Source organism: Cellulosimicrobium funkei (genome assembly GCF_900155925.1).
Lineage (GTDB): Bacteria > Actinomycetota > Actinomycetes > Actinomycetales > Cellulomonadaceae > Cellulosimicrobium > Cellulosimicrobium funkei.
The window spans coordinates 395254-452189 of sequence record NZ_FTMI01000003.1 but is presented as its reverse complement, the minus strand read 5'-3'; the positions used below and the strand labels follow the sequence as shown (position 1 = coordinate 452189).

Annotated in this window: 56 protein-coding genes and 1 riboswitch (1 of these 57 running past the window's edge); of the genes, 46 read left to right on the top strand and 10 right to left on the bottom strand. The window is 75.5% G+C overall.

Annotated features, from left to right (window positions below; genetic code table 11):
• A protein-coding gene (locus tag BXA05_RS10210; protein WP_170963166.1) for a prepilin peptidase crosses the window boundary here: on the bottom strand, positions 1 to 437 show its 5' portion. The gene continues 274 nt to the left of window position 1, outside the view; only the first 437 of its 711 coding nucleotides appear in the window; the start codon lies at positions 435 to 437; its stop codon lies beyond the left edge, outside the window.
• Between the two features lie 180 nt (positions 438 to 617).
• On the opposite strand from BXA05_RS10210, the gene aroC reads away from it, so the two are divergent.
• Genes aroC through aroB form a run of 3 tightly spaced genes read left to right on the top strand, consistent with a single transcriptional unit; the run spans position 618 to position 3633 of the window.
• Positions 618 to 1835 (top strand): chorismate synthase, encoded by a 1218-nt coding sequence (gene aroC / locus BXA05_RS10205; protein WP_076405042.1) that lies wholly within the window; start codon positions 618 to 620, stop codon positions 1833 to 1835.
• Positions 1835 to 2461, top strand: a complete 627-nt coding sequence (locus BXA05_RS10200) for a shikimate kinase (RefSeq protein WP_083711786.1) — start codon at positions 1835 to 1837, stop codon at positions 2459 to 2461. The genes aroC and BXA05_RS10200 overlap by 1 nt, the downstream gene beginning before the upstream one ends.
• Entirely contained in the window at positions 2458 to 3633 is a 1176-nt protein-coding gene (gene aroB / locus BXA05_RS10195) for a 3-dehydroquinate synthase (protein ID WP_061267278.1), read from the top strand. Before BXA05_RS10200 ends, aroB begins: the two co-directional genes overlap by 4 nt.
• 16 nt (positions 3634 to 3649) lie before the next feature.
• Here the strand turns inward: aroB and BXA05_RS10190 are convergent, their stop codons facing one another.
• The gene (locus tag BXA05_RS10190) at positions 3650 to 4417 is read right to left on the bottom strand and encodes a glycerophosphodiester phosphodiesterase family protein (RefSeq protein ID WP_076404896.1); all 768 of its coding nucleotides are present in this window, start codon (positions 4415 to 4417) and stop codon (positions 3650 to 3652) included.
• Positions 4418 to 4614: 197 nt separating this feature from the next.
• On the opposite strand from BXA05_RS10190, the gene BXA05_RS10185 reads away from it, so the two are divergent.
• The 25 genes from BXA05_RS10185 (at position 4615) to BXA05_RS10065 (ending at position 30295) form a co-directional block, all read left to right on the top strand.
• Complete coding sequence (locus tag BXA05_RS10185) at positions 4615 to 5070, top strand: type II 3-dehydroquinate dehydratase (RefSeq protein WP_061267280.1); 456 nt, start codon at positions 4615 to 4617, stop codon at positions 5068 to 5070.
• Positions 5071 to 5130: 60 nt separating this feature from the next.
• A complete protein-coding gene (locus BXA05_RS10180; RefSeq protein WP_076404895.1) occupies positions 5131 to 5769 on the top strand; it encodes a hypothetical protein in 639 nt (212 codons plus the stop codon).
• Entirely contained in the window at positions 5766 to 6248 is a 483-nt protein-coding gene (locus BXA05_RS10175) for a hypothetical protein (protein ID WP_206153989.1), read from the top strand. Before BXA05_RS10180 ends, BXA05_RS10175 begins: the two co-directional genes overlap by 4 nt.
• Positions 6249 to 6355: 107 nt before the next feature.
• On the top strand, positions 6356 to 6919 hold the full coding sequence (gene efp / locus BXA05_RS10170) for an elongation factor P (RefSeq protein ID WP_021482610.1): 564 nt from the start codon (positions 6356 to 6358) through the stop codon (positions 6917 to 6919).
• Between the two features lie 33 nt (positions 6920 to 6952).
• A complete protein-coding gene (gene nusB / locus BXA05_RS10165; protein WP_021482611.1) occupies positions 6953 to 7372 on the top strand; it encodes a transcription antitermination factor NusB in 420 nt (139 codons plus the stop codon).
• 180 nt (positions 7373 to 7552) lie between these two features.
• Positions 7553 to 8236: a bifunctional pyr operon transcriptional regulator/uracil phosphoribosyltransferase PyrR gene (gene pyrR, locus BXA05_RS10160; RefSeq protein WP_061267282.1), complete on the top strand. Its 684-nt coding sequence runs from the start codon at positions 7553 to 7555 to the stop codon at positions 8234 to 8236.
• Positions 8233 to 9324 (top strand): aspartate carbamoyltransferase catalytic subunit, encoded by a 1092-nt coding sequence (locus BXA05_RS10155; protein WP_076404894.1) that lies wholly within the window; start codon positions 8233 to 8235, stop codon positions 9322 to 9324. Before pyrR ends, BXA05_RS10155 begins: the two co-directional genes overlap by 4 nt.
• Positions 9321 to 10682, top strand: coding sequence for a dihydroorotase (locus tag BXA05_RS10150; RefSeq protein WP_051028381.1), 1362 nt, complete (start codon positions 9321 to 9323; stop codon positions 10680 to 10682). The genes BXA05_RS10155 and BXA05_RS10150 overlap by 4 nt, the downstream gene beginning before the upstream one ends.
• Complete coding sequence (locus BXA05_RS10145) at positions 10679 to 11377, top strand: PH-like domain-containing protein (RefSeq protein ID WP_051028380.1); 699 nt, start codon at positions 10679 to 10681, stop codon at positions 11375 to 11377. Before BXA05_RS10150 ends, BXA05_RS10145 begins: the two co-directional genes overlap by 4 nt.
• Positions 11378 to 11421: 44 nt before the next feature.
• Complete coding sequence (gene carA, locus BXA05_RS10140) at positions 11422 to 12660, top strand: glutamine-hydrolyzing carbamoyl-phosphate synthase small subunit (RefSeq protein ID WP_076404893.1); 1239 nt, start codon at positions 11422 to 11424, stop codon at positions 12658 to 12660.
• Between the two features lie 2 nt (positions 12661 to 12662).
• Positions 12663 to 16034 (top strand): carbamoyl-phosphate synthase large subunit, encoded by a 3372-nt coding sequence (carB, locus tag BXA05_RS10135; protein ID WP_076404892.1) that lies wholly within the window; start codon positions 12663 to 12665, stop codon positions 16032 to 16034.
• The gene (gene pyrF / locus BXA05_RS10130; RefSeq protein WP_076404891.1) at positions 16031 to 16900 is read left to right on the top strand and encodes an orotidine-5'-phosphate decarboxylase; all 870 of its coding nucleotides are present in this window, start codon (positions 16031 to 16033) and stop codon (positions 16898 to 16900) included. The genes carB and pyrF overlap by 4 nt, the downstream gene beginning before the upstream one ends.
• A gap of 89 nt (positions 16901 to 16989) precedes the next feature.
• Positions 16990 to 17865, top strand: a complete 876-nt coding sequence (locus BXA05_RS10125) for a tyrosine-protein phosphatase (RefSeq protein ID WP_076404890.1) — start codon at positions 16990 to 16992, stop codon at positions 17863 to 17865.
• Between the two features lie 266 nt (positions 17866 to 18131).
• Positions 18132 to 18443 (top strand): integration host factor, actinobacterial type, encoded by a 312-nt coding sequence (gene mihF / locus BXA05_RS10120; protein ID WP_021482878.1) that lies wholly within the window; start codon positions 18132 to 18134, stop codon positions 18441 to 18443.
• Between the two features lie 103 nt (positions 18444 to 18546).
• Positions 18547 to 19158 carry a guanylate kinase gene (gene gmk / locus BXA05_RS10115; protein WP_198163233.1) on the top strand — a complete coding sequence of 204 codons (612 nt, stop codon included), beginning with the start codon at positions 18547 to 18549 and terminating at the stop codon, positions 19156 to 19158.
• 175 nt (positions 19159 to 19333) lie between these two features.
• Entirely contained in the window at positions 19334 to 19612 is a 279-nt protein-coding gene (gene rpoZ, locus BXA05_RS10110; protein WP_031316460.1) for a DNA-directed RNA polymerase subunit omega, read from the top strand.
• Between the two features lie 122 nt (positions 19613 to 19734).
• Positions 19735 to 21048, top strand: coding sequence for a bifunctional phosphopantothenoylcysteine decarboxylase/phosphopantothenate synthase (locus BXA05_RS10105; RefSeq protein WP_076404889.1), 1314 nt, complete (start codon positions 19735 to 19737; stop codon positions 21046 to 21048).
• A gap of 63 nt (positions 21049 to 21111) precedes the next feature.
• The gene (gene metK, locus BXA05_RS10100) at positions 21112 to 22308 is read left to right on the top strand and encodes a methionine adenosyltransferase (protein ID WP_034653075.1); all 1197 of its coding nucleotides are present in this window, start codon (positions 21112 to 21114) and stop codon (positions 22306 to 22308) included.
• A 145-nt stretch (positions 22309 to 22453) separates the two neighbouring features.
• Entirely contained in the window at positions 22454 to 24799 is a 2346-nt protein-coding gene (locus tag BXA05_RS10095; RefSeq protein WP_076404888.1) for a primosomal protein N' family DNA-binding protein, read from the top strand.
• Positions 24796 to 25530 carry an HAD family hydrolase gene (locus BXA05_RS10090; RefSeq protein ID WP_244550435.1) on the top strand — a complete coding sequence of 245 codons (735 nt, stop codon included), beginning with the start codon at positions 24796 to 24798 and terminating at the stop codon, positions 25528 to 25530. Before BXA05_RS10095 ends, BXA05_RS10090 begins: the two co-directional genes overlap by 4 nt.
• A 13-nt stretch (positions 25531 to 25543) precedes the next feature.
• Positions 25544 to 25918 (top strand): hypothetical protein, encoded by a 375-nt coding sequence (locus tag BXA05_RS10085; RefSeq protein WP_076404887.1) that lies wholly within the window; start codon positions 25544 to 25546, stop codon positions 25916 to 25918.
• Between the two features lie 102 nt (positions 25919 to 26020).
• Positions 26021 to 26974, top strand: a complete 954-nt coding sequence (gene fmt, locus BXA05_RS10080) for a methionyl-tRNA formyltransferase (RefSeq protein ID WP_076404886.1) — start codon at positions 26021 to 26023, stop codon at positions 26972 to 26974.
• The gene (locus tag BXA05_RS10075; RefSeq protein WP_076404885.1) at positions 26971 to 28653 is read left to right on the top strand and encodes an RsmB/NOP family class I SAM-dependent RNA methyltransferase; all 1683 of its coding nucleotides are present in this window, start codon (positions 26971 to 26973) and stop codon (positions 28651 to 28653) included. Before fmt ends, BXA05_RS10075 begins: the two co-directional genes overlap by 4 nt.
• Before the next feature lie 131 nt (positions 28654 to 28784).
• A complete protein-coding gene (locus BXA05_RS10070) occupies positions 28785 to 29012 on the top strand; it encodes a type II toxin-antitoxin system RelB family anti-toxin (RefSeq protein ID WP_031316417.1) in 228 nt (75 codons plus the stop codon).
• Entirely contained in the window at positions 29009 to 30295 is a 1287-nt protein-coding gene (locus tag BXA05_RS10065) for a type II toxin-antitoxin system HipA family toxin (protein ID WP_076404884.1), read from the top strand. Before BXA05_RS10070 ends, BXA05_RS10065 begins: the two co-directional genes overlap by 4 nt.
• A 150-nt stretch (positions 30296 to 30445) precedes the next feature.
• Here the strand turns inward: BXA05_RS10065 and BXA05_RS10060 are convergent, their stop codons facing one another.
• Positions 30446 to 31066, bottom strand: a complete 621-nt coding sequence (locus tag BXA05_RS10060) for a GNAT family N-acetyltransferase (RefSeq protein ID WP_241005796.1) — start codon at positions 31064 to 31066, stop codon at positions 30446 to 30448.
• 52 nt (positions 31067 to 31118) lie between these two features.
• Here BXA05_RS10060 and rpe point away from each other — a divergent pair, with 52 nt between their 5' ends.
• From rpe to BXA05_RS10020, 8 genes are all read left to right on the top strand, one after another.
• Positions 31119 to 31787 (top strand): ribulose-phosphate 3-epimerase, encoded by a 669-nt coding sequence (rpe, locus tag BXA05_RS10055; protein ID WP_009863278.1) that lies wholly within the window; start codon positions 31119 to 31121, stop codon positions 31785 to 31787.
• A gap of 280 nt (positions 31788 to 32067) precedes the next feature.
• A riboswitch (FMN riboswitch) is annotated at positions 32068 to 32193 on the top strand.
• Positions 32194 to 32351: 158 nt separating this feature from the next.
• On the top strand, positions 32352 to 33485 hold the full coding sequence (gene ribD / locus BXA05_RS10050) for a bifunctional diaminohydroxyphosphoribosylaminopyrimidine deaminase/5-amino-6-(5-phosphoribosylamino)uracil reductase RibD (RefSeq protein WP_076404883.1): 1134 nt from the start codon (positions 32352 to 32354) through the stop codon (positions 33483 to 33485).
• Positions 33485 to 34108: a riboflavin synthase gene (locus tag BXA05_RS10045; RefSeq protein ID WP_076404882.1), complete on the top strand. Its 624-nt coding sequence runs from the start codon at positions 33485 to 33487 to the stop codon at positions 34106 to 34108. Before ribD ends, BXA05_RS10045 begins: the two co-directional genes overlap by 1 nt.
• Positions 34109 to 34155: 47 nt before the next feature.
• Positions 34156 to 35532, top strand: a complete 1377-nt coding sequence (ribB, locus tag BXA05_RS10040) for a 3,4-dihydroxy-2-butanone-4-phosphate synthase (protein ID WP_143311121.1) — start codon at positions 34156 to 34158, stop codon at positions 35530 to 35532.
• On the top strand, positions 35529 to 35996 hold the full coding sequence (gene ribH, locus BXA05_RS10035) for a 6,7-dimethyl-8-ribityllumazine synthase (protein WP_047234219.1): 468 nt from the start codon (positions 35529 to 35531) through the stop codon (positions 35994 to 35996). The genes ribB and ribH overlap by 4 nt, the downstream gene beginning before the upstream one ends.
• Positions 35997 to 36069: 73 nt before the next feature.
• Entirely contained in the window at positions 36070 to 36333 is a 264-nt protein-coding gene (locus BXA05_RS10030) for a phosphoribosyl-ATP diphosphatase (RefSeq protein WP_024839663.1), read from the top strand.
• 109 nt (positions 36334 to 36442) lie between these two features.
• Positions 36443 to 37297 carry an ATP phosphoribosyltransferase gene (hisG, locus tag BXA05_RS10025; RefSeq protein WP_009865157.1) on the top strand — a complete coding sequence of 285 codons (855 nt, stop codon included), beginning with the start codon at positions 36443 to 36445 and terminating at the stop codon, positions 37295 to 37297.
• Between the two features lie 46 nt (positions 37298 to 37343).
• Positions 37344 to 37826, top strand: coding sequence for a PH domain-containing protein (locus tag BXA05_RS10020; RefSeq protein ID WP_009865158.1), 483 nt, complete (start codon positions 37344 to 37346; stop codon positions 37824 to 37826).
• A 126-nt stretch (positions 37827 to 37952) separates the two neighbouring features.
• Here BXA05_RS10020 and BXA05_RS10015 read toward each other — a convergent pair whose 3' ends face one another.
• Entirely contained in the window at positions 37953 to 39854 is a 1902-nt protein-coding gene (locus tag BXA05_RS10015) for a DEAD/DEAH box helicase (RefSeq protein ID WP_061267296.1), read from the bottom strand.
• A 409-nt stretch (positions 39855 to 40263) separates the two neighbouring features.
• On the opposite strand from BXA05_RS10015, the gene clsA reads away from it, so the two are divergent.
• The 10 genes from clsA (at position 40264) to BXA05_RS09965 (ending at position 50926) form a co-directional block, all read left to right on the top strand.
• The gene (gene clsA, locus BXA05_RS10010; RefSeq protein ID WP_076405037.1) at positions 40264 to 40884 is read left to right on the top strand and encodes a cardiolipin synthase ClsA; all 621 of its coding nucleotides are present in this window, start codon (positions 40264 to 40266) and stop codon (positions 40882 to 40884) included.
• Positions 40881 to 41849, top strand: a complete 969-nt coding sequence (locus BXA05_RS10005) for a DUF881 domain-containing protein (protein WP_076404881.1) — start codon at positions 40881 to 40883, stop codon at positions 41847 to 41849. The genes clsA and BXA05_RS10005 overlap by 4 nt, the downstream gene beginning before the upstream one ends.
• The gene (locus BXA05_RS10000; RefSeq protein WP_021483549.1) at positions 41846 to 42178 is read left to right on the top strand and encodes a small basic family protein; all 333 of its coding nucleotides are present in this window, start codon (positions 41846 to 41848) and stop codon (positions 42176 to 42178) included. The genes BXA05_RS10005 and BXA05_RS10000 overlap by 4 nt, the downstream gene beginning before the upstream one ends.
• 2 nt (positions 42179 to 42180) lie before the next feature.
• A complete protein-coding gene (locus tag BXA05_RS20540) occupies positions 42181 to 43629 on the top strand; it encodes a DUF881 domain-containing protein (RefSeq protein WP_076404880.1) in 1449 nt (482 codons plus the stop codon).
• A 174-nt stretch (positions 43630 to 43803) separates the two neighbouring features.
• Positions 43804 to 44286 (top strand): FHA domain-containing protein, encoded by a 483-nt coding sequence (locus tag BXA05_RS09990; protein WP_021483194.1) that lies wholly within the window; start codon positions 43804 to 43806, stop codon positions 44284 to 44286.
• Positions 44287 to 44288: 2 nt separating this feature from the next.
• Positions 44289 to 45044 carry a transcriptional regulator FtsR gene (gene ftsR / locus BXA05_RS09985; RefSeq protein ID WP_061267299.1) on the top strand — a complete coding sequence of 252 codons (756 nt, stop codon included), beginning with the start codon at positions 44289 to 44291 and terminating at the stop codon, positions 45042 to 45044.
• 124 nt (positions 45045 to 45168) lie between these two features.
• Entirely contained in the window at positions 45169 to 45642 is a 474-nt protein-coding gene (locus BXA05_RS09980; RefSeq protein ID WP_024839673.1) for a bifunctional nuclease family protein, read from the top strand.
• A 212-nt stretch (positions 45643 to 45854) separates the two neighbouring features.
• Positions 45855 to 46445: a MerR family transcriptional regulator gene (locus tag BXA05_RS09975; RefSeq protein ID WP_021482353.1), complete on the top strand. Its 591-nt coding sequence runs from the start codon at positions 45855 to 45857 to the stop codon at positions 46443 to 46445.
• A 187-nt stretch (positions 46446 to 46632) separates the two neighbouring features.
• Positions 46633 to 50031 carry a pyruvate carboxylase gene (locus BXA05_RS09970; RefSeq protein WP_076405036.1) on the top strand — a complete coding sequence of 1133 codons (3399 nt, stop codon included), beginning with the start codon at positions 46633 to 46635 and terminating at the stop codon, positions 50029 to 50031.
• A 52-nt stretch (positions 50032 to 50083) separates the two neighbouring features.
• Positions 50084 to 50926 carry an MBL fold metallo-hydrolase gene (locus BXA05_RS09965; protein ID WP_076404879.1) on the top strand — a complete coding sequence of 281 codons (843 nt, stop codon included), beginning with the start codon at positions 50084 to 50086 and terminating at the stop codon, positions 50924 to 50926.
• Positions 50927 to 50983: 57 nt separating this feature from the next.
• Here the strand turns inward: BXA05_RS09965 and BXA05_RS09960 are convergent, their stop codons facing one another.
• The 6 genes from BXA05_RS09960 to BXA05_RS19725 all read right to left on the bottom strand — a co-directional run bounded on the left by BXA05_RS09960 (position 50984) and on the right by BXA05_RS19725 (position 56858).
• Positions 50984 to 52231 (bottom strand): phospholipase D-like domain-containing protein, encoded by a 1248-nt coding sequence (locus tag BXA05_RS09960; protein ID WP_206154171.1) that lies wholly within the window; start codon positions 52229 to 52231, stop codon positions 50984 to 50986.
• 107 nt (positions 52232 to 52338) lie between these two features.
• Positions 52339 to 52608: a DUF7218 family protein gene (locus BXA05_RS09955; protein WP_021482649.1), complete on the bottom strand. Its 270-nt coding sequence runs from the start codon at positions 52606 to 52608 to the stop codon at positions 52339 to 52341.
• A 194-nt stretch (positions 52609 to 52802) separates the two neighbouring features.
• Positions 52803 to 54194: a hypothetical protein gene (locus BXA05_RS09950; RefSeq protein WP_076404878.1), complete on the bottom strand. Its 1392-nt coding sequence runs from the start codon at positions 54192 to 54194 to the stop codon at positions 52803 to 52805.
• A 71-nt stretch (positions 54195 to 54265) separates the two neighbouring features.
• Positions 54266 to 55327: a tyrosine-type recombinase/integrase gene (locus BXA05_RS09945; protein WP_076404877.1), complete on the bottom strand. Its 1062-nt coding sequence runs from the start codon at positions 55325 to 55327 to the stop codon at positions 54266 to 54268.
• Positions 55328 to 55430: 103 nt separating this feature from the next.
• Positions 55431 to 56138 carry a histidine phosphatase family protein gene (locus BXA05_RS09940; RefSeq protein WP_211435850.1) on the bottom strand — a complete coding sequence of 236 codons (708 nt, stop codon included), beginning with the start codon at positions 56136 to 56138 and terminating at the stop codon, positions 55431 to 55433.
• A 240-nt stretch (positions 56139 to 56378) separates the two neighbouring features.
• Positions 56379 to 56858 (bottom strand): hypothetical protein, encoded by a 480-nt coding sequence (locus BXA05_RS19725; RefSeq protein WP_143311120.1) that lies wholly within the window; start codon positions 56856 to 56858, stop codon positions 56379 to 56381.
• Between the last annotated feature and the right edge of the window lie 78 nt (positions 56859 to 56936).

Below are 56936 nucleotides of genomic sequence, written 5' to 3'. Positions count from 1 at the left end.
GCGTAGGCGCAGAAGCCCAGGGCGCCGCCGGCGAGCGCGCGGACGAGCGGCGCACCGTCGCCCGCCGCGAGCGACGCGACCGCGAGCAGCGCGACGACGGCAGCCCCCGTCGGGACCACGATCACGTCCGGCAGGCGGTGGGTGCGCACGTCGACCACGGCGAGCAGCGCACCGGCCGCGGCGACGACCACGACGGCGGGCGTCGCCCACGACGCGCCCGACCACCACACCGCGGCCAGCGCCGCGAGCAGCGCGAGCACTCCACCCGCCCGGCCCGCTACCCGGAGCTCCCGGGCGAGGTCGGCGCGACGGCGTCGTCCCCACGCCCTCGGTGCGCCCGCGGTGACCACGGACTTCCGTGCCTCGTCCGGTTCGTCGTCACCCGGCCCGCGGAGCGATGCCGCGGCATACCTCGTCCCGTCCCCCTGCTGGACCATGCGCGGCACCGTAGCGCGCCCGCGGTGGCTTGGGACGTCGTCGTCCACAGACCGCCGCGTCGGCGAGCACGGCGCGGCCCGCGGCGTCATCTCAGCAGCCCTCGACCGCCGTCGCGCGCCGTCGGTCCGCACTGCGGGCGCCCGCCGGGACGGGCGCGCCGACGTGGGAGGATGGCGATCATGCTGCGTTGGTTGACATCGGGTGAGTCGCACGGCGAGGCGCTGGTCGGGATCCTCGACGGGCTGCCCGCGGGCGTCGAGCTCACGACGGACGACGTGCGCGCCGCGCTCGCGCGCCGCCGCCTCGGGTACGGCCGCGGTTCGCGGCAGAAGTTCGAGCAGGACGAGCTGCGCGTCCTCGGCGGCCTGCGCCACGGGGTGACCCAGGGCGGGCCGCTGGCCATCGAGATCGCGAACTCCGAGTGGCCCAAGTGGGTCGACGTCATGTCGTCGGACCCGGTGCCGCCCGAGGCCCTGCTCGTCGACGCCGGGACGGGCGACGTCCGGGAGATCGCGCGCAACCGCCCGCTCACCCGGCCCCGCCCGGGGCACGCCGACCTCGTCGGCATGCGCAAGTACGGCTTCGAGGACGCACGCCCCGTGCTCGAGCGCGCCTCGGCACGCGAGACGGCGACGCGCGTCGCGCTCGGCACGGCCGCGGCGAAGTTCCTCGAGCAGGCGCTCGGCGTCCGGCTCGTGTCGCACGTCGTCGCCATCGGGCCGGTCGAGGTCCCCGAGGACGCGCCGGTGCCCGGCCCCGACGACGTCACGGCGCTCGACGCGGACCCGGTGCGCTGCTTCGACCCGGACGCCTCCGCGGCCATGGTCGCGGAGATCGACGAGTGCCAGAAGGCGGGCGACACCCTCGGCGGCGTCGTCGAGGTGCTCGCGTACGGGGTCCCCTCCGGCCTGGGCACCTACGCGCAGAGCGACCGTCGCCTCGACGCGCGCCTCGCCGCCGTCCTGATGGGGATCCAGGCGATCAAGGGCGTCGAGGTCGGCGACGGCTTCCGCACCGCGCGCCGCCGCGGGTCCGCCGCGCACGACGAGATCGAGCGCGGCGCCGACGGCCGCATCCACCGTCGCAGCAACCGCGCCGGCGGCGTCGAGGGCGGCATGTCGAACGGCGAGGTGGTGCGCGTGCGCGCCGCCATGAAGCCGATCTCGACGGTGCCGCGCGCGCTCGCGACGGTCGACGTCGTCACCGGCGACGTCGCCAAGGCCCAGCACCAGCGCTCCGACGTGTGCGCGGTCCCGCCCGCGGCGGTCGTCGCCGAGGCGATGGTCGCGCTCGTGCTCGCCGAGCAGGCGCTCGAGAAGTTCGGCGGCGACTCCGTCGCGGAGGTCCGCCGGAACGCCGAGGCGTACCTCGCCGCGATCCCCGAGCTGCAGCGCTGATGACGCCCGTCGCCCCGGGGACCCGCCCGGTCGTCGTGCTGGTCGGCCCGCCCGGCAGCGGGAAGTCGACCGTCGCGCGCCACCTGGCCGAGCTGCTCGGCCTCGCGCAGCGCGACACGGACGTCGACGTCGAGACCACGGCCGGGAAGCCGGTCGCGGACATCTTCGTCGACCACGGCGAGCCGCACTTCCGCGAGCTCGAGCGCGAGGCGGTGACGACCGCGCTCGCCACGCACGACGGCGTCCTCGCCCTGGGCGGCGGCGCGGTGCTCGACGAGCACACGCAGACCGCGCTCGCGGCGTACGTCGCCGCGGGCGGGACGGTCGTGTTCCTCGAGGTGAGCCTCGCGCACGCCGCGCCGCGCGTCGGCCTCAACCAGGCGCGCCCGCTCCTGCTCGGCAACCCGCGGGCGCGCTGGGCCGCCCTCATGGAGGCGCGTCGCCCCGTCTACGAGCGGGTCTCGACGCTGCACGTCGTCACCGACGCGCGCACGCCCGCCCAGGTCGCGCGCGAGATCCGCGGGCACCTCGCGGGCGACGTCGCGCCCGGCACCCCGGGGCGCACGACGCCCGCACCCGCGCCGGCCGACCCCGCCGGCACCCCGGTCGAACAGGAGAACGCGTGACCCCCGACGCCACCACCCCCGCCCAGGACCCGGCCGCCGCCGCGCCGACGCGCGTGCGGGTCGCGGGCGAGCAGCCGTACGACGTCGTCGTGGGGCGCCACCTGCTCGGCGAGCTGCCCGCGATGCTCGGCGGCTCGGTGCGCCGGGTGCTCGTCGTGCACCCCGCGGCCCTCGCCGCGACGGCCGAGGTCGTCCACGAGGACCTCAAGGCGTCGGGCTACGAGGCGTACGTCGCGGAGGTGCCGGACGCCGAGGAGGCCAAGACCGCTCAGGTCGCCGCATTCCTGTGGGGCGTGCTCGGGCAGCTGGACTTCACGCGCACGGACGCGGTCGTCACGGTCGGCGGCGGCGCGACGACGGACCTCGGCGGCTTCGTCGCCGCGACCTGGCTGCGCGGCATCCGCGTGGTGCACGTGCCGACGACGCTCCTCGCGATGGTCGACGCTGCGGTCGGGGGCAAGACCGGCATCAACACCGCCGAGGGCAAGAACCTCGTCGGCGCGTTCCACCCGCCGGCCGGCGTCCTGTGCGACCTCGCGGCCCTGGAGTCGCTCGGGCGCTGGGACTTCGTCGCGGGGCTCGCGGAGGTCGTCAAGACGGGGTTCATCGCGGACGAGCGCATCCTCGAGCTCGTCGAGGCGCACGCCGACGCGCTCGCCGCGTGGGGCACCCGGCCGACGACGGACGAGACCTGGGCCGTCGTCGCCGAGCTCGTCGAGCGCTCGGTCGCGGTCAAGGCGCGCGTCGTGGGGGAGGACCTCAAGGAGGCCGGGCTGCGCGAGATCCTCAACTACGGCCACACGCTGGGCCACGCCGTCGAGCTCACCGAGCGCTACCAGTGGCGCCACGGAGCGGCCGTCTCCGTCGGCATGGTGTTCGCCGCCGAGCTCTCGCGCCTCGCCGGGAAGCTGGACGACGCCGTCGTCGACCGCCACCGCGCGATCCTCGGCTCGCTCGGGCTGCCCCTCACCTACCGGGGCGACCGGTGGGAGCAGCTGCTGTCCGCCATGCGCCGCGACAAGAAGTCGCGCGGCGACCTCCTGCGCTTCGTGGTGCTCGACGACGTCGCCCGCCCGACGCGCCTCGAGGGCCCGGACCCGACGCTCCTCGCCGCGGCCTACGCCGAGATCGCGGCGGACGCCCCGGTGGGCCGCGGGCCGATCGCCCTCTGACGGATCCCCGGCAGGGTCAGGCCCAGAGCCCTCGTCCGCGGAGCACGTCGCGCAGCACGTCCGAGCGGTCGGTGACGATGCCGTCGACCCCGAGGTCGAGCAGCCGGTGCATCGTCGGCGCGTCGTTGACCGTCCAGGCGTGCACCGCGACGCCGGCCCGGTGCGCGGCCCGCACGAACGCCGAGTCCACGACCCGGACCCAGCCCTCGCGCACCGGGACCTGGAGGCAGTCGACCGAGCGGGCCGCGAGGCGGGCGAGCGCGTCCGCGCGCGCCCGCCCTGCGAGCAGCATGCCCACCACCGCGCCTCGCGCGCCGGACACGGTCACGGGGCGCGAGAGCCGCGCCACGGTCGCCTCCCGCCGCGACGCGGCGAACGACGCGACGCACACGCGGTCGTGCGCGCGCGTGCGCTCGATCGCGCGCGCGACGGGCGCGGCCGCCGCGGCCGACTTGACGTCGACGTTCACCCGCAGGTCCGGCCACGTCCCGAGGACGTCCTCCAGCGACGGCACCGGCTCCCGGCCGCCGATCCGGGCGGTGCGCACCGTGCGCCACGGCAGGTCGGCGACCAGGCCGCGCGCGTCGGTCGTCCGGTCCAGCGAGGCGTCGTGGAGCGCCACCGCGACGCCGTCCGACGTCGCGTGCGCGTCCGTCTCGACGTACCGGAGCCCCAGCTCGCGGGCCGCCGCGAACGCCGCCATCGAGTTCTCCAGGCCGTCGCGCGAGAAGCCGCGGTGCGCGAGCGCCGCGAACGGGGCGTCGAGGTAGCGCGTCGCGCTCATGCTGCTGTCCGCGGACGCGCGCCGGACGATGCGGGGACGGGCGCGGAGCGCAGGTGCGGGTGCCGTGCCGGAGGTCGGGGACGGGCAGCGCTGAAGGTCACCCCGCCAGCCTGCCCGAGGCCGTGGTCCGTCGCCCGCCGGGAGCGGCCCCGGACGTGTCGCCGTCGCTCGCTCCGGCACGGCTAGGCTCGGGCGCCATGGAACGCGTGCTCGTCCTCAACGGACCCAACCTCGGCCGGCTCGGCGTGCGCGAGCCGGAGATCTACGGCTCGGCCTCGATGGCGGACCTCCGCGAGTCGGCGACGACGTGGGGGAGCGCGCTCGACCTCGCCGTCGACGTGCGGCAGACCGACGACGAGTCCGAGCTCGTCGGCTGGCTGCACGAGGCCGTCGACGCGCGGGCCCACGTGGTGCTCAACCCGGCCGCGTTCACGCACTACTCCTACGCGGTGCGCGACGCCGCCGCGCAGGTCACGACGTCCGGCCTGCTGCTGGTCGAGGTCCACCTCAGCAACCCGGCGGCGCGCGAGGCGTTCCGCAGCCACTCCGTCGTGGGGGCGGTCGCGACCGGCACGGTCGCGGGCTTCGGCTTCGACTCCTACCGGCTCGCGCTCGAGGCCGTCGCCGCGCGCCTGCGCGGGACCCGGGCTTGATCTGCCCTGATCAAGCCTGGGGGCTTGATGGTCAACAAACAAGGGTCTAGCCTTGATGTCATGTACGTGCTGACCGTCGACCAGCGGGGGAGCACCGGTCGTCCCGACCGCGTCCCCGAGGTGCTCGCGCGGCTCGACGAGATGCTGGCGGGCCGCGGCGGCGTCGTCGTCCCGTTCGCCCGAACGGTCGGCGACGAGGTCCAGGGCGTTTTCGACGACCCGGAGGCCGTCGTCGAGGTCGTGCTCGACCTCCTGCGCGACGGCGGCTGGAGCGTCGGCCTCGGCGTCGGGCCGGTCGACGAGCCGCTGCCCGCGGTCTCGCGCGAGGCGTCGGGCACGGCGTTCGTGCGCGCCCGCGAGGCGGTCGAGCAGGCGAAGTCGCGCGCGGCGACCGCGCCCGTGGCCGTCCGTGGGGAGCCCGCGGCGCGCGCCGCGGAGGTCGAGGCGCTCCTGCGCCTCCTCGCGGCGGTCGTGGACCGGCGCACCGCGCCCGGGTGGGAGGCCGTCGACGCGCTGGCGCGTGTGGGAGGTACCCAGAAGGATGTGGCTCGCGCGCTCGGCGTGTCCGAGCAGGCGGTCAGCCAGCGGCTGCGCACCGCGCTGTGGCCCGAGGAGGCGGCGGCGCGGCCCGTGGTCGCGAGGCTGCTGGGCGAGCTCCACGAGGGGCCGCCGGTGGATCGGCAGGAGGAGAAGGCGTGACGGACCCGGTGACGGTCGTGCTCGTGGTGCTCGTCTGGGTGGTCGCGCTCGCCGCGAGCGTCCTCGGCGGCGGCCCCGTGACCCAGGGGGTCCTGCGCGCGGCGGCGCGCGCGGGCGGCTCCGCCGCCCCGGGGCGCGCCGGCCGGCCGCGGCGCGGTGCCCCGGCGGACCCGGCGGCCGTCCCGGTGCCCCCGCCGCCCCCTCCGACGACGGGGCCGATCGGGACGGAGGCCGTCAAGGCCCTGCGCGGCGGGACGTGGATCGGGATCCTCGAGCGGTTCGCGATCACGGGCTGCCTCCTCGCGGGCGAGCCGGGCGGCATCGCCTTCGTCGTCGCGATCAAGGGCCTCGGCCGCTACCCCGAGCTGCGCGAGCACCCCGTCGCGTCGGAGCGCTTCGTCATCGGGACGCTCGCCTCGATGTGCTGGGCGGCGACCCTGGGCGTCGTGGCGAACGCGGTCCTCGCCGCGCTCCGGTAAGATCGTCAAGGCCCATTTCCGCATCCCGCTCTCGTGGCCCCGTCGTGCCGTCCCGGCACGCGGCAGCGCGTCGACGGGACCGCTGACCCTCCGACAGGAAGACGAACGTGGCGACCACCAACGACATCAAGAACGGCACCGTGCTGCGACTCGACGGCCAGCTGTGGACCGTGATCGAGTTCCAGCACGTCAAGCCCGGCAAGGGTGGCGCGTTCGTCCGCACCAAGATCAAGAACGTCATGACGGGCAAGACGATCGACAAGACGTTCAACGCCGGCCTCAAGATCGAGACCGCCAACGTCGACCGCCGTGACTTCCAGTACCTGTACCAGGACGGCGCGGACTACGTGTTCATGGACACCTCGACGTACGACCAGATCACGGTGGGTGCCGAGATCGTGGGCGACGCCAAGGACTACATGCTCGAGAACCAGAACGTGCTCATCGCGTCGAACGACGGCCAGCCGCTCTACATCGAGCTGCCCGCCTCGGTCGTCCTCGAGATCACGTACACCGAGCCGGGCCTGCAGGGCGACCGCTCGACGGGCGGCACCAAGCCCGCGACGCTCGAGACGGGCGCGCAGATCCAGGTCCCGCTCTTCCTCGAGCAGGGCACCAAGGTCAAGGTCGACACGCGTGACGGGTCGTACCTCGGCCGCGTGAACGACTGACCGCCGGCACCGACGGACAGACGACGGACTGACATGGCCGCACGCACCAAGGCGCGCAAGCGCGCGCTCGACGTCCTCTTCGAGGCGGAGCAGCGTCACGTGGACCCGACGACCCTCCTCGCGGAGCGCGTCGCCGACCCCGGGACGGCGCAGACCGCGCTGCCGCAGTACGCGGTCGACATCGTCGAGGGTGTGCTCGCCCACCGCGAGCGCATCGACGAGCTGCTCGAGACGTACTCCCACGGGTGGACGCTCGAGCGCATGCCCGCCGTCGACCGGGCGCTGCTGCGCATCGGCGGCTGGGAGATCCTCTTCAACGACGACGTCCCCGACGTCGTCGCGATCGACGAGGCCGTCGACCTCGCGCGCTCCCTGTCGACCGACGACTCGCCGTCGTTCGTCAACGGGCTGCTCGCGCGCATCGTCGAGATGAAGCCGACGATCACGGCCTGACCGCGGCGCCCGGCCCCGGCCGGGACGACGCCTCGCGCGGCGTCGGTCACGGGTGTGACCGACGCCGCGTCCCACCGGGCGGGACGCGCACCCGGCCGCCGGACCACCGGCGGTAGGGTGGGTGACCGTCAGACATCCTTTAAGGCCCGTCCTGTGAGGCGGGGAAGGAGGTCGCCGGACATGAGCTCTGGCGCTGCTGTGCCCACACCATCCGTACCCCGGCCGGGGTCCGACCCCGAGACGGGGCCGACCGCCGGGACCGTCGTCCTCACGGCGGCGGACATCTCCCGCGCGCTGACGCGCATCGCCCACGAGATCGTGGAGCGCAACAAGGGAGCCCACGACCTCGTCCTCCTCGGCATCCCGACGCGCGGCGTCCCGCTCGCGGCCCGGCTCGCCGAGCGCCTCGCCGCGATCGAGGCAGACGGCGCGCCCGACCCGCACGCGATCGTCGGCGAGCTCGACGTGACGATGTACCGCGACGACCTGCACCGCCACCCGACGCGCACGATCGGCGCGACGCGCCTTCCCGCGTCGGGGATCGACGGCAAGGTCGTGGTCCTCGTCGACGACGTCCTGTACTCCGGCCGCACGATCCGGGCCGCGCTCGACGCGATCAGCGACCTCGGCCGCCCGCGCGCGGTGCAGCTCGCGGCGCTCGTCGACCGCGGCCACCGGGAGCTGCCGATCCGCCCCGACTTCGTGGGCAAGAACCTGCCCACGTCGACGTCCGAGCGCGTGAGCGTGCGCCTCGCCGAGATCGACGGCGCTCCCGCGGCGGGCGACGCGTCCGCCGACGCGGTGGTCATCCGGCCCGCTGCTGCGCAGCCGGGCTCCTCCGAGGACGGGGAGGCCCGCGCATGAGGCACCTGCTCTCGACCCAGGACCTCGGGCGTGCCGACGCGATCCGCATCCTCGACACGTCCGCCCAGATGGCCGCGACGCAGTCCCGCGAGATCAAGAAGCTCCCGACGCTGCGCGGTCGCACGGTCGTCAACCTCTTCTACGAGGACTCCACCCGCACGCGCATCTCCTTCGAGACCGCCGCGAAGCGGCTGTCCGCGGACGTCATCAACTTCTCGGCCAAGGGGTCGAGCGTGTCCAAGGGCGAGTCGCTCAAGGACACCGCGCTGACGCTCCAGGCGATGGGCGCGGACGCGGTCGTCGTGCGGCACCAGGCGTCGGGCGCCCCGCACCTGCTCGCGCACGCGGGCTGGCTCGACGCGGCGGTGGTCAACGCGGGCGACGGCATGCACCAGCACCCGACGCAGGCGCTCCTCGACGCGTACACGCTGCGCCGCCACCTCACCGGGACGGGACTGACGTCGCCGGGGGCGAGCGGTCCCGACGACGCCGCGGCGCGCGGCGCGGGCCTCGACGGGCGCCACGTCGCGATCGTCGGCGACGTGCTGCACTCGCGGGTCGCGCGCTCGAACGTCCACCTGCTGCACACGCTCGGGGCCCGCGTGACGCTCGTCGCGCCGCCCACGCTCCTGCCGGTCGGCGTCCAGACGTGGCCGTGCGAGGTCTCCTACGACCTGGACGCGGCCCTCGCTGGAGACACGGCGCACGGCGGCCCCGACGCCGTGATGATGCTGCGCGTGCAGCGCGAGCGCATGAGCGGCGCCGGCGCGGGGGGCGGGGCCTTCTTCCCGAACCCGCTCGAGTACAGCCGCAAGTACGGGCTCGACGCTCGGCGCCTCGGGCTCCTCGCCGAGCACGCCGTCGTCCTGCATCCGGGCCCCATGAACCGCGGCCTCGAGATCTCCGCGCAGGCGGCGGACTCGCCGCGCGCGGTGATCGTCGAGCAGGTCGCGAACGGCGTCGCCGTGCGCATGGCCGTGCTCTACCTCCTCCTCGCGGGCAGCGACGAGGCCGACTCCGCGGCGTCGGCCGCGCCCCTGCCCTCCGCCCAGCCCGTCCCCGCCGTCGAAAGGGTCTCCGCCTCGTGAGCAGCGCCGCAACCACCACGTACGTCCTGCGCGGCGCGCGCCCGCTGGGCGGCGACCCCGTCGACCTCGTCCTCGCGGACGGCGTGGTCGCCGAGCTCGCCCCGGTCGGCGCCGCGCGCGCCGCGGACGACGACGGCACCGTCGTCGTCGACGCGACGGGCCTCGTCGCCCTGCCCGGGCTGGTCGACCTGCACACCCACCTGCGCGAGCCGGGGCGCGAGGACGCCGAGACGATCGCGTCCGGCACCCGCGCCGCGGCGGCGGGCGGCTTCACGGCCGTGCACGCGATGGCGAACACGACCCCGGTCGCGGACACCGCGGGCGTCGTCGAGCAGGTGTGGCGCCTCGGGCGCGACGCGGGCTGGGTCGACGTGCACCCCGTGGGCGCCGTCTCCGTCGGGCTCGCGGGCGAGCAGCTCGCCGAGCTCGGCGCGATGGCCGACTCCGCGGCCCGCGTGCGGGTGTTCTCGGACGACGGGAAGTGCGTCGACGACCCGATCCTCATGCGCCGCGCCCTCGAGTACGTGAAGGCGTTCGACGGCGTCGTCGCCCAGCACGCGCAGGAGCCTCGCCTCACCGAGGGCGCCCAGATGAACGAGGGCGTCGTGTCGGCGGAGCTCGGCCTGGCGGGCTGGCCCGCGGTCGCCGAGGAGGCGATCATCGCGCGCGACGTGCTCCTCGCGGAGCACGTGGGCTCGCGCCTGCACGTGTGCCACCTCTCGACCGCCGGCTCGGTCGAGATCGTCCGCTGGGCCAAGGGCCGCGGGATCGACGTCACGGCCGAGGTCACGCCGCACCACCTCGTGCTCACGGACGACCTGGCGCGCGGCTACGACCCGACGTTCAAGGTCAACCCGCCGCTGCGCACGGCCGCGGACGTCGAGGCGGTGCGCGAGGGCCTCGCCGACGGCACGATCGACATCGTCGCGACCGACCACGCGCCGCACGCGCGCGAGGACAAGGACTGCGAGTGGGCCGCGGCCGCGTTCGGCATGACGGGCCTCGAGACGGCGCTGAGCGTCGTGCAGCAGACCATGGTCGACACGGGCCGCATGACGTGGGCCGACGTCGCGCGCGTGCTGTCGAGCGCGCCCGCGCGCATCGGCCGCATCGACACGGGGGAGCGCGCCCAGGGCCGCCCGCTCGAGGTCGGCGAGCCTGCCAACGTCACGCTCGTCGACCCGGCCGCGCGGCGCGTGGTCGACGGGGCCGGGCAGGCCACCGCGAGCACCAACACGCCCTTCCAAGGCCGCGAGCTGCCCGGTGCGGTCGTCGCGACGTTCCTGCGGGGCCGGGCCACCGTGCTCGACGGCGCGCCCGTCGAGGCGGTCGCGGCCGGTCGGGGGGTGGGGGCGTGAACCTGCCGCAGCCCGTCGCGGCCGGGATCTGGATCGTGCTCGGTGTCGTCCTGCTGACGCTCGTGCTCGTCGGCCGCCGCCGGCTCGTGCGCCGCTCCGCGGGCTTCGTCCCGACGCCGCCCGCCGTGCCGGCGGAGGCCGCGCGCGGCGGCGTCGTGCTCGGCCCGCTCGACGCGCTGTACGTGTCGAGCACGCTCGCGGGCGACTGGCTCGCGCGCGTCGGCGCCCACGGCCTCGGCGACCGGGCGCAGGCCCAGGTCACCGTGCACGACGCCGGCCTGCACGTCGCGCGCCGCGGCGCCGACGACGTGTGGGTCCCCGCCGCGGCCGTCGAGGACGTGGCGCTCACCCCGGGCATGGCGGGGAAGTTCGTCGGGAAGGAGGCCATCGTCGTGGTGACGTGGTCCGTCCCCGCCGAGCCGGTCCCGGCCGACGCCCCCGAGGCCCCGCCGCACCCCGAGGTGCGGCTCGACACCGGCCTCATGCCGCGCCACGACCACGACGTCCCGCGTCTCCTGGAGGCCGTGCGCGACCTCGCCGGCCGCCCCCGGGACGCGGGCGGCGACGGCACCCGCGAACGACGAACCGGGGCGCCGAGCAGCGCCACCGACGCACCCACCGACCAGGACGGCCCGGCGCCGACGCGCGAGAGCGCGGCACCCGGCACCGACGAGAACGACGAGGAAGCACCTTGACCGCCTCAGCGAACGCAGTGAGCTCACCGACCGCAGTCACCTCGGTGACCGGCGCACCCGCCCCCGACCGGGCCCTGATCGTCCTCGAGGACGGCACGGTGCAGCCCGGCCGCGCCTACGGCGCGCGCGGCACGACCGTCGGCGAGATCGTCTTCAACACCGGCATGACCGGCTACCAGGAGACCCTCACCGACCCCTCCTACCACCGGCAGATCGTCGTCATGACGGCCCCCCACATCGGGAACACGGGCGTCAACGACGAGGACCCGGAGTCCGGCAAGATCTGGGTCGCCGGGTACGTCGTGCGCGACGCGGCCCGTCGCGCGTCGAGCTGGCGCGCGCAGCGCACCCTCGACGAGGAGCTCGCGGCCCAGGGCGTCGTCGGCATCAGCGACGTCGACACGCGCGCCCTCACGCGCCACCTGCGCGAGCTCGGCGTGATGCGCGCGGGCATCTTCTCCGGCGACGCGCTCGTGCGCGACGGCTACCCGCGCACCGTGGAGGACCTCGTGGCCGAGGTGAAGGCGGCGCCCGCGATGGCCGGCGCCGACCTCGCCCGCGAGGTGAGCACCGACACGGCGTACGTCGTCGAGCCCTTCGAGGGCACGACGCCGGACGGCGAGCCCGTCGCCACCGTCGTCGCCGTGGACCTCGGCATCAAGTCGATGACGCCCCAGCGCCTCGCCCAGCGCGGCGTGCGCGTGCACGTGGTGCCCGCGGCCTCGACGATCGCGGACATCGAGGCGTACGCGCCCGACGGAGTGTTCTTCTCCAACGGCCCGGGCGACCCGAGCGCCGCGACCCACGAGGTCGAGCTGCTGCGCGACGTCCTGGACCGCGGCACGCCGTTCTTCGGCATCTGCTTCGGCAACCAGATCCTCGGGCGCGCGCTCGGCTACGGCACGTACAAGCTCGCGTACGGCCACCGCGGCATCAACCAGCCCGTCATGGACCGCCGCACCGGCAAGGTGGAGGTCACGGCGCACAACCACGGGTTCGCGGTCGACGCGCCGCTCGACGGCGAGTCCGTCGCCCCGCACGACGGCGGCCGCTACGGGCGCGTCGTCGTGTCCCACGTCGGGCTCAACGACCAGGTGGTCGAGGGGCTCGAGTGCCTCGACCTGCCCGCCTTCTCCGTCCAGTACCACCCCGAGGCCGCGGCCGGCCCCCACGACGCCGCGTACCTCTTCGACCGCTTCGTCGAGCTCATGACGTCGCGTCGCGCCGCCGGCGCGGCGGGCGCGGGCTCCGACGCCGTCGAGCAGACCACCAAGGAGAGCTGACCGTGCCTCGCAGAACCGACATCTCCAGCGTCCTGGTCATCGGGTCCGGCCCGATCGTCATCGGCCAGGCGTGCGAGTTCGACTACTCCGGCACCCAGGCGTGCCGCGTGCTCAAGGAGGAGGGCCTGCGGGTCGTCCTCGTGAACTCGAACCCGGCGACGATCATGACCGACCCCGAGTTCGCCGACGCGACCTACGTCGAGCCGATCACGACCGAGGTCCTCACGTCGATCATCGCCAAGGAGCGCCCCGACGCGCTGCTGCCGACGCTCGGCGGTCAGACGGCGCTCAACGCGGCGATCGCGCTCGACGAGGCCGGCGTCCTCGCCGAGTACGGCGTCGAGCTCATCGGCGCGAACATCGCGGCGATCCAGAAGGGCGAGGACCGTCAGCAGTTCAAGGACGTCGTCGAGACGTGCGGCGGCGAGTCCGCGCGCTCGGTCATCGTCCACACGGTCGACGAGGCGATCGCGGCTGCGGGCGACCTCGGCTACCCGATGGTCGTGCGCCCGTCGTTCACGATGGGCGGCCTCGGCTCGGGCTTCGCGTACGACGAGGACGAGCTGCGCCGCATCGTCGGCCAGGGCCTGCACTACTCCCCGGTGACGGAGGTGCTCCTCGAGGAGTCGATCCTCGGCTGGAAGGAGTACGAGCTCGAGCTCATGCGCGACAAGAACGACAACGTCGTGGTCGTGTGCTCCATCGAGAACGTCGACCCCGTCGGCGTGCACACGGGCGACTCGATCACGGTCGCGCCCGCGCTCACGCTCACCGACCGCGAGTACCAGAAGCTGCGCGACATCGGGATCGCCGTCATCCGCGAGGTCGGCGTCGACACGGGCGGCTGCAACATCCAGTTCGCCGTCGACCCGGACACGGGCCGCGTCATCGTCATCGAGATGAACCCGCGCGTCTCGCGGTCGTCCGCGCTCGCGTCCAAGGCGACCGGGTTCCCCATCGCGAAGATCGCGGCGAAGCTCGCCGTCGGCTACACGCTCGACGAGATCCCCAACGACATCACGCAGGTCACGCCGGCCTCGTTCGAGCCGACGCTCGACTACGTGGTCGTCAAGGTGCCGCGGTTCGCGTTCGAGAAGTTCCCGGCCGCGGACCCGACGCTCACGACGACCATGAAGTCGGTCGGCGAGGCGATGGCGCTCGGGCGCAACTTCACCGAGGCGCTCGGCAAGGCGCTGCGCTCGATCGACAAGGGCGGCTCGGTCTTCCACTGGGACGGCGAGCCCGTCTCCGGCGCGGAGCTCGACGAGCTGCTCGTGCGCATCGCGCGCCCCACGGAGAACCGGATCATCGGCGTCCAGCAGGCGCTGCGCGCCGGGGCGAGCGTGGAGCAGGTGTTCGAGGCCACGAAGATCGACCCGTGGTACCTCGACCAGATCCAGCTGGTCAACGAGGTCGCGGCGGCCGTCGCCGACGCGCCCGCGCTCACGGAGGACGTGCTGCGCGAGGCGAAGAAGCACGGCCTGTCCGACGCGCAGGTCGCGCGCCTGCGCGGCATGGGCCCGGCGGGCGAGGCGACCGTGCGCGAGGTCCGCTACGCGCTCGGCGTCCGGCCCGTCTACAAGACGGTCGACACGTGCGCGGCCGAGTTCGCCGCCCGCACGCCGTACCACTACTCGTCGTACGACCTGGAGACCGAGGTCGCCCCGCGCGAGCGCGAGGCCGTGATCATCCTCGGCTCGGGCCCGAACCGCATCGGCCAGGGCATCGAGTTCGACTACTCGTGCGTGCACGCGGCCCTCACGTTGCGCGAGCGCTACGAGACGGTCATGGTCAACTGCAACCCGGAGACGGTCTCGACCGACTACGACACGTCCGACCGCCTCTACTTCGAGCCGCTGACGTTCGAGGACGTGCTCGAGGTCTACCAGGCGGAGCTCGCCGCGGGACCGGTCAAGGGCATCATCGTCCAGCTCGGCGGCCAGACCCCGCTCGCGCTCGCGCAGCGCCTCGCCGACGCGGGCCTGCCGATCCTCGGCACGAGCCCCGAGGCGATCGACGCCGCCGAGGACCGCGGCGAGTTCGGACGCGTGCTCGTCGAGGCGGGCCTGCCCGCCCCGGCATTCGGCACGGCGCGCTCGCTGGACGAGGCGAAGGACGTCGCGGCCGGCATCGGGTACCCGGTGCTCGTGCGCCCGTCCTACGTGCTCGGCGGGCGCGGCATGGAGATCGTGTACTCGGCCGAGCAGCTCACGGGCTACGTCGAGCGCGCCCTCGTGGCGGCCGCGGCGGAGGACCGCACGGCCGGGACGCTGCCCGCGCCGCTGCTCATCGACCGGTTCCTGGACGACGCCATGGAGATCGACGTCGACGCGCTCTACGACGGCACCGAGCTCTTCCTCGGCGGCGTGATGGAGCACATCGAGGAGGCGGGCATCCACTCGGGCGACTCGGCGTGCGTCCTGCCGCCGGTGTCGCTGTCGGAGCAGGAGATCGAGCGCATCCGCCGCTCGACCGAGGCCATCGCGAAGGGCGTCGGCGTGCGCGGCCTGCTCAACGTGCAGTACGCGCTCGTCTCCGACGTGCTCTACGTCCTGGAGGCCAATCCCCGCGCGTCGCGCACGGTGCCGTTCGTCTCGAAGGCGACGGGCACGTCGCTCGCGAAGGCCGCGGCGCGCGTCATGGCGGGCGAGTCGATCGCGGAGCTGCGCGCCGCGGGCGTGCTGCCCGCCGACGGCGACGGCGGCACGCTCCCGCTCGACGCGCCGATCGCGGTCAAGGAGGCGGTCCTGCCGTTCAAGCGCTTCCGCACCGCGGACGGTGTCGTCGTCGACACGGTGCTCGGCCCGGAGATGCGCTCGACGGGCGAGGTCATGGGCTTCGACCGCGACTTCCCCCACGCGTTCGCGAAGTCGCAGGCCGCCGCGTTCGGCGGGCTGCCGACGTCGGGCCGCGTGTTCGTCTCGGTCGCGGACCGCGACAAGCGCTCGATCGTCTTCCCGGTCAAGCGCCTCGCGGAGCTCGGCTTCGAGATCCTCGCGACGGACGGCACGTCGAGCGTGCTGCGCCGCAACGGCATCGCGTCGCGCGTGGTGCGCAAGTTCTCCGCGGGCCGCGGGGCGGACGGCGAGCCGACGATCGTCGACCTCATCACGGCCGGCGAGGTGGACATGGTCATCAACACGCCGTCCGGTCAGGGCGCGCGCGCCGACGGCTACGAGATCCGCGCGGCCACGACGGCGGCCGACAAGCCGATCGCGACGACGGTCGACCAGCTCGCCGCCGCGGTGCAGGGCATCGAGGCCGTCCTCGCCGGGCCGTTCGCGGTCGCGAGCCTCCAGGAGCACATGGCGGGCGTGGGCCTGACCGACGGCGTCGAGCTGCCCGCTCCCGCCGCGGAGCGGGTGGGCGCGTGAGCGCGGGCTTCGGCGCGCGCCTCGCGGCGGCGACGGAGGACCACGGGCCGCTGTGCGTGGGCATCGACCCGCACCCGGGCCTGCTCGCGGACTGGGGCCTGCCCGACGACGCCTCCGGGCTGCGCGAGTTCGGCCTGCGGGTCGTCGAGGCGGTCGGGGGCCGCGTGGCCGCGGTCAAGCCGCAGTCGGCGTTCTTCGAGCGCCACGGGTCGCGCGGCGTCGCGGCGCTCGAGGAGGTCCTCGCGGCGGCCCGTGCCGCCGGGACGCTGACGATCATGGACGCCAAGCGCGGCGACATCGGCTCGACCATGACCGCGTACGCCGACGCGTACCTGCGCGACGGCTCGCCGCTCGCGGCGGACGCGCTGACCGTGTCCCCGTACCTGGGGTTCGGGTCGCTGCAGCCCGCGGTCGACGCGGCGCTGGAGACGGGGCGCGGCCTGTTCGTGCTGTGCCTGACGTCGAACCCCGAGGGCGCCGAGGTGCAGCACGCGCGCCGGGGCGCCGGGGCGGGCGTGGAGTCCGTCGCGGCGCACGTCGCGCGCGAGGCGGCGCAGGTGAACGCCCCGGTCGTCGCCGCGGGCGACGCGCTCGGGCCGGTCGGGCTCGTGGTGGGCGCGACGATCGCGGACGCCGCGGCGCGCACGGGGACCGACCTCGCGGCCGTGCGCGGGCCGCTCCTGGCGCCCGGCGTGGGCGCGCAGGGCGCGGGCGCGGCCGAGCTCGCCGCCGTCTTCGGCGACGCGCGGCGCCAGGTGCTCGCGTCGTCGTCGCGCGGGGTGCTGCGCGCCGGGCCGGACGCGGACGCGCTGCGCGCGGCGGCCCGCGCCGCCACGGACGAGGCGGCGCAGGCCCTGCGCGGCTGAGCCCCGCACCTCCCGGGACCGGGCCGGCACCCTCGTGGGTGCCGGCCCGGTCGCCGTCGTGCCCCGCGGTCCCGTGCCAGACTGCGCCCATGACCTCCCGCGACGAGACGACCGACCCCGCCCCGACCGCTGCCGGTACGCCTCCGGAGCTGCCCCCGCCGGGCGCCGTGCCGGGCGCCCTGGACGTGCCGGGCACGTGGAACGCGCGCGACGTGGGCGGTCGGGCGGTGCCGGCCGGTCACGACGAGCCGCTGCGGACGGGCGTGCTGCTGCGCACGGCGAGCCTGTCCCGGCTCACCCCCGCGGGCCAGGCCGCGCTCGTCGACCTGGACGTGCGGACGGTCGTCGACCTGCGCGGCGGGGACGAGCTCGCGCGCGACGGCGCGGACGCCGTCCCGGGCGGCGTGCGCGTGCTGCGCCGGGGCATGGACCCGACGCCGGGCCTGGTCGACGGGGGAGCGGGCGCGGGCACCTCGGCGGACCCGGCGGCGCTCGTCGCGGGCCTGCTCGCGGCCGACGACCCGGCCGCGGTCGCGCGGCGCCTCATGCACGGCGTGTACGCGACGTTCGTCACGGACCCGGGCATCCGGGAGACGGTCGGCCGAGTCCTGGCGGACGTCGCCGCGGCCGACGGCGCGAGCGTCGTGCACTGCTCGGCGGGCAAGGACCGCACGGGCTGGGTCGTGGCCCTCGTGCAGTACGTCGCGGGGGTCCCCGAGGAGGAGCGCATGGCCGAGTACCTCGCGAGCGCGGCCGCGGCCGAGGGGCTCGCCGCGCTCGTGCCCCCGCTGCCGGGGCTGTCGCCCGAGGCGCTGGCGCCGGTCCTCACCGTCGAGCCCGCGTACCTGGAGGGCGCGTGGGAGCTCGCGGTGCGCGAGCACGGGAGCATCGACGACTACCTCGTGGCGTGCGGCGTGACGACGGCGGTGCGCGACGCGCTCGTGGCGCGCCTCGTGGCGTCCTGAGCCGCCCCCGATCCGCGTCCCGCCCTCGTCTCCGCCGTCGTTCCCGGCCCGCTGCCGGGGTCGTGACGGAGACCGACCCGGTACGGCCGCGGACGACGCGCCACGCCCAGTCGTTGCCCGATCGCCCGAGGCTCGCTACTTTCGAGGGGTCGGCTCCGTGCGTCGGCGCAGGTCGCCCGGGTGATCCACCCGGTCGGGGCTCCACCTGCGAGCACGCCGGGACGACTGAGTGGGCCCATCCGCCTGACGACGAGTAGGTGACTTGCGTGGCACTTCCACCCCTGACCCCAGAACAGCGCGCGGCGGCGCTCGAGAAGGCCGCGGAGGCACGACGCGTGCGCGCCGAGGTGAAGAACCGGCTCAAGTACTCCCAGGGCTCCCTGAAGGAGGTCATCGAGCGCGGCCAGACGGACGACATGATCGGCAAGCTCAAGGTCGTCTCGTTGCTGGAGTCCCTGCCCGGCGTGGGTAAGGTGAAGGCTCGGGCGATCATGGAGGAGATCGGGATCGCCGAGACACGTCGTGTCCGCGGCCTCGGCCCCCACCAGTCCGCGGCCCTCATCGAGAGGTTTGGCTGACATTTCCGCGCACCCGTCCGAGCCGACGCCGTCCGTCCCCGCCGGGGAGACCACGGAGTCGGCGTCGCCGCCCGTCGTCCCCGGCCCCGCCCGCCTGACCGTCCTGGCCGGCCCGACCGCCGTGGGGAAGGGCACGGTGTCGGCCGACATCCGGGCCCGCTACCCGGAGGTGTGGCTGTCCGTGTCGGCGACGACGCGCGACCCGCGGCCGGGCGAGGTGGACGGCGTGCACTACCTGTTCGTCGGCCCGGACGAGTTCGCGCGCATGGTCGCGGACCGTGAGCTGCTGGAGTGGGCCGTCGTGCACGGGCGCAACAGCTACGGCACGCCCCGGCGCGCGGTCGAGGAGAAGCTCGCCGCGGGCGTGCCCGCGCTCCTGGAGATCGACCTCCAGGGTGCGCGCCAGGTCCGGGCGTCGATGCCCGAGGCCCGGTTCGTGTTCCTGGCGCCGCCGAGCTGGGACGAGCTCGTGCGTCGCCTGGTCGGCCGCGGCACGGAGGACGCGGAGGAGCGGGAGCGCCGTCTGACGACGGCCCGGGTCGAGCTCGCGGCGGAGTCGGAGTTCGACCACGTCATCGTCAACGACGAGGTGCACCGCGCGACGGACGAGCTGGTGCGCGTCATGGGGCTCGAGCCCCGTCCCGTCCCGGCGGAGGGCTCGTCCCCGGCGTCGTCCCCCGTGCCGTCCGGGCACGGCGAGGGGCACAGCGAGTAGACTGTCCTGCGGTGCCCGTGCGCGGGCGTTCCCCCGTGGGCCCGAGGCCCGGTCGGCGGCCCGTCCTGCGACGTGGTGCCGCGGCCGCCCGGTCCCGGACGGGGGCGCCGTGCGCGCCGCCGCCATCGACCAGCTGCAGCGCCCGCTGCAGACCCTTGAACCCACGGAGCGAACTGTGTCCGGAACCGTCGCCGCCCCCGAGGGCATCACCGACCCGCCCATCGACGACCTGCTCGAGCACGTCGACTCGAAGTACGCGCTGGTCATCTACTCGGCCAAGCGCGCGCGCCAGATCAACGCGTACTACTCGCAGCTCAGCGAGGGCCTGCTGGAGAACGTCGGGCCGCTGCTCGAGACGCGCAACCAGGAGAAGCCGCTCTCGATCGCGATGCGCGAGATCAACGCGGGCCTGCTGACGATCGAGGCCGAGCCCGACGAGGCCCCCGAGGCCTGAGCCCGCACGCCGCGCACCTCCACCGGAGGGCGCGGCGTTCGTGCGTCCGCGCCCGGGTGCGCGGGCTCCCTGTCCCGCCGCGGTCGGCGGCGGGTCTGAGCCGGACCTCCAGGAGGAACGACATGCGGATCGTGCTCGGTGTGAGCGGCGGGGTCGCGGCGTACAAGGCCGTGCTGCTGCTGCGGCTGCTGCGGGAGCAGGGCCATCGGGTGCGGGTGGTGCCGACGGCGTCCGCCCTGCGTTTCGTGGGCGCGCCCACGTGGGAGGCGCTGTCGGGCGAGCCGGCCACGGACCAGGTGTTCGAGGACGTCGAGCACGTGCCGCACGTCGCCCTGGGGCAGGGCGCCGACCTCGTGGTCGTGGCGCCCGCCACGGCGGACCTGCTGGCGCGCGCGGCGGCCGGGCGCGCGGACGACCTGCTGACCTCGACGCTGCTCACCGCGCGCTGCCCGGTGGTCATGGCGCCCGCGATGCACACGGAGATGTGGGAGCACCCGGCGACGGTCGCGAACGTGGCGACGCTGCGGGCGCGGGGCGTGCACGTGATCGAGCCGGCGTCCGGCCGCCTCACGGGGGCGGACACCGGGCCGGGGCGCCTGCCCGAGCCGGACGAGATCGCGCGTGTCGCGCTCGCCGTCGTGGAGGACGCGTCCCGCGCGACCGCCGCCGACGCGGGCGCGGAGCCGGGCCACGGGCCGGGCCACGGGCCCGCGCAGGATCTCGCGGGCCGGCGCGTCGTGGTGTCGGCGGGCGGGACGCGCGAGCCCATCGACCCGGTGCGGTTCATCGGCAACCGGTCGAGCGGGCGCCAGGGCGTCGAGCTCGCGCGGGCAGCGGCGGCGCGCGGCGCGCACGTCACGCTCGTGGCCGCGAACCTGTCCCCGGACGTGGCCGCGCTCGTGCGCGCGCCCGGGGGCGTGCCCGACGCCGTGGTGGAGGTCGAGACGACGGCGCAGCTGCGCGACGCGGTGCGGTCGGCGGCGGCCGGGGCGGACGTCGTGGTCATGGCGGCGGCCGTCGCGGACTTCCGCCCGGCCCACGCGCCCGACGCGAAGATCAAGAAGGTGCCGGGCCAAGGGCCCGAGCCGATCGCGCTCGTGGAGAACCCGGACGTGCTCGCCGAGCTCGCCCGCGACCGGCTGCGCCCGGGCCAGGTGGTGGTCGGCTTCGCGGCGGAGACCGGTGACGCGCACGGGTCCGTGCTCGACCACGGCCGGGCCAAGGCGCGGCGCAAGGGCGCGGACCTGCTCGTGGTCAACGCCGTGGGCGAGGGGCGCGGGTTCGCGGTCGACGCGAACGACGTGACCGTGGTCGACGGCGCGGGGGACGTCGTCGCGACGGCGAGCGGGTCGAAGGGCGAGGTCGCGGACGCGGTGTGGGACGTCGTCGTGCCGCGCGTGGCGCCGTCGGACGAGCGGGCCGGGGTGAGCGAGTGACCCGCGTCTCGTCTCGCCTGCCGGATACGCTCGCTCACCTTTCGGGACAGTAGGCTGTGCGCCATGGCTGAGCTGCGTCTGTTCACGTCCGAGTCCGTCACCGAGGGGCACCCGGACAAGGTCTGCGACCAGATCTCCGACGCGATCCTCGACGCGCTCCTCGCGCAGGACCCGACGTCCCGCGTGGCCGTGGAGACGATGGTCACCACGGGCCTGGTGCACGTCGCGGGCGAGGTGACGACCGACGCGTACGTCGAGATCCCGCAGATCGTGCGCGACGTCGTGCGCCGGATCGGGTACACGTCGTCGGTGATCGGCTTCGACGCGGACTCGTGCGGCATCTCGGTGTCGATCGGCCAGCAGTCGCCGGACATCGCGCAGGGCGTCGACAAGAGCCTCGAGGAGCGCGACGACCAGGGCGACCACGACCCCCTCGACGCGCAGGGCGCGGGCGACCAGGGCCTGATGTTCGGGTACGCGAGCGACGACACGCCGAGCCTCATGCCCTTGCCGGTGTGGCTCGCGCACCGTCTCGCCGAGCGCCTGGCGGCGGTGCGCCGGGACGGCACGGTGCCGGGCCTGCGCCCGGACGGCAAGACGCAGGTCACCGTCGGGTACGACGGCGACCGCGCGGTCAGCCTCGACACGGTGGTGCTCTCGACGCAGCACGACCCGGACGTCCGTCAGGACGAGCTGCACCGGCAGGTCGCGGCGCAGGTCGTGGCCCCCGTGCTCGACGCCGCGGGTCTCGACCTCGACGTGCGCGCGACGCGCCTGTTCGTCAACCCCACGGGCACGTTCGTCGTGGGCGGGCCGCAGGGTGACGCGGGCCTGACGGGCCGCAAGATCATCGTCGACACGTACGGCGGCATGGCCCGCCACGGCGGGGGCGCGTTCTCCGGCAAGGACCCGTCGAAGGTGGACCGCTCGGCCGCGTACGCGACGCGCTGGGTCGCGAAGAACGTCGTCGCGGCGGGTCTGGCGCGGCGCTGCGAGGTGCAGGTCGCGTACGCGATCGGCAAGGCGCACCCGGTCGGCCTGTACGTGGAGACGTTCGGCACGGAGAAGGTCCCGGTCGAGCGCATCACGGCCGCGATCCGCGAGGTGTTCGACCTGCGCCCGGCGGCGATCATCCGCGACCTGGACCTGCTGCGTCCCATCTACGCCCCGACGGCGGCCTACGGGCACTTCGGGCGCGAGCTCGAGCAGTTCACGTGGGAGCGCACGGACCGCGTCGCGGACCTGCAGTCCCAGGTGTGAGGAGCGTCGTCGCGCCGGTCGCGGGCGACGGCCGCGCACGGGGACGGCGCGGCACCGCGGGTGCCGGGCGCACTGCCCGGCGCACCGTCGTGAGCGAGGTCGTGAGCGCGCCGGTCGTGACGGCGGCGCGTGGTTCGATGGCGTCGTGAGCGAGCCGGAGGACACGTCGCGGGCGGTGCAGGACACCCTGCTCACCGTCGCGCCCGCTGCGCCCCGCCGGGGGCCCGCGCCGCCGGCGTCGCACCAGATCGCCGCGCACCTGCCGGTGGCGCGCCTCGCGCTCGACCTCGCGCCCCCGCACCTGGACCGCCCCTTCGACTACCTCGTGCCCGCCACGATGTCCGACGACGCGCGCCCGGGGGTGCGGGTCAAGGTCCGGTTCGCGGGCCGGGACGTCGACGGGTACGTCCTGGAGCGCGTCGACCGCTCGGACCACGACGGGCGCCTGCTGCCGCTGCGGCGCGTCGTGTCGGCCGAGCCCGTGCTGGCACCGGCTGTCGCCCGGCTCGCGCGCGCGGTCGCCGACCACTACGCCGGCACGCTCTCGGACGTGCTGCGCCTCGCCGTGCCCCCGCGGCACGCGCGCGCCGAGCAGACCTTCGCGGCACGGACGGCCGCTGACGCGGTCCCCGCGCCGGGATCGACCCCGGCCGGGGCCGCCCCGGGCGACGCCGTCGCCGCCGAGGCGGTTCCTACGGCCTTTTCCGTCGCCGAGTCCGTTCCTGCGCCTACCGAGTCCGTTCCCGGGTCCGTGCCCGCGGCTGCGACGCACCAGGAGTCCGTGTGGGCCCCGTACCGGGCCGGCGCCGCGTTCCTCGCGCACGTCGCGGGCGGCGGGGCGCCCCGGGCCGTGTGGACCGCGCTCCCCGGGCTCGCGCCCGCGGCGCCCGAGGCGGCGTCCGAGGGTCGGCGCGGCGCGGGCCGCTCGCGCAAGGAGCCCGACGCGCTGCCCGTCACGCACTGGGCGGCTGCGGTCGCCGAGGCGGTGCGCGCGGCCCGCTCGGGCGGGCGGGGCGCGCTCGTCGTCGTGCCGGACGCGCGCGACGTCGACCAGGTCTGCGCGGCGCTCGCGGCCGCCGGGCTGCCTGCGTGGGACGCGGCGACCGGGGGCGAGGTGGTGCGGCTGACGGCCGACGAGGGGCCCGCGCCGCGCTACCGCGCGTTCCTCGCCGTCCTGCACGGTGACGCGCGCGTCGTCGTGGGGACCCGCGCAGCGGCGTTCGCGCCCGTGGTCGACCTCGGGCTGGTGGTGTGCTGGAACGACGGCGAGGACACGCTCGCGGAGCCGCGCGCCCCGTACCCGCACGCGCGCGAGGTGCTCGCGCTGCGCAGCGACCAGGAGGGCGCGGCGTTCCTGCTGGGGTCGCACGGGCGCACGGTCGCGGCGCACGCGCTCGTCGTACGGGGCTGGGCGCACGAGCTCGCGGCGCCGCGCGACGTCGTGCGGGCCCGGGCGCCGCGCGTGCGGGCGCTGACCTCGGTCGAGCTGGCGGCGGAGGGACCGGGCGCCGCGGCGCGCATCCCGACGGCCGCGTGGCGCACGGCGCGTGCGGCGCTGGAGCAGGGGCCGGTGCTGGTGCAGGTGCCGCGGTCGGGGTACGTGCCGGTCGTGGCGTGCGGCCGGTGCCGCACGCCCGCGCGCTGCACGGTGTGCCACGGGCCGCTCGCGCTGTCCGGCCCGCAGGCGACGCCCCAGTGCGCGTGGTGCGGGGCGCTCGCGGGCGGGTGGTCGTGCGCGGAGTGCCACTGGACGGGGCTGCGGTCGGTGCGCGTGGGGTCCCAGCGCACCGCGGAGGAGCTGGGCCGTGCGTTCGCGGGGGTCCCGGTGCAGGTCTCGGGTGCCGCGGCGGCGGGCGGGGTGCTGGGAGCGGTGTCCGCGCGTCCCGCGCTCGTGGTCGCGACGCCGGGTGCCGAGCCGGTCGCCGAAGGCGGGTACGCGGCGGCGCTGCTGCTGGACGCGGCGGTGAGCACGGCGCACGTCGGGCTCGACGTCGCGCAGGACGCGCTCGCGCGCTGGCTCGCCGCGGCGGCGCTCGTGCGGCCCGCGACGGCGGGCGGGCAGGTGCTGCTCGTGGGCGACGCCGCGCCCGCGCCGACGAACGCGCTCGTGCGCTGGGACCCGGCGCTCCTCGCGGACCGCGAGCTGGACGAGCGGGTCGAGCTGTCGCTGCCGCCGGCGGTCCGGGTGGCGGCGGTGACGGGCGACCGTCCCGCGGTCGCGGCGGTGCTGGGCCGGGTGGCGCTCGCGGGCCCGGAGACGGTGCTCGGCCCGGTGGAGGTGGCGGCGTCGCCCCGCGGGCGGGGTGCCGACGGGGTGGACGGCGCGGCGCCTGGGCTGGTGGACGCCCCACCCGTGCGGGCGGTGGTGCGCGTCCCGGTGCGCGACGGTCGCCGGCTGGCGCGCGAGCTCGGCGCGTCCGTCGCGGTCCGGTCCGCGCGGCGCGAGCCGGGTAGCGTGCGGGTGGAGCTCGACCCGAAGGAGATCCTGTGACGCACCGCCCTGTGACGCACCGCCCGGTGTCCGCCGTCCCGACCGTTGCCCCCCTCACCGAGGCGTCCGCCGACGCGACCCCCGACCGGGACCCGGCACCCGCCGCCCGCGAGATCGACGCCGTGCTGTACGACTTCGGCAACGTCCTGGTGGGCTGGGACCCGTACGGCGCGTACGACGGCGTCGACCGGCGGGACGTGGACGCGTTCTTCGCCGACGTGGACTTCCGCGTGCTCAACCACGAGCGGGACGCGGGTGCGACGTGGCAGGACGCGCGCGACCGCGTGGCGGCGACCCACCCGCACCACGTCGCGCTCCTGGACCGGTACGTCGAGCGGTTCCCCGCGACGCTCACCGGCCCGGTCGAGGGCTCCGAGGAGCTCGTGCGCGAGCTGCGCGACCTGGGCCTGCGGCTGTACGGGCTGACGAACTGGTCCGCGGAGCTCTTTCCGCACGCCGCTCCGGCCGCTCCCGCCACGGCCCTCATGGAGGACGTGCTGGTCTCCGGGCGCGAGGGCCTGGCCAAGCCCGACCCGGCGATCTTCGCGCTCGCGGTCGAGCGGTTCGGTCTCGACCCGGCCCGGACGCTGTTCACCGACGACAGCGCCGCCAACGTCGAGGCCGCGGCGCGCCTCGGGCTGCGCACCCACCTGTTCGTGGGCACGGCGGGCCTGCGCGCGGCGCTGCGCGACCTGGGCGTGCCGGTCGGCCCCGAGGGCGCCGGGTCATGACGGGCGCCGCGTCGTGACGGGTGCCGGGGTGCCGCGCGCGCTCACGGCCCGTGAGCGCGACGTGCTCGTCTGGATGCTCCGCCACGGGTGCCGCGGCGAGGCGGTCGCGCCGGACCGGGACGCGGCCGACCGTGGGCGCTGGCTCGCCCAGGTCGACGCGGTGCGCGTGCACGGCACGTGCGCGTGCGGGGCCTGCCCGACGATCGACCTGGGGGACGACGACGGTCCCGTCCCCGCGCAGGGCCCGCGCGTCGTGCTGGAGGCGGGCACGGACCGCTTCCTCCTGCTGCTGTTCGTCGACGACGACCGGCTGAGCTGCCTCGAGCTCGCTCCCGTGGACGACGAGGCGTTCCCCGCCTTCCCGCAGCTCGCCACGCTGGCGACCTGACCTCCGGGCCCGTACCGGGCGCCTGCGCATACCGGGCGCCCGACCCGTGCACGGGGCCGCTGCCGGGTCGGCCGCCCTGCCCGGCCACCTAGAATCGGGCCCATGCGCCTGCTGTTCGCGGGGACCCCGGATACCGCGGTCCCGTCCCTCGACGCCCTCCTCGACTCCCGCCACGAGGTGGTCGCCGTGCTCACGCGCGCCGACGCGCCGTCGGGCCGCGGACGGCGCCTGACCCCCAGCCCCGTCCGCGTGCGTGCCGAGGAGGCCGGGATCCCGGTCCTCACGGACCGGCCCCGCGGCGAGGAGTTCCTCGCGCGCCTCGCCGCGCTCGACGTCGACGCGGCACCCGTCGTCGCGTACGGGGAGATCCTGCGCCCCGACGTGCTCGCCGTGCCCCGGCACGGGTGGGTCAACCTGCACTTCTCCGTCCTGCCCGCCTGGCGCGGCGCGGCGCCCGTGCAGCGCGCGATCATCGCGGGCGACGAGGTGACCGGGGCGACGACGTTCCTCATCGAGGAAGGGCTGGACTCGGGGCCCACGCTCGGCACCACGACGGAGACGATCCGGCCCCGGGACACCGCGGGCGACCTCCTGGGCCGCCTCGCCGTCTCCGGTGCCGGCCTCCTCGTCGCCACCCTCGACGCCCTCGAGGACGGCACCCTGCGCCCGCAGCCCCAGCCCGCCGACGGCGTCTCGCACGCCGCCAAGCTGACGACCGCGGACGCGGAGGTCCGCTGGGACCACCCGGCGCTCGCGGTCGACCGCCTGGTGCGCGGCTGCACCCCGGCACCCGGGGCGTGGACGACCCTGCCCGGCGCCGACGGCACGCCCGCGCGCCTGGGGCTCGGCCCCGTCACCCCGCGGCCCGACGTCGTCGACCTCGCCCCCGGGCGCGTGCGCGCCGGGAAGAAGGAGGTGCTCGTCGGGACCGCGACCCACGCCGTCCAGCTGGGGGAGGTGGCGCCCGTGGGCAAGAAGCACATGGCCGCCGCGGACTGGGCGCGCGGTGCCCGGCTCGACGACGCCACGGTCCTCGGTGCGGAGACCGCCCGATGAGCGCCGAGCGCCGCGACCGCGACGGTTCGAACGCACGTTCGAACAGGAACGGGCGACCGCAGCGCCGGGAGGGCGCCGCGTCGAACAAGCGTTCGAGCGGTGGCGGCCAGGGTGGTGGCAACGACTCGAACGCACGTTCGAATTCTGGTGCCGCGCCGGCCGGCGGGAGAGACGAGCGCCGCGACGCCCGGGGGCGCCAGCGCGGCGCCGCCCGCTCCCGCGGAGAGGTGCACCGCGGCTCCGCGGCACCCTCCCAGCGCCGCAAGGGCACCGACCCCGCACGGGCCGTCGCGTACGACGTCCTGCGCCAGGTCGACGGCTCCGACGCCTACGCCAACCTCGTCCTGCCGCCCCTGCTGCGCGAGCGCGGCATCCGCGGACGCGACGCCGGCTTCGCGACCGAGCTCGCCTACGGCACCCTGCGCCTGCGCGGCCGCTACGACGCGATCCTCGCGCGCTGTCTCGACCGCCCCCTCGACCGCCTCGACCCGCCCGTGCTGGACGTCCTGCGCCTCGGCACCCACCAGCTCCTCGCCATGCGCGTCCCGCAGCACGCCGCCGTCTCCGAGACCGTCGGCCTCGCCCGCGAACGCACCGGCGCGGGCAGCGCCCAGCTCGTCAACGCCGTCCTGCGCCGCGTCGCCCGCACCCCCCTCGACGACTGGCTCACGACCCTCGCCGACGACGCCCCCGACCCCCTCGCGGCGCTCGCGGCCACCCAGAGCCACCCCGTCTGGATCGCCCGCGCCCTGCGCGACGCCCTCGCCGGCAACGGACGCCCCGTCGACGAGCTCGACGCCCTCCTCGCCGCCGACAACGACGCCCCCCGCGTCACGCTCGTCGCGCGCCCCGGCCTCGCCGACCCCCACGAGCTCGCCGACGGCGACGGCCGCGTCACCCCCGCCCGCTGGGCACCCACCGCGCTCACCCTCGACGGCGGCGACCCCGCCGCGTTCGGCGCCGTGCGCGACGGCCGCGCCGGCGTCCAGGACGAGGGCAGCCAGCTCGTCGCCCTCGCGCTCGCCGCCGCACCGCTCACCGGACCGCAGCCCGGCTCCACCGGCGACGACGCGCGCTGGCTCGACCTGTGCGCCGGACCCGGCGGCAAGGCCGCGCTCCTCGCGGCGCTCGCGGCCGAGCGCGGGGCGCGCCTCGTCGCCAACGAGGTCCAGCCGCACCGCGCACGCCTCGTGGAGAAGGCGCTCGCCGCCGTGCCCGCGGACGCCGTGGAGGCCGTGCGCACGGGTGACGGGCGCGCCGTCGGGCAGGACGAGCCGGGCGCGTACGACCGCGTGCTCCTCGACGCCCCCTGCACGGGCCTCGGGGCCCTGCGCCGTCGGCCCGAGTCGCGGTGGCGCCGCACCCCGGCGGACCTCGCGACCCTCACCGGGCTCCAGCGCGAGCTCCTCGACTCCGCGCTCGACGCCGTCCGGCCCGGGGGAGTGGTCGGGTACGTCACGTGCTCGCCCCACCTCGCCGAGACCCAGGTCGTCGTCGCCGACGTGCTGCGCCGTCGCGACGACGTCGAGGTCCTCGACGCCCCGGCCGTCGTGCGCGACGTCGTGCGCCCCGAGGTGCGCGACACCGTCGAGCTCGGGGACCGTCAGGACGTCCAGCTCTGGCCGCACGTCCACGGCACCGACGCCATGCACCTCACGCTCCTGCGCCGCACGATGTGAGCGCCGCGCCCCGCGTCGCGATGTCGTCATATCTCGACAACGCGGGGGTGTCAGAGTAACCTGACAGCGTGTCGTGTCAGGGAATCCCGACACGGCCGCACGTCAGGGCACCCCACGGCAGGAGAGCGAGCATGGCCGACACCTGGACCACCCCCCGCAGCCCCCGCGACCTCGGCGCCTACCTGAGCCGCGTCCGCCGAACCCGCGGACTCACCCAGGCCCAGGTCGCCGACGAGCTCGGCATCACCCGCCAGTACCTCTCCGAGCTCGAGAACGGCGTCGAGAACCTCTGGGTCCAACGACTCTTCGAGCTCCTCGACACCCTCGACGTCGACCTGCGACTCCAGGAACGCCGATGACCACCCTCACCGCCTGGCTCTACGGCACCCCCGTCGCCACCCTCGCACCCACCGGCCTGCGCACCACCGACGGCACACCCCGCGTCACCCTCACCTGGACCACCGACGCCCTCGACCGCTGGGGGCACGACGCCCGCGTCCTGTCCCACCTGCTCCCCATCACCCCACCCGACGAACCCCCGCCCCACCCCGCGCGCGTCGCCGCCTGGCTCGACGGACTCCTCCCCGAGGGCCGCACCCGCGACGCCATGGCCATCGACGCCGGCATCGACCCCGACGACGCCCTCGCCTTCCTCGTCCACTACGGCCACGACACCGCCGGCGCCGTCCTCCTCGCACCCGAAGGACAACCCCTCCCCACCCCCCGCACCCCCGAACGCCTCGACGACGCCGCCGTCGCACGACTCCTGCGCGCCGCCGTCGCCCGCAGCGGGGGAGAAGGCCGCGCCGACCACCTCACCAGCTCCTTGCCCGGCATGGAACCCAAGATCACCCTCCTCCACGACGAGCACGGCTGGGCCCGACCCCACGGCACCGCACCGACCACCCACATCCTCAAGGTCGCCCGCCCCTCCGACTCACCCACCGCCGACCTCGTCAACACCGAGGCCGCCGCCCTCGACCTCGCCCGCCGCATCGGCCTCACCACCGTCGACGCCCACGTCACCGAGCTCGACGGCGAACGCGCCATCGTCGTCACCCGCTACGACCGCGTCCCCGACCCCACCGACCCCACCGGCACCGCACGCCTCCACCAGGAGGACGCCGCCCAGGCCCTCGGCATCAACACCCGCGACCCCGAACGCAAGTTCCAGCACGGCCGCCGCTTCCCCTCCCTCGCCGCCATCGCCCGCACCCTGCGCGACGACGGCACCCGCCCCGACCCCCTCCTCGCCCTCACCACCCTCAACCTCGCCCTCGGCAACACCGACGCCCACGCCAAGAACATCTCCGTCCTGCGCCACGCCGACGGCACCGTCCGCCTCGCCCCCGCCTACGACATCGCCATGCACCTCCACCACGACCACGCCTCCCGCGTCTTCGCCATGGACGTCGCCGGCGAACGCGACATGGACCGCCTCACCGCCGACCACCTCGTCACCGAGGGCACCACCTGGGGGCTGCCCCGCCGACGCGCCCAGCGCGCCGTCGCCCAGACCCTCGACGGACTCCTCGCGGCGCTCGCGGACATCGACCGCGACGCCCACCCCGGCGTGAGCCGTCACGCCTGGCGCACGGTCGAGCGCCGCACCACCGACCTCCGCCGAACCCTGGTCGCCTGACGGCCCCCCTTCTCACGTCGAGCAGGTGGTCGTGGCGGGTCCGGGCGGCCCCACCCACCAGGACCGCCTGCTCGACTCACCAGGACCGCCTGGTCGGCCGCTGCGCGACGACGGGCACCCGGGCCGATCGTGGCCGCGGCGTCGTCGGGATCAGAGGGTGCGCTGGAGCAGGATCGTGTCGACCCAGCGGCCGTGCTTGAACCCGACGGCGGTGAGGCGCCCGGCCTCGACGAAGCCGAAGCGGCGGTGCAGCGGGAGCGACCCGGCGGCCTCGGGGACGTCGGCCACGACGGAGACGACCTGGCGGACCCCCGCGGCGGCGACCGCCTCCAGGAGCGCGGCGAGCAGCGCGGTCCCCACCCCGCGCCCGGCGTGCGCCGGGTCGAGGTAGATCGTGTCCTCGGCGGTGTGCCGGTAGGCGGGCTTGGGGCGCCAGGCCGACGCGTACGCGTAGCCCGCGACGACGGCGCCGGTCGGGGAGCTCGGCCCGCCCGGGGCGTCGACCTCGGCGACGAGGAACGGCAGGCCGCGCGCGGTGACGTCGTCGAGCTTGCGGTGCCACGCCGGGACGTCCCAGACCTCCTCCTCGAACGTCACGCACGTGTCGCGCACGAACGGGGCGGCGATCTCCGCGACCCGCGGCAGGTCGTGCACCGTGGCCGGGCGCACCGTCACGACGGGTGCGGAGGCGTGCGGGTCCCCGGGGCGGTGCGGCGTGCCGCGGACGGAGGCAGGGGCCGGGCCGGGGGAGGGGGAGGAGAGGTCGCTCACGCGACGAGGGTACGAGCACCGGGCTCCGGCACGCGCCCCTAGGCTGGGGCCCATGGCAGCCCTCATCGCACCGAGCATCCTGTCCGCCGACTTCGCGAACCTCGAGCGCGACCTGAACGCGATCGCCACGGCGGACTACGCGCACGTCGACGTCATGGACAACCACTTCGTGCCGAACCTCACGCTCGGGCTGCCGGTGTTCGAGCGACTGGCGCAGGTGTCGCCCGTCCCGATCGACGCCCACCTCATGATCGAGGACCCTGACCGCTGGGCGCCGGCCTACGCGGAGGCGGGCGCGGCGTCGGTCACGTTCCACGCCGAGGCCGCTGCTGCCCCTGTGCGGCTCGCTCGCGAGCTCCGCCGCCTGGGAGCCCGCGCAGGCGTCGCGCTGCGCCCTGCGACGCCGGTGGAGCCCTTCCTGGACCTGCTGACCGAGGTGGACATGATCCTCGTCATGACGGTCGAGCCGGGCTTCGGCGGGCAGTCCTTCATCGAGGGGACGCTGCCGAAGATCCGGCGGGCGCGCGAGGCCGTGAGCGAGTCGGGACTCGACGTGTGGATCCAGGTCGACGGGGGAGTGTCGCGGTCGACGATCGAGCGGGCCGCGGACGCGGGGGCGAACGTCTTCGTCGCCGGGTCGGCGGTCTACGGGGCGGAGAACGTGCCCGAGGAGATCCAGGCGCTGCGCGAGCTGGCGGAGGCGTCGGCGCACGCCCACTGACGTCAGGAGGGGAAGGGGCCCTTACGGGCCCCTTCTTCGTTCCACATAAAATAGTGTGCCAAGCGCATATTTCACTTCTGCCAGACCGCGGAAAACTCACCACCAAGCACAGAGGAGCGGGGCGGCGGTCGTCGGACGGCGAAGCGCGGCCGCTCAGGGTGAGGCGGTTCTCGCGAGCGCGGACCTCGACGGGAGCGGGCGAGAACGCGTCGGACCGTCGGTCGCGCCCGCGCGGAGCGCACCCGGAGTAACATCGGCCGTTGCAGAACGCAGTACGCACGAACGTGCTCCGGGGTCGGTGCAATTCCGAGCCGGCGGTGACAGTCCGCGACCCGCGCCCACGCGCGGTTGACCTGGTGGAACTCCAGGACCGACGGTGAAAGTCCGGATGGGAGGAAGCACGTGCGGCGTGGCCACGCCTCGGCGCGTGGTGCTCCGGCGACCCGCCGGTGCACCCGTCCGGGACGGTGACGGCCTCGCCGTGGTGAGCGACGCCGTCGAGCCCTCGTGGCTCGACCCGCCGCCCGCCCTCACCCCGGAGCGCCCGTGCCCGGGAGGAGGACGATGGGCGAGCACCCCCGCACCCTGACGGTCGACGACGCGATGACGCGCGCGCTCGAACTGGCGGTCCGAGGGCCGGCGCACGGGCCGAACCCCCGCGTCGGGTGCGTCCTGCTGGGCCCTCCGCCCGGCGCGACCCTGCCCGACGGCGCCGCGCCCGGTTCGATCGACCCGCACCCGCGGCCCGTGCTCGCCGAGGGGTGGCACCGTGGCGCGGGCACGCCGCACGCCGAGGCGGCGGCCCTCGCGGACGCCCGGGCGCGCGGCGTCGACGTCGCCAGCGCGACGGCGGTCGTGACGCTCGAGCCGTGCGCCCACACCGGTCGCACCGGCCCGTGCGCCGACGCGCTCGTCGCCGCAGGCGTGGCGGAGGTCGTGCTCGCCGTCGACGACCCGAACCCCGTCGCCACGGGCGGCGCGCACCGGCTGCGGGCCGCGGGGGTCCGCGTCGTGCGCGGCCTGCGCGCCGCCGAGGGCGAGGAGCTCCTGCGGGTGTGGCTCACGGCCGTCCGGCGCGGCACGCCGTACGTGACGCTCAAGACGGCCACGACGCTCGACGGCTACGTGGCCGCCCAGGACGGGACGAGCCGGTGGATCACCGGGCCCGCAGCGCGCGAGCACGCGCACCGCGTGCGGGCGGAGGTGGACGCGATCGTCGTCGGCACGGGCACGCTCCTGGCCGACGACCCCGAGCTCACCGCGCGGGTGCCCACCCACGGCTCGTCCCACGAGGCCGCGAGCGCCGCGCGTCTGGCGGAGCACCAGCCGTTGCGGGTGGTCGTGGGCCTGCGGGGGATCCCGCCGGCGGCGCGGGTCCGCGGGGAGGGTGGCGAGCTGGTGCACGTGCTGACGCGGGACGTCGGTGAGGTGCTGGAGCGGCTCGCGGAGCGCGAGGTGCGGCACGTGCTGGTGGAGGGCGGTCCGACGCTGGCGACGGCGTTCCTGGCCGCGGGCGCGGTGGACGAGCTGCACGCGTACGTGGCCCCGGTGCTGCTGGGGGGCGGGCGGCGAGCGGTGGACGGGTTGGGTGTGGCGACGATCGCCGACGCGCACCGGTTCCGCACGGTGGAGGTGAGGCGTGTCGGGGACGACGCGCTGGTGGTGTCCAGGAAGAGCACGGAAGGACGGGTGGGTTGATGTTCACGGGGATCGTGGAGGAGATCGGCAGGGTCCGGGGGATCGCGTTCCCGGGTGGCGCGGGGGAGGACGCGGTGCTCACGGTCGAGGGGCCGCTCGCGGCGTCGGACGCGGCGCTCGGTGACTCGATCGCGGTGAACGGGGTGTGCCTGACGGTCACGAGCCTCGGGGGCGACGGGTCGTTCACGGCGGACGTGATGCCGGAGTCGTTGCGTCGGACTGCGCTGGGTGACCTCGTGGCGGGGTCGCCGGTGAACCTGGAGCGGGCCGTCCGGGCGGACGCGCGGCTGGGCGGTCATGTGGTGCAGGGCCACGTGGACGGCGTCGGCACGCTCGTGAGCCGCATGCCGGGGGAGCGGTGGGACGACCTGGTGCTCTCCGCACCTGCGGGTCTGACGCGGCACGTGGCGGAGAAGGGCTCGATCGCGGTGAGCGGGGTGTCGTTGACGGTGACGCACGTGGATGACGAGACGTTCGGCGTCTCGCTGATCCCGACGACGCTCGAGGCGACGATCCTCGGGCGACTGGTGCCGGGCGACCGGGTGAACCTCGAGGTGGACGTGCTCGCGAAGTACGTCGAACGCCTGCTGGTGTCCGGCGTGGTCCCCGGGAGCGCGTCGTGACGGGCGCGGGGTCCGCGAGCGCCGCGGTGCCGGAGGGGTCGGGGGGCGTGCGGCTGGGGTCGGTCGAGGAGGCGTTGGCGGCGATCCGGGCGGGGCGTCCGGTGCTGGTGGCGGACTCGCCGGACCGGGAGAACGAGGCGGACGTGGTGTTCGCGGCGCAGGGGGTGTCGGCGGAGTGGGTGGCGTGGACGATCCGGCACTCGTCGGGGTACCTGTGCGCGCCGATGCCGGCGGCGCGGGCGGACGCGTTGGAGCTGCCGTTGATGGTGCCGCACAGTCAGGATCCGCGGCGGACGGCGTACACGGTGACGGTGGACGCGGCGACGGGGGTGTCGACGGGGATCTCGGCGGAGGACCGGGCGCGGACGTTGCGGGTGCTGGCGGATCCGGCGTCGGGTGCGAGTGATCTGATCCGGCCGGGTCATGTGCTGCCGTTGCGGGCGGTGCCGGGGGGTGTGCTGCATCGTGCGGGGCACACGGAGGCCGCGGTGGACCTGGTGCGTCTGGCGGGGAGGGGTGAGGTCGGGGGTATCGCGGAGCTGGTGCACGACGACGGGACGATGATGCGTCTGGGGGACGCGGCGGCGCTGGCGGAGCGTGACGGGTTGGTGCTGATCACGATCGCGGACCTGGTGGCGTGGCGGCGGGTGCACGACCCGGCGCCTGCGGTGGCCGCGGAGGTGCCGGGTCGGGAGGCGGTGGCGCGGCGGGTGCACCGCACGTCGTCGGCGGAGCTCCCGACGGTGCACGGCCGGTTCCGGGTGGTGGGGTACCGGGACCTGCGGACGGGGGCGGAGCACGTGGCGCTGGTCCCTGCGGTCCCCCCTGCTGGTGCCTCGGGCCGGGGTGAGGCTGGTGCGGAGGCCGCGAGCGCCGTCGGGACGGAGGTGGTGCCGGTGGTGCGGGTGCACTCGGAGTGCTTGACGGGGGACGCGTTCGGGTCGTTGCGGTGCGACTGCGGTCCGCAGCTGCAGGCGGCGTTGGGGCGGGTAGCGGCGGAGGGGGGTGCGGTGGTGTACCTGCGGGGGCACGAGGGTCGCGGCATCGGGTTGCTGGCGAAGATCGGGGCGTACGAGCTGCAGGACGCGGGTCTGGACACGGTGCAGGCGAACCTGGAGCTGGGGTGGCCGGTGGACCGTCGGGAGTACGGGGCGGCGGCGGCGATCCTGGCGGACCTCGGGTTGTCGCGGGTGCGGTTGCTGACGAACAACCCGGCGAAGGTGACGGGCCTGGTGGCGTCGGGCATCGACGTGGTGGGGGCGGAGCGGATCGAGGTGGGTCACGGGGAGCACAACCGGGCGTACCTGGTGACGAAGAAGGTGGCGATGGGTCATCTGCTGGACACGGTGGCGGTCCCGGACGGGGCTGTCCTGGTGGAGCCGGGCGACGAGCCGGGTACGGAGACGAAGGAGGACGAGGGATGAGCGGGGCAGGTGCGCCGACGGTGAGCGTGGACGGGTCGGGGCTGCGGGTGACGGTGGTCGCGGCGAGCTGGCACACGGAGGTGATGGACGGGTTGCTGGCGGGCGCGCGGCGGGCGTTGGCGGCGGCGAACGTGTCGCACGTGAGCGTGGTGCGGGTGCCGGGGTCGTTCGAGCTGCCGGTGGCGGCGGCGCGCGCGGTGGAGCACGGCGCGGACGCGGTGGTGGCGCTGGGCGTGGTGATCCGTGGGGGGACGCCGCACTTCGAGTACGTGTGCCAGGCGGCGACGTCGGGTCTGACGGACGTGAGCGTGCGCACGGGGGTGCCGGTGGGGTTCGGTGTGCTGACGTGCGACGACGAGCAGCAGGCCCTGGACCGGGCGGGCCTGGAGGGGTCGCGGGAGGACAAGGGTGCGGAGGCCGCGGAGGCGGCGGTCGCGACGGTCGTGGCGCTGCGCGACCTGTGACGGACCGGGTCGGGGCGTGCCCGCTGGGCGGACACGCCCCGGCCGGGTCCGGGTGGCGGATACCCTGGAGCCCGTGAAGACGTTCGAGTCCCTGTTCGCGGAGCTGTCCGAGAAGGCCACGACGCGACCTGCCGGTTCCGGCACGGTCGCTGAGCTGGACGCCGGCGTGCACGCGATCGGGAAGAAGGTGGTCGAGGAGGCCGCCGAGGTGTGGATGGCCGCCGAGTACGAGGGCGACGTGAAGACGGCGGAGGAGATCTCCCAGCTCCTCTACCACCTGCAGGTCCTCATGCTGGCGAAGGGTCTGAGCCTGCAGGACGTGTACGAGCATCTGTGAGCGGCCGCGCCGGTGAGCGTCCCCGCTCCCGGCCGCGAGCGCCGCTCGCCCCTCGCTCGTCCCTGCTGTTCCCCTCTTCCTGCCCGATCCCCTGAACGAAGGTCCTGTCATGCTGCGTATCGCCGTCCCCAACAAGGGGTCCCTGTCCGAGCCCGCCGTCGAGATGCTGCGCGAGGCGGGGTACCGCCAGCGCCGTGACCCGCGCGAGCTGGTGCTGGCGGACCCGGACAACGACGCCGAGTTCTTCTTCCTGCGCCCGCGCGACATCGCGGTGTACGTGGGGTCGGGCACGGTCGACGTCGGGGTGACGGGTCGGGACCTGCTGCTGGACTCGGGCGCGGACGCGGTGGAGCACATGCAGCTCGGGTTCGGGGGGTCGACGTTCCGCTACGCGGCGCCGGCGGGGACGATCACGTCGTTGGAGCAGGTGCAGGGGCTGCGGGTCGCGACGTCGTACGAGGTCCTCGTGGAGGGGCACCTGCGGGCGCACGGGGTGGACGCGACGGTGGTGCACCTGGACGGTGCGGTCGAGTCGGCGGTGCAGCTCGGGGTGGCGGACGTCGTCGCGGACGTGGTCTCGACGGGCACGACGCTGCGGGGCGCCGGCCTGGAGGTGTTCGGCGACCCGATCCTGGTGTCGGAGGCGGTGCTGATCCGGCCGCGCAAGGTTGCGGAGGCGGACGTCCCGGCGGGGGTGGAGGTGCTGTCGCGTCGTCTGCAGGGGGTGCTGACGGCGCACGAGTACGTCCTCATGGACTACGACGTGCCGGTGTCGCTCGTGGACCGTGCGGTCGCGATCACGCCGGGCCTGGAGTCGCCCACGGTGTCCCCGCTGCACGACCGGGACTGGGCGGCGGTGCGGGCGATGGTGCGCCGCGACCGCACGAACCAGGTCATGGACGCCCTGTACGACGTGGGTGCGCGCGCGATCCTCGTGACCCGGATCCACGCCTCGCGCCTCTGACCTCGTGCCGCCGGTGGGTGGTCGGCGGGTGTGAGACGGTGGCGGCATGAGCACCGACCCGTTCCCCGACCCCGGCCTGCCGGGCGACCGCGACGACGACCCGTACCGCACGTTCCGGCCCCGGTTCGGCCTGGTGTCGGCGTGGGCGACGGGCGTGGTCGTCGTCGGCGGGTGCGTCGTGGTGGGGCTGTCCGCGACGGGGCCGCTCGGCACGTCGTGGGTGAACCGGCTGTCCATCGCGGCGTTCGCGCTGTTCGCGGCGTGGCTGCTGTGGCGCCTGGGCGGCGTGCACGCCGTCCCGACGCGCGAGGGCCTGCGGGTGCGCAACGTCATCTACACGCGCCGCCTCGCCTGGCCCCAGATCGTGTCGGTCCGCTTCGGCTCCGGCGACGCATGGGTGCGCCTCGACCTCGCGGACGGGTCCACCCTCGCCGTCATGGGCATCCAACGGGCCGACGGCGCCCGGGGCGAGGCGGAGGCGCGTCGCCTCGCCGCCCTGGTGAAGGCGCACGGCGAGGCCCACGAGTAAGCACCGCAGGCGCGCGGCCCCCGTGCCCGCTCCCCCCTCACCCCGCACCGACGACGACGGCCCCCGGATCGAGGAGATCCGGGGGCCGTCGTCGTGCGCCGGCGGGGCTGCCGCCGGCGGCGCGGGTCAGAACGCGGCGCGGTGGCGCGGCTTGCGCTCGCCCCGGTCGTCGGCACGGTCGAACCGGTCACGACGCTCGTCACGACGACCCGACGGGCCGTGCCCGGCACGCGGGCCCCGGGACGCGGGCGCGCCCTCGTCGAGACGGATGCGCAGCGCCTTGCCCGCGACCCGCGCCCGCGAGATGCGGTCCATCGTGTCCGCGTCGAGCGGCGCGGTGATGTCCACGAGCGAGAACGACGGGAAGATGTCGATCTTGCCGACGTCCGACCCGGCCAGGCCCGCCTCGTTCGTCAGCGCGCCCACGATCCCGCCGGGCATCACGCCGTCCTTGTGCCCCACCGACAGGCGGTAGCGCGTCCCGACGGCGTCGCGGCGGATACCGCGCGTCCCGTCGCCCTCGCGCCGGCCCGACGCACGGTCGCCGCGCGACGGACGCTCGCCCGCGCGCTCCGTACGACGCGCCTTCGACTGCTCGCGCGCCGCGGCCCGCTCCGCCTCGAACCGCTCCTGCTCCTCACGGGCACGCGGACCGTCGTCGCCGACCGCGAGCGCCGCCATGGCCGCTGCGAGGTCGACCGGGTCGACGTCGTGCTCGGCGAGGAAGGTGCGCACCATGTCGGCGTACATCGACAGGCGGCCCGCCTCCTGGCGGGCGGGAACCTGCCCGAGCAGGGCCCGCACCTTGTGCGCGGACACGTCCGCGGGGGAGGGGATCTCGATCTCCTGCAGCGGGGTGCGGGTCGTGCGCTCGATCGCGCGCAGGCGCCCGCGCTCGTGCGGGGTGACGAAGCTCAGGGCCTCGCCGGTGCGGCCCGCGCGGCCGGTGCGGCCGATGCGGTGCACGTACGCCTCGGGCTCGCCCGGCAGGTCGAAGTTCACGACGAGACCGATGCGGTCCACGTCGAGGCCGCGCGCGGCGACGTCGGTCGCGACGAGGACGTCGAGCGCCCCGGAGCGCAGGCGCTCCACGATCCGCTCGCGCTCCTTCTGCGCGACGTCGCCCGAGATGGTCGCGGCCGAGATGCCGCGCTCGACGAGCGCGGACCCGACCTCCTCCGCGGCGCCGCGCGTGCGGGTGAACACGATCGCGGCCTCGGCGTCGGACGTGGCGAGCACGCGCACGAGGGAGCCGGTCTTGTGGCGGAACGGCACGACGGCATACGTCTGGCGCACGCTCGTCACCGTGGAGGACTGCCGCGCGACGGCGATCTCGACCGGGTCGGTGAGGTGCTCGTTCGCGACGCGGCGGATCGGGGCGGGCATCGTCGCGGAGAACAGCGCGACCTGACGCTCGCGCGGCGCGCGGGAGAAGATCGTGTCGACGTCCTCCGCGAAGCCCATGCGCAGCATCTCGTCGGCCTCGTCGAGCACGAGGAAGCGCACGTCGTCGAGCACGAGGGTGCCGCGCTCGATGTGGTCGATGACGCGCCCGGGCGTGCCGACGACGACCTGCGCCCCGGCCGCGAGCGCCCGCTGCTGCGGCTGGTAGGGCGAGCCGCCGTACACGGCGACGACGTCGACCTTGGGCAGGTGGGTCGCGAACGACTCGACGGCGTCGGCGACCTGCATCGCGAGCTCGCGCGTCGGGGTGAGGACGACGGCCTGCACGCGCCGCAGCGTGGGGTCGATCGCGGCGAGCAGCGGGAGGCCGAACGCGGCGGTCTTGCCGGTGCCGGTCTGCGCGACGCCGGTGATGTCGCGGCCCGCGAGGAGCGCGGGGATGGCCTCGGCCTGGATCGCGGACGGGGTGACGAACCCGAGGTCGGCGACGGCGCGCTCGAGGGGCGCGGGCAGGCCGAGGTCGGAGAACACGGGGCCGGTGGGAGCGGTCTGCTCCGCGACGGCGGGGGAGGTGTCGGTGGAGTGGTCGAGGGCGTGCGAGGGCGCGACGACGTCAGCAGTCATGAAAGGGTGAGGACCGTTCGTTTCGGGGTGTGGAGTGGCGTGCGGTCACCGGGTCGGTTCTCGCAGGTCGCACTCCCGAACACACCAGGCCGGCCACCGCCACGATCGGGGAGATCAGGGGGGTCGGCCACTCTCACGGACACACGCGGGACGAGCGACGAACTCCAGACGTCCACCCATCGTACCGGAGCGCGCGGGCGGGCCGCGGGGCCGGGCCCGGTGACGTCCCTCACCCGCACCCGCCCCGCCGGTGCCCGGCCCGCCCCGGACACCGGGCGAAGCGGGTGATTTCGGGCCCTGCGGGGCGCCGCGCCGCGAAATGAGGGCCCAGGTCACCGGGGCCGGTACGTAGGATGGTCGCGCGCGGCAGGTCGCCGCGACGGCGCGACGCGAGCACGGGGCGGTGGGTGTGACGGCAGGGCAGCAGGTCAGCTCGCGCGTCCTGACCGTCCCGAACGTCATCAGCCTCCTGCGGCTGCTCCTCGTGCCCGTGTTCGCGGTGCTCATCGTGCGCGGCGACGACGTGTGGGCCCTGGTCGTCCTCGCGGTGTCCGGCGCGTCGGACTGGCTCGACGGCGTGCTCGCGCGCCGCCTGGACCAGGTGAGCCGCGTCGGGCAGATGCTCGACCCCGCCGCCGACCGCCTCTTCATCCTCGTCACCCTCCTCGGGCTCGCGTGGCGCGACGTCGTGCCCGTGTGGCTCGTCGTCGCGATCGTCGCGCGCGACGTCCTGCTCGCGGGACTGCTGCCGCTGCTCGCCCGCCACGGCTACGGGCCGCTGCCCGTGAGCTTCGCGGGCAAGGCCGGCACGTTCGCCCTGCTGTACGCGTTCCCGCTGCTGCTCCTCGCGGAGATGCCCGGCTGGCTCGGCGACGTCGCCGCCGTCACCGGGTGGGCGTTCACCTGGTGGGGCGTGGGCCTGTACTGGCTCGCGGGCGCGCAGTACGTGCTGCAGACCCGGGCGCTCGTCCTGCGCGACCGCGCCGCCCGCACCGACCGGCCCGGGACCGCGACGAAGGAGACGCCGTGACCGACACGCGACCGGACCAGCCCGCCGCCGCGCGCCGCGCACCCGTAGATGCGTCCATGACCCTCCTCAACGAGGTCATGCACCGCCCCCTCGACCCCGGCTACGCCGCCGCGGCCGCGCGCCGCGCCGCCGGGCAGACCCCGCACCGCGGGCGCACCGGCACCGTCGCGCTCGTCGCCCTCGCCGTCGTCCTCGGCATCGTCACCACCGCCGCCGCCGTGCAGCTGCGCGCCCCGCAGCCCGGCGTCATCGCCGCACGCGAGACCCTCGAGCAGGAGATCCTCGAACGCCAGGCCACCGCCGAGGAGCTCTCCGCGCGCGGCGCAGAGCTGTCCGGCGAGATCGAGCAGCTCCAGGGCGCGGCGCTGAGCGGTGCGAGCGCCGACGTGCTCGACAGCCTCCAGGAGGAGGGCGCGCTCACCGGGACGCAGCCCGTCGAGGGCCAGGGCGTCGTCGTCACCCTCGACGACACCGGCGGCGGCCTGTCCTCCGGGGCCACCGACGCGAGCTCGCTCGTGCACGACTCCGACCTGCAGCGCGTCGTCAACGCCCTGTGGGCCGGCGGCGCCGAGGCCGTCGCGATCAACGACCAGCGCCTGACCGGCCTGTCCGCGATCCGCAGCGCCGGCGACGCCGTGCTCGTCGACCTGCAGCCCCTCGTCGGCCCCTACCGCGTCGAGGCGATCGGCGACCCCGACGCGATGCGCACCTCGCTCCTGCGGTCCGGCACGTCCGACTTCCTCCAGCTCCTCGGCACCCAGTACGGCATCCGCTCCGGCGTCACGACGCAGAGCCGCCTCGACCTGCCCGGCCGGTCCGCGCCCACGCTGTTCTTCGCGCACGCCCCCGAGACGACCGTAGACTCCGACGCACCCGCCGAGGAGACCAGCCCCGCGCCGGGCACGACCGACGGGTCCGGGACCCCATCCGCACCGCACGAGACAGGGCAGGAGATCGTCGAATGATCGCAGTCGTCGGACTGGTGGTGGGCATCGTCGCGGGCCTCGTCCTGCAACCCACCGTGCCCGTGTCGCTGCAGCCCTACCTCCCCATCGCCGTCGTCGCCGCCCTCGACGCCCTGTTCGGCGGCCTGCGCGCCCGGCTCGACGGCCTGTTCGACGACAAGGTCTTCCTCGTGTCGTTCCTGTCGAACGTCGTCGTCGCCGCCCTCATCGTGTTCCTCGGCGACCAGCTCGGGGTCGGCAGCCAGCTCTCGACCGCCGTCGTCGTCGTCCTCGGCATCCGCATCTTCTCCAACGCCGCCGCGATCCGGCGCCACATCTTCAAGGCGTGAGCATGAGCCGCGACCCCCGCGACCAGGCTCCGGGCGACCGGCCCGAGCACCCCGCCACGCCCGCGGACGGTGACGACGCCGCCGTCGACACCCCCGCCGTCGACACCCCCGCCGTCGACACCCCCGCCGTCGACACCCCTGCCGTCCCCGGCACCGAGCCCGGGACCGACGACGACTCCCACGACGCCGAGCCCGCCCCGGCCCGCACCGACGACTCGAACGAGGACGCGGCGACCCCCGTCGAGACCGACCCCGGCCCGGGTGCGCCGTCCGGCACGCCTCACGACGACCCGGTCGACCCCGCAGCGGTCCCCGACGACCCCACGACGTCGAGCGACGCACCGGCGGCCCGTGACCAGACCACGGTCACCACCGACCACCACGAGGACGACGGCAGCACCGTGGCCGGCACGACCCCGACCGGTGCCGCGCCGACCGGCGCGCCCTCGCCGAGCGACCCGGGCACCAGCGACCCGGGCACCCCGGTGTCGAGCGACCCCACCGTCCCGGGCGACGCCGCAGCAGCGGGGGAGCGCCCCGCACCCGACGACCGCACCGACGACCCGCGCACCGCCACCACCCCGCCGGACCGCCCGACGCCGGGCGCGACGACCACCCCGGAAGCCGCGGCGCCCGAGCAGGACGCCGAGACCGCGCCCACCGCCGAGCCGGACCCGGTCACCGGGGCGACGGCCGCCGTCGGGCGCCACGGCACCCCCACCCAGCCCGAGCCGCGCGGGCTGCGCGGCCTCGGCCGGGCGATGCGCCCGCGCGCGTCGCGCTCCCAGGTCATGGTCGGCGTCCTGTGCGCGCTGCTCGGCTTCGCGCTCGTCGTCCAGGTGAGCCAGACGCAGGAGGACCAGCTGTCCTCCCTGCGCCAGAGCGACCTCGTGCGCCTGCTCGACGACGTCACCCAGCGCTCCGGCGAGCTCGAGGAGCAGGTGTCCTCGCTCGAGGCCACGCGCGACGAGCTGCAGTCCGGCTCCGGCCGCGAGCGCGCCGCGCTCGAGCTCGCCGAGCAGCAGGCCGAGACGCTCGGCATCCTCTCGGGCCGGCTCCCCGCCGAGGGCCCGGGCGTCGAGATCGAGGTCGTCGAGGGTGCCGAGCCGCTCAAGGCGTTCGGCCTGTTCAACGTGCTGGAGGAGCTGCGCAACGCGGGCGCCGAGGCCATGGAGGTCAACGGCGTCCGACTCGTCGCGAGCAGCTACTTCGAGGACACCTCCGACGGCGTCGTCGTCGACGGACAGGTGATCTCGTCCCCGTACCGGTGGACCGCGATCGGCGACCCCTCGACGCTCGAGACCGCGCTCGAGATCCCCGGCGGCGCCATGGCCTCCCTGCGGGCCGACGGCGCGCGCACCACCGTCACCCAGCAGGACCAGGCCGAGGTCACCGCGACCGTCGAGCCCCGCGCACCCCGGTACGCGACCCCCGTCCCCGCCGACGAGTGACCCGGCTTCCCGCGGGCCCACGGGCCGGGGTAGGTTGGGACGACCGAGGGTCGCACGCACCGCGTGACCTGCAGGTGTAGTAGTTTTCGAGCACCAGTTTCCCGCACCCGGGGCTCGCCCCCCGGTGCGGTTTCCGAGCTCGAGCACGACGTGCGTGAGCCCCGAGGAGGCGTGATGAGTGTCCCAGGCGGTCCTGAGGTGCCGAACCGGGCGACCAGCGACACGACGGTCAGCTTCGGCCGGATCGAGGCCCCGATCGAGGAGGGCGTGCAGCCCGGGGGCCTGAGCCCCGAGGAGCACGCCGCCGTCGCCGCCCTGCCCCGCCACTCGGCCCTGCTCATCATGCAGCGCGGCCCCGGCCAGGGCTCGCGCTTCCTCCTCGACGCCGAGCGCACCGTCGCCGGGCGCTCCGAGCACGCCGACATCTTCCTCGACGACGTCACCGTGTCACGCAAGCACGCCGAGTTCGTGCGCGAGGGCGAGCACTTCGTCGTGCGCGACGTCGGGTCCCTCAACGGCACCTACGTGAACCGCAGCCGGATCGACGCCGTCGCGCTCGGCACGGGCGACGAGGTCCAGATCGGCAAGTACCGGCTCACGTTCCACGCCAGCCCGCACGCGGCGGCGTCGGCGGGCGGCGCGGCCTCCCCGTCGTGAACATGTCGACCGGCGCCGCGCACGCCACGGCCCCGGAGCCCGCGGACGGGCCCGAACCGTGGCCCCAGGGGATCTCGCGCCGCGCGACCATGCGCATCTCCGACGTGCTGCGCGCGCTGCGGGCCGAGTTCCCCCACGTCAGCCACTCCAAGCTGCGCTTCCTCGAGGAGCAGGGCCTCATCGAGCCGGTGCGGACCGCGTCGGGCTATCGCCAGTACAGCCCCGCCGACGTCGAGCGGCTCCGGTTCGTGCTCGTCGAGCAGCGTGACCGCTACCTGCCGCTGAAGGTCATCAAGGACCGCCTCGCCGCGCTCGACGCCGGGACCGACGCCGAGACGCTCGCCCCCCGCCTCGCGACCACCGACGGCGAGCCCGGGTCGGCCGCCGTCCGCCAGCGCTACACCGTCGACGCGCTCGTCTCGGCCGCCGGGGTCGAGCGCGAGCTCGTCGAGGGCCTCATCGAGGCCGGCGTGCTCCGCCAGGCACCGGGCGGGCAGCTCGACGCGCGCTCGCTCGACGTCGTCGTGCTCGCCGCCGGCCTCGCGGACTACGGCATCGAGCCCCGCCACCTGCGCTCCCTGCGCACCGCCGCCGACCGCCACGTGAGCCTCGTGCAGCAGGTCGTCTCGCCGTGGCGCGGCCAGCAGAGCCCGTCCGCGCGCGCCCACGCCGGCACCGTCGCGTCCGAGGTCGGCGAGCTGTGCGCGCAGCTGCACACCGTCTTCGTGCGCCAGGGCGTCGACGACCTCACCCGCTGACGCCCGCACCCGCCCCGCCGCACCTCCCGCGACGCCCTCCGCGTGTCGCGCGCACGCCCGGTGCGCACCCCCTGCCGGATGCCGGGCGGAGTCGTACGGTGGTGGAGTGAGCGACGACGTCCCGATGGTCCCGGTGGAGGTGCTGGGGGTCCGTCAGCAGCAGCGCGACCAGGAGATCGTGGTGCTGCTGCTCGACGACGCGTCCGAGCTCGTGGTGCCGATCGTCATCGGCCCGCGGGAGGCGAGCGCGATCGCCATGGCGCAGGCAGGGCTGCCCACGCCGCGGCCCATGACGCACGACCTGCTGCGGGACCTGCTCGACGCGGTGGGCGTGCGGCTCGAGCGGGCGGAGATCGTCGCCCTCGACGGCGGCATCTTCTTCGCCGAGCTCGTGCTCAGCAACGGCGTGCGGCTCGACTCGCGCGCGTCGGACGCGATCGCCGTCGCGGTGCGCACCGGGAGCCCGGTGCTGTGCTCGGCGGAGGTCGTGGCGACGGCGGGCGTCGAGGTCGTCGACGTCGCGCAGCAGGAGGAGGTCGAGAAGTTCCGCGACTTCCTCGACCACGTCCAGCCCGAGGACTTCTCGGTGGACGAGTAGAGCGGTCCCGGTGCGTGGCGGCCCGACCCTCGGGTCGTGGTCGAGGCTTCGGGACACACCGGACAAGACAGACCTTCGACCTCGGGTCGAGGGTTCAGCGGTCGGCGCGACGACGTGGCGGGCGCGACACGCCCGCACGCCCGGGGCGTCGGTCGTTGACGGCCCCGGACGGCGCCCATAGTTTGGTCGTGACATCACCCCAGGAGGCGACAGTGAACAGCAGCGGTGAGGCGAGCGTCGGTGTCGGCGCGGCAGTTCCGCAGGGCGCGCAGGGCCTCCTCTTCGGGGAGGACATCACCGAGCAGGACACCACGACCGGCTACCGCGGCCCGACGGCATGCCGCGCGGCAGGCATCACGTACCGCCAGCTCGACTACTGGGCCCGCACCGGCCTCGTCGAGCCCACCGTCCGCCCGGCGTCCGGGTCGGGCTCGCACCGCCTGTACAGCTTCCGCGACATCCTCGTGCTCAAGGTCGTCAAGCGCCTGCTCGACACCGGGGTGTCGCTCCAGCAGATCCGCACGGCCGTCGAGCACCTGCGCGAGCGCGGCGTGGACGACCTGGCGCAGATCACCCTCATGAGCGACGGCGCGAGCGTCTACGAGTGCACCTCGCCCGACGAGGTCGTGGACCTCGTCCAGGGCGGCCAGGGCGTGTTCGGGATCGCCGTCGGGCGCGTGTGGCGCGAGGTCGAGGGCACGCTCGCCGAGCTGCCGACCGAGTCCCTCGAGGACGAGGACGGCACCGCGACGAGCCCGCAGGACGAGCTCGCCCAGCGCCGTCAGGCCCGCACCGCGGGCTGACCCCTCGCCCGGCCGGACCACGGGCGGACCGACCGCGAGCGCCGGGGCACCCCCGCGAGGCGTGTGGACCTCGTCACAGCGGGTGCGGTGACCCGTCCGGCGACGCCGTGGGAGGATCGCCCGGTACGCGGTGCGTGGCGCCCTCCCCGGCCCGACGACGCCGCCACGCTCGACGGATGGAGTGCCGGTGTTCTCGAAGGTCCTGGTCGCCAACCGCGCGGAGATCGCCGTCAGGGCGTTCCGCGCCGCCTACGAGCTGGGGGCCCGCACGGTCGCGGTGTTCCCGCAGGAGGACCGCAACTCCGAGCACCGGCTCAAGGCCGACGAGGCGTACCTCATCGGGGAGCCCGGCCACCCGGTGCGGGCGTACCTGGACATCGAGGAGATCGTGCGCGTCGCCCGGGAGGCGGGCGCGGACGCCGTCTACCCGGGGTACGGCTTCCTCTCGGAGAACCCCGACCTGGCGCGCGCGTGCGCGGAGGCGGGGCTGACGTTCGTCGGGCCCCCGCCGGAGGTGCTCGAGCTCGCGGGCAACAAGGTGCGGGCGCTCAAGGCGGCGCGCGAGGCGGGCCTGCCGGTGCTCGCGTCGAGCGAGCCGTCGGCGGACGTCGACGAGCTCGTGGCCGCTGCGGACGAGATCGGGTTCCCGGTGTTCGTCAAGGCCGTCGCGGGCGGTGGCGGCCGGGGCATGCGGCGCGTCGACGTGCGCGAGGACCTGCCCGAGGCGCTGGCTGCGGCGATGCGCGAGGCGGACGGCGCGTTCGGGGACCCGACGGTGTTCCTGGAGCAGGCGGTGCTGCGCCCGCGGCACATCGAGGTGCAGATCCTGGCGGACGGCGCGGGGAACGTCGTGCACCTGTACGAGCGGGACTGCTCGTTGCAGCGTCGTCACCAGAAGGTCATCGAGATCGCGCCGGCGCCGAACCTCGACCCGGCGGTCCGGGACGCGCTGTGCGCGGACGCGGTGCGGTTCGCGCGGCACATCGGGTACCAGAACGCGGGCACGGTCGAGTTCCTCGTCGACACGGTGGGCGAGCGTGCGGGGCAGCACGTGTTCATCGAGATGAACCCGCGCATCCAGGTGGAGCACACGGTGACCGAGGAGGTCACGGACGTCGACCTCGTGTCCGCGCAGATGCGGATCGCGGCGGGCGAGACGCTGGCGGACCTGGGCATCCGGCAGGAGGACGTGCGCGTCAACGGCGCGGCCCTGCAGACCCGGATCACCACGGAGGACCCGGCGAACGGGTTCCGTCCCGACACGGGCCGGATCATCGCCTACCGGTCGCCGGGCGGGGCGGGTGTCCGGCTCGACGGGGCGACGGCGACGGCGGGGTCGGTCGTGTCGGGCCACTTCGACTCGATGCTGGTGAAGCTCACGTGCCGGGGGCGGGACTTCCCGACGGCGGTGCGGCGCGCGCGTCGTGCGCTGGCGGAGTTCCGCATCCGCGGCATCCGGACGAACATCCCGTTCCTGCAGGCGGTCCTCGCCGACCCGGAGTTCGTCGCGGGCAACGTGGCGACGTCGTTCATCGACGAGCGGCCCGAGCTGCTCGCCGCGCGCGAGAGCGCGGACCGGGGCACGCGCCTGCTCGCGTACGTGGGGGACACCACCGTCAACCGGCCGCACGGGGACCCGCGGGTCACGAGCGACCCGGCGGCGAAGCTGCCGCCGTTCGACCTGACGGTCGCGCCCCCGCCCGGGTCGCGCCAGCAGCTCCTCGAGCTCGGCCCGGAGGGGTTCGCGCGGGCGCTGCGGGGCGAGCAGCGGCTGCGCGTCACGGACACGACGTTCCGCGACGCGCATCAGTCGCTGCTCGCGACGCGGGTGCGCACGCACGACCTGGCGGCCGTCGCGCCGTACGTGGCGCGGGCGACGCCGCAGCTGTGGTCGGTCGAGGCGTGGGGCGGCGCGACGTACGACGTCGCGCTGCGCTTCCTCGGGGAGGACCCGTGGGAGCGGCTCGCGACCCTGCGTGCCGCGATGCCGAACCTCGCGATCCAGATGCTGCTGCGCGGGCGCAACACGGTCGGGTACACGCCGTACCCGACGCGCGTCACGGAGGCGTTCGTCGAGGAGGCCGCGGCGACGGGCATCGACGTGTTCCGCATCTTCGACGCGCTCAACGACGTCGACCAGATGCGTCCCGCGATCGAGGCCGTGCGCGCGACCGGCACGACGGTCGCGGAGGTCGCGCTGTGCTACACGGGCAACCTGCTCGACCCGGCCGAGGATCTGTACACGCTCGACTACTACCTGCGCCTCGCGGACCGCATCGTCGACGCCGGTGCGCACGTCCTCGCGATCAAGGACATGGCCGGGCTGCTGCGGCCCGCCGCCGCGAGCCGGCTCGTGACCGCGCTGCGCGAGCGGTTCGACCTGCCCGTGCACCTGCACACCCACGACACGTCCGGCGGGCAGATGGCCACGCTGCTCGCCGCCGCCGCGGCGGGCGTCGACGCGGTCGACGCCGCGAGCGCCGCGATGGCGGGGACGACGAGCCAGCCGCCGCTGTCGGCGCTGGTCGCCGCGCTGGAGCACACCGAGCGCGACACCGGGCTGTCGCTGGCGGCGGTCGCGGACCTCGAGCCGTACTGGGAAGCGGTGCGCCGCGTCTACGCGCCGTTCGAGTCGGGTCTGCCCGGGCCGACGGGGCGCGTGTACGAGCACGAGATCCCGGGCGGTCAGCTGTCGAACCTGCGTCAGCAGGCGATCGCGCTGGGCCTGGGGGACCGGTTCGAGCAGATCGAGGCGATGTACGCGGCCGCGGACCGGATCCTGGGGCGGCTGGTGAAGGTGACGCCGTCGTCGAAGGTCGTGGGCGACCTCGCGCTGCATCTCGTGGCGGCGGGCGCGGACCCGGCGGAGTTCGCGGCGGACCCGCAGTCGTTCGACATCCCGGACTCCGTGGTCGGGTTCCTGGGCGGCGAGCTGGGCGACCCGCCCGGCGGCTGGCCGGAGCCGTTCCGGTCGCGCGCGCTCGCCGGCCGTGCGGCGCGGGCCGGGGTCACGCCGCTCTCGGCCGAGGACGAGGCGGAGCTCGCGCAGGAGGGCGAGGTGCGCCGTCGTCGGCTCAACCACCTGCTCTTCGCGGGGCCGACGAAGGAGTTCGAGCAGGTGCGCCAGGCGTACGGGGACGTGTCGGTGCTCGACACCCCCACGTACCTGTACGGGCTGGAGCCGGGGCAGGAGGTCGCGGTCGCGCTCGGCAAGGGCGTGCGCCTGCTCGTGGGCCTCGAGGCGATCGGCACGCCCGACGAGCGCGGGATGCGCACGGTGATGTTCACCCTCAACGGGCAGCTGCGCCCGATCCAGGTGCGCGACCGCGCGGTGGACGTGGACGCGCGCACCGCCGAGAAGGCGGACCCGACCCAGCCGGGCCAGGTGGCGGCGCCGTTCGCGGGTGCCGTGACGCCGGTCGTCGTCGTGGGCGACGTCGTCGAGGCGGGGCAGACGGTCGCGACCGTCGAGGCGATGAAGATGGAGGCGGCGATCACGACGCCCGTCGCGGGCACGGTCCAGCGGGTCGCGATCGGCGCGGTGCAGCAGCTGGAGGGCGGCGACCTCGTCCTCGTGGTGGGCTGAGGGGCCGGCCCCCGCACGGGCGGGGCGGGCAAGGACGACTCGAGGAGGTTCCATGCAGGTCACGTTCCACGGTCACGCGTGCGTCACGGTGCGCCACGGCGGTCAGGTCGTCGCCATCGACCCGGGCACGTTCAGCGACGCCGCTGCTGCGCTGGCGGACGCCGGCACGGTGCTCCTCACCCACCAGCACCCCGACCACGTGGACACCGGCGCCCTCGGTGACGCTCTCGCGGCCCGGCCGGAGCTCACGGTGTGGGCGCCCGAGGAGGTGGCCGCCGCGGTGCGTCCGGCGCTGCCCGACGGCGCGGCGTCGCGCGTGCACGTCGTCGCGCCGGGGGACGGCCTGGACCTGGGCGGTCTGGAGGTCGTGGTGGGCGGCGGCCGGCACGCGGTGATCCACCCGGACGTCCCGCGGATCGCGAACGTCACGTACCTCGTGCGCGGGGACGGAGCGACGCTCCTGCACCCGGGCGACTCGTTCGACGCCCCGGACGCGGGCGTGCTGGGCGGACGGCGGCTCGACGTGCTGCTCGCGCCCGTCTCGGCGCCGTGGCTCAAGCTCGCCGAGACGATCGACTTCGTGCGCGCGCTCGACCCGCGGGTCGTGGTGCCGGTGCACGACGCGCTCCTGTCGGACGTCGGGCACGGCCTCGTGAACCGGCTCCTGGGCGAGCAGCGCACCGGCGGCACGTACGAGTACCGGCCGTTGACGACCGGGGAGTCGATCGACGTCGCCGCGGGCGCCCTGGACGGCGCGGCGGACGCCGTCGCGCGCGAGCTGCGCGACGAGCACCCCGAGTTCGGGGAGGTCGCGCTGCTCGAGACCGACGAGACCGTGCCGCCGCGACCGGAGGAGGAGGCGGCCGACGTGCTGCGCTCCGACCCGGCCCGCTGAGCCGCGGACCCGCCCGCCGTCGTCGTCGCCCGAAGGACGGCGACGACGGCGGCGCTGCTACAGCAGCGGGCGCAGGGGAGTGAGGACGACCTCGCTGAGCTTCGCCGCCACCGAGCGCGAGTCCCACTCGTCGAGCGTCAGCTCGCGCGAGTTCGACAGGTCGACCTCGAAGACCTTCTCCATCTGCTCGGCCACCCCCGGGTCCGTGATCTCGAGGTTCACCTCGTAGTTCCCCGTGAGGGACAGCCGGTCGATGTTCGCCGTGCCGATCGTGGTCCACGCGCCGTCGATGGTCGCGGTCTTCGCGTGCACCATGGCGTTGCGGTACAGGTGGATGCGGACCCCGCCCTTGAGCAGAGCCGTGTACAGGCCACGCGACAGCCAGTCCGCGAGCACGTGGTTCGAGCGCTCGGGAACGAGGACCCGCACGTCGACGCCGCGCGCCGCGGCCGCGAGCAGCGCGGCCAGGATCTCCCGGTCGGGGATGAAGTACGCCTGCGTGATGTAGACGTGCGAGCTCGCGCGGTCGATCGCGTCGAGGTAGATCCCGCGGATCGGGAACACCAGGTGCGCCGGCGCGTTGCGGGCCGCGCGCAGCCGCGGCTCCCAGTGCACCGACCCCGGGTCGGCGAGCAGCGGCTGGTCCGAGGCGCGGTTCGCGTTCCAGAAGTCGACGAACGCGTTGCGCAGCTCCCACGCGCTCGGCCCCACGAGGCGCACGTGCGTGTCGCGCCACTGCGTCGCGTACAGGGCGCCGATGTTGTACCCGCCCACGAACGCGATCTCGTCGTCGACGACGAGGATCTTGCGGTGGTCACGACCGGACTTGCGCACGTTGAGCATGAGCACGCCCGGGCGGAACACCGGGTACCGGATGACGTGGATCGGCTCGGGCAGGTCGAAGAACGCCTGGGGGACGACGAGGTTCGCGAAGCCGTCGTACACGACGAACACCTCGACGCCGCGCTCGCTCGCCTCGACGAGCGCCTGCTTGAACTCCTCGCCGAGCGCGTCGGCCTTCCAGATGTACGTCTCGAGCAGGATGCGGCGCCGTGCGCCGCGGATCGCGCCGAGCATCTCCCGGTACACGTCCTCGCCGTACGTGAAGACGGTCGTCGTGGTGCCCGCGACCTCGACGTCGGCGGGGGCCGAGCGCGGGAACGAGGCCTCGGTGGCGTTGCGGCGCTTGCGGATCGCGTCCGCGGTGACGAGCACGCCCGCGACCGTCACGGGTGCCGCGACGGCGACCACGAGCGCACGGGAGAGCAGACGGCGGGCGGTGCGCAGGGCGGAGTCGGCGGACAGGTGCACGCACTCACCGTAGCGGGCGGCACCCCGGGCGCGACCGGAAGACGGTCGCGCCGCGGGTGAGATCCCGCACGAGCCCGTCCCCGGCGGGTCCTGGCGCGTACTCAGTGCGAGCGCAGCGCGCGGACCAGCTCCGCCTTGCGCATGGAGGACCGCCCCTCGATGCCGATCTCGGCGGCGCGCTTGCGCAGCTTCTCGACGGTCCAGTCCTCGTAGTCGCCGGCCTTGCCGCCCTTGCGGCCCACGCTCGTGCGCGACGAGCCCGCCGCGGCGTTCGCGATGCGGGCCGCCTTCTCCTTCGAGTCGCCCTCGTCCCGCAGCTTCTCGTACAGGTCGGGGTCCTTCACGCTCGGACCCGGGTCACGCTTCGGCACGACGGCCTCCTTCACCTCGGTCCGGCGGCCCGGACGGCAGCGCCGGTCTCCCGACAGGTTCTCGCCCTCGTCGTCCTCTCGCACGCGGACGACTCCTCCCGCGCGGACGACGCTCCAGCACGACGACGCGCGACGACCCCGCGTCGACGTGCCCCACGTACCCCGCCAGGGCGGTGAACCCCGACGGGTCGCCGTCACCGACGACGTCCCAGCGCACGTCCCCGTCCTCGAGCGAGAGGGCGACCGTCCGCGAGCGTGACGCCGTCGGTGAACGCGGCCGCGACGCCACGGGTGAGATCGACCCGGACGCCCGTGGTGCCCGTGCCGTCGTCCGCCGTCGTGGTGGTGCCCCCGGGCGCCGTGCCGACGCCCGGCGCGGCAGGGCGACCGGCGGGCGAGCTGCGCGGCCACGACCACACGGGCTCGCCCGAGCGCGCGTCCAGGGCGACGACCCGTTCGCCGGTGACGACGACGGCGCGCTCAGCCGCGAGCGCGACGACCTGGGCGACGGGCTGCGCGAGCCGCCACCGCTCGCGCAGCCCGTCGCCGGAGCCGTCCGCGGCCGCGAGGGCGCGCACACCGTCGGCGGTGGCGACCAGCCAGGGGGCAGCGTCGTCCTCGGGGCCGACGAGCGGCCGCAGGAGCCGACCGTCGACGGCGGCGAGCACCGCCGCGTCCGGGGCGACGAGCTCGGTCGTCGCCCCGCGCCCGGGCGGCAGCACGCGGGTGCGCAGGAACGTCCCGTCGGGCAGCGGGACGACGTCGGTCGTGACGGCCGGGCCGGGGGCGTCGATGCGGGCGCCGGCGAGGGTGAGGACGGCGCTGACGCGACATCCCCGCACGACGAGCAGGCCGTCCTCGACGGTGGCGGCGGCCTGCCCGGCGACCTGGGGCCGGCACATCGGGGTGCGTTCCGCGTCGTCGGGCGGCACGTCGTGCCGCCAGCGCACGCGCGCCGTGCGAGCGTCCTGGAGCGCGAGGTGCACGACCCCTCCCGTGCGGGCCCACCGCAGCACGGTCCCGTCGGGCGCGGGGACCGCGCGGCCGAGCGTGTCGCCCAACGGCACCGGGCCGGTGGCCGGGCCGTCCGGGCCGACGACGTGCGCGACCGGGGCGAGCGCGGGTCCCGTCACGCACACGAGCGCGCCGGTCACCGGTCGCGCCGCCTCGTCGGCGGCCGGTCCGCACGAGGCGGTCGCGTCGAGAGCGAGCCAGCGCCGGGCGCCCGAGGCGGCGTCGCGCCCCTCGACCCCGGCGGCGGTGACCGTGACGACCACGTCGTCGACGACGGCTACGCGCGGGGCGGCGGCGTCCGCGGACCAGGCGGGGGTCGGGGGCACCGCGAGCGAACGGACGGCGCCGGTGTGGGCGAGGCGGGCCTGCTCCGCCGTCGACGAGCGCCACGAGGCGACCGCGCCGAGCGCGACCGCGAGCGCGAGCGCGAGCAGAGGCGCCACGACGCGCGCGAGGAGGGTGCGTCGTCGGCCAGGGGCCGCGCGCCCGGGTGCCCCCTCCGCGGGTGTGCCGCGCCCGCCCGGCGCGGGCTCGTCGTCGGGGACGAGCTCCACCTGGTGGAGCGGGGCCATGCCTGCGACGCTACGCCTCGCCCGGCCGGGTGTCAGCGCCCCCGAGGTCACCGCCCGGGTGCTCGGGCCGGTCAGGCCTCGCTGGGTTCGAGCGCCGCGGAGAGCGGGTGGGCCCGGATCGCGGCCGCGAGCTCGCCCTCGATGCGGTCGAGGTAGACGCCGGTGGTCGCGATGGACGCGTGCCCGAGCAGCTCCGCGACGACCTTGACGTCCCAGCCCTCCGCGGCGAGCAGCGTCGCGGTCGTGTGGCGCAGCGCGTGCGGGGTCGCCTCGCGACGGTACTGCGCGGGCATGCGTTCGACGCAGCGCCGCAGCAGCCCGCGCACGGCCTGGGCGTCGATCCGGCGGCCCCGCCACGACAGCAGGAGCGCGCGCCGGGCGTCCGGGTCGTCGGGCCGGCGGGCGAGGAGCGTCGGGCGCAGGCGCGCGAGGTACTCCTCGAGCGCGTCCGCGAGCGGGGGAGACAGCGTGACGGTGCGGACGTGGCCACCCTTGCCCTGGATGCGCCATCGCGTCTGGTCCGGTTCGCGGGAGAAGTCGTCGAGGTTCGCCCGCTCGAGCTCGGACACGCGCGGGCCGAGGACGAGGAGGAGCGCGACGACGAGGCGGTCACGGAGCTGGAGGTCCTGGTCGCGGCGCGAGACGGCGGGCTCCCCGGGTGCGCGGGCGGCGGACACCTCGAGCAGCGAGGCCGCCGAGCCCGCGGACAGCGCGGTGCGGGCGACGCGCAGCCCGTCGCGCAGGCGGGCCGGGGGAGCGGCCCACTGCATCGGGTCGGCCTGCACCCAGCCCTCGCGCGCGGCGTGCGCGAAGAAGCGCGTCACCGACTGGCGGAACCGGTTCACCGTCGCTGCCGAGCGGCCCGTGCTGCCGGGCTTGCGGGACGCATCGGCGTACCGGCCGTCGGGCGTGGTCTGGTAGCGCAGGAGCACGTCGTCGACGTCCTCGCCCGTGACGTCGTCCAGGATGCGCGCGGGTCCCGCGAGGCGCGCGAACTCCGCGACGTCCCGCTCGTAGCTGCGGCGCGTCGTGGGGGACAGGATGCCGCGCAGGGTCTGCGCGGCGACGGACGCGAGATAGCGGTCGGCTGCCTCGGCGACGGTGATCCGCTCGAGGCGGGGCGGGGCGACCATGGTGCGGGCCTCCTGGGGGACGGGTCGCCGTCAGCCTAGGACGCGCCACCCACAGCGCTGCCCGCCCGCGGCGCGCTGACCTGCACCGACGCTCTTGTGGTCGTCAGCCGCGCGCCTCGGTACCCGCGGCGAGGTGCGCGACGTCGCCCAGGGCGACGACGGCGCGGTTGTGGAAGTAGCCGTCCTCACGCAGCGTCGTGATGCTGCCCGAGGGCACCGGGAAGGCGACGTGCCCCGCGGCGTCGACGGGCATGCCGATCCAGGCCGCGACGACGAACGTGGCGGCGAACCCGTGCGTCACGACGACCTGGTGGTCCGCGTCCCGGCGCAGGAGGTCCGTCGTCGCCGCGTACACGCGCTGCGCGACGTCGAGGCGGGTCTCGGCGCCGGCGACACCGACGTCGTGCCGCAGGCGGTCGCCCGTCGCGGGCGGCGGGACGAACCGTGCGTCGAGCCACGCCTGGGGCCGCCCGCCGGCCTCGCCGTAGGACGCCTCGCGCAGCCGGGGGTCGAGGCGCACCGCCGTGCCGAGCGCGTCGGCGACCGCGGTCGCGGTGCGGCGCGTGCGCAGGAGGTCGGACGTGACGACGTCCGTCCTCGCACCGGCCGGGACACGTGCGCGCAGCGCCGTCGCGACGAGGTGCGCCTGCCGCAGCCCGGCGGGGGTGAGGTCGGAGTCGTGCTGGCCGCCGACGAGTCCGTCGACGTGGTGCGTCGCCTCCGGGTGGGTCACGACGTGCACGGTGCGTTCGCGCACACCGACGAGGTCGGGCAGCGGGGGAGCGAGGAGCGGTCGGGGAGCGTCGGGCACCGGGACAGGGTGGCACACACGGCCGACAGGACGGCGGCGGCGAGGGGAGCGTCGTGGCGGGCGTGCACCGTGACGCAGGGGCAGCCTCGCCTGGAGCGGGGGATCGATAGCTCCGGCGGACCCGGCGGCAGGATGGTGATCCGAAAAAACGGCCGGCGACCCGTCGTGCGGTCACCGCTCGCACTCGCGCGTCACCATGGTGTTGACCTAAACACAATGGTTTGGGTCTTATGTCCGCTTCTAGGCATCGTAGCCGATGGTGCGGTCCCGAACCACCCGTCGGCTGCTGGGCGCTGCGCCGGGTCGCGGCGAGCTCGCGGACGACGGGCGGTCGGCACGCTGGTCGGCATCGTTCGTGGGACGGGCCTGCACGGGGGACACCGTGCGCCAGGTCCACACGCCGGCCGCCGCGAGGCCGCCGACGGCGCCGATGACGAGGAACGCCAGGACGGTCAGGACGAGCACCGGCAACCAGACGAGCGTCGCGCACGTGATCAGGACGCGTCCAGACCGACGGGCGTCCGGTGCGGCGGCCGTGAACACCGAGGTTGACGCGCCCGAAGATGCTGAGACGGATTTCGAGGGCGCCGGTGCGACGGACGCGCCGATACCGGACCGCGACGCACGCTGCAAGGATCGCACGGCGCGGCGAGCCGCTCGGCGGTCGGCGTTGCGGGCGGCCGGGGCGAGAAGCTGCGGTGCGTACGTCGTCGTGCTCATGACGAAGGGGAGTCCACCAGGGCGCCTGGTGATGCGCCGGAGGGCGCTTCATCTCCGGCGTAATGACATAATGTACAT

Coding starts and splice junctions, on each gene's coding strand:
- aroC (WP_076405042.1), top strand. CDS start 618: ATGCTGCGTTGGTTGACATCGGGTGAGTCGCACGGCGAGGCGCTGGTC.
- BXA05_RS10200 (WP_083711786.1), top strand. CDS start 1,835: ATGACGCCCGTCGCCCCGGGGACCCGCCCGGTCGTCGTGCTGGTCGGC.
- BXA05_RS10190 (WP_076404896.1), bottom strand. CDS start 4,417: ATGAGCGCGACGCGCTACCTCGACGCCCCGTTCGCGGCGCTCGCGCAC.
- BXA05_RS10185 (WP_061267280.1), top strand. CDS start 4,615: ATGGAACGCGTGCTCGTCCTCAACGGACCCAACCTCGGCCGGCTCGGC.
- BXA05_RS10180 (WP_076404895.1), top strand. CDS start 5,131: ATGTACGTGCTGACCGTCGACCAGCGGGGGAGCACCGGTCGTCCCGAC.
- nusB (WP_021482611.1), top strand. CDS start 6,953: ATGGCCGCACGCACCAAGGCGCGCAAGCGCGCGCTCGACGTCCTCTTC.
- pyrR (WP_061267282.1), top strand. CDS start 7,553: ATGAGCTCTGGCGCTGCTGTGCCCACACCATCCGTACCCCGGCCGGGG.
- BXA05_RS10155 (WP_076404894.1), top strand. CDS start 8,233: ATGAGGCACCTGCTCTCGACCCAGGACCTCGGGCGTGCCGACGCGATC.
- BXA05_RS10125 (WP_076404890.1), top strand. CDS start 16,990: ATGACCTCCCGCGACGAGACGACCGACCCCGCCCCGACCGCTGCCGGT.
- BXA05_RS10105 (WP_076404889.1), top strand. CDS start 19,735: ATGCGGATCGTGCTCGGTGTGAGCGGCGGGGTCGCGGCGTACAAGGCC.
- metK (WP_034653075.1), top strand. CDS start 21,112: ATGGCTGAGCTGCGTCTGTTCACGTCCGAGTCCGTCACCGAGGGGCAC.
- fmt (WP_076404886.1), top strand. CDS start 26,021: ATGCGCCTGCTGTTCGCGGGGACCCCGGATACCGCGGTCCCGTCCCTC.
- BXA05_RS10075 (WP_076404885.1), top strand. CDS start 26,971: ATGAGCGCCGAGCGCCGCGACCGCGACGGTTCGAACGCACGTTCGAAC.
- BXA05_RS10070 (WP_031316417.1), top strand. CDS start 28,785: ATGGCCGACACCTGGACCACCCCCCGCAGCCCCCGCGACCTCGGCGCC.
- BXA05_RS10065 (WP_076404884.1), top strand. CDS start 29,009: ATGACCACCCTCACCGCCTGGCTCTACGGCACCCCCGTCGCCACCCTC.
- rpe (WP_009863278.1), top strand. CDS start 31,119: ATGGCAGCCCTCATCGCACCGAGCATCCTGTCCGCCGACTTCGCGAAC.
- ribD (WP_076404883.1), top strand. CDS start 32,352: ATGGGCGAGCACCCCCGCACCCTGACGGTCGACGACGCGATGACGCGC.
- BXA05_RS10045 (WP_076404882.1), top strand. CDS start 33,485: ATGTTCACGGGGATCGTGGAGGAGATCGGCAGGGTCCGGGGGATCGCG.
- ribH (WP_047234219.1), top strand. CDS start 35,529: ATGAGCGGGGCAGGTGCGCCGACGGTGAGCGTGGACGGGTCGGGGCTG.
- hisG (WP_009865157.1), top strand. CDS start 36,443: ATGCTGCGTATCGCCGTCCCCAACAAGGGGTCCCTGTCCGAGCCCGCC.
- BXA05_RS10020 (WP_009865158.1), top strand. CDS start 37,344: ATGAGCACCGACCCGTTCCCCGACCCCGGCCTGCCGGGCGACCGCGAC.
- BXA05_RS10015 (WP_061267296.1), bottom strand. CDS start 39,854: ATGACTGCTGACGTCGTCGCGCCCTCGCACGCCCTCGACCACTCCACC.
- BXA05_RS10000 (WP_021483549.1), top strand. CDS start 41,846: ATGATCGCAGTCGTCGGACTGGTGGTGGGCATCGTCGCGGGCCTCGTC.
- BXA05_RS20540 (WP_076404880.1), top strand. CDS start 42,181: ATGAGCCGCGACCCCCGCGACCAGGCTCCGGGCGACCGGCCCGAGCAC.
- BXA05_RS09990 (WP_021483194.1), top strand. CDS start 43,804: ATGAGTGTCCCAGGCGGTCCTGAGGTGCCGAACCGGGCGACCAGCGAC.
- ftsR (WP_061267299.1), top strand. CDS start 44,289: ATGTCGACCGGCGCCGCGCACGCCACGGCCCCGGAGCCCGCGGACGGG.
- BXA05_RS09980 (WP_024839673.1), top strand. CDS start 45,169: ATGGTCCCGGTGGAGGTGCTGGGGGTCCGTCAGCAGCAGCGCGACCAG.
- BXA05_RS09965 (WP_076404879.1), top strand. CDS start 50,084: ATGCAGGTCACGTTCCACGGTCACGCGTGCGTCACGGTGCGCCACGGC.
- BXA05_RS09950 (WP_076404878.1), bottom strand. CDS start 54,194: ATGGCCCCGCTCCACCAGGTGGAGCTCGTCCCCGACGACGAGCCCGCG.
- BXA05_RS09945 (WP_076404877.1), bottom strand. CDS start 55,327: ATGGTCGCCCCGCCCCGCCTCGAGCGGATCACCGTCGCCGAGGCAGCC.
- BXA05_RS19725 (WP_143311120.1), bottom strand. CDS start 56,858: ATGAGCACGACGACGTACGCACCGCAGCTTCTCGCCCCGGCCGCCCGC.